This is a genomic window from Vibrio sp. Of14-4 (assembly GCF_022347625.1).
Classification (GTDB): Bacteria; Pseudomonadota; Gammaproteobacteria; order Enterobacterales; family Vibrionaceae; genus Vibrio; species Vibrio pristinus.
The window spans coordinates 173014-224415 of record NZ_JAKRGI010000006.1 but is presented as its reverse complement, the minus strand read 5'-3'; the positions used below and the strand labels follow the sequence as shown (position 1 = coordinate 224415).

Below are 51402 nucleotides of genomic sequence, written 5' to 3'. Positions count from 1 at the left end.
CCGAGCCAGAAGCGCTAGCAGAATCTGAAGAGGTGGCCGAGCTTGATGATGCTGAGCTTCCAGAGTTCACTGAAGAAGACGCGGCAGCGGAGTTAGGCGAAGAAGCAGAGATAGACGCGCCAGCAGAATCAGCAGAAATGGCCGAGCTTGATGATGCTGAGCTTCCAGAGTTTACTGAAGAAGATGCCGTTACTGATTTAGGTGAAGATGTATCACCGTCAAGTGTCACGCAAGAGAAGCCCTCTCTTGATCTATCCGATTTAGACATACCTAAATATGGTGAGGATTCTACAGAAGAAATTGGTCCAGAAGCGCCTTTATCAGTTGACACAGATGATGGCGACCATTCTAAAATGCCAGAGCCAGAGCCAGAGCCAGAGCCAGAGCCAGAGCCAGAGCCAGAGCCAGAGCCAGAGCCAGAGCCAGAGCCAGAGCCAGAAGGTAATGAGGAAGACTTTAAGCTTGATGAAGTTGAAATACCGTCACTGAGTGAGATCCCATCTGAAGCCGCTCAAGAGCTTGCAAATAACGAGTACAATGAGGCGGCTTTTGAAGAGTTGCTGTCTGAGGATACTAGTGAGTTAGAGGGGAGTTTTGATTTTGAGTCTCCAGACTCAATAACTTCCGACAGCGCTGGCTTAGATATTGAAGCTATGTTGGAAGTGGGGGGAGAAGATTGGAATGGCTTTAATCTTTCCCCAGAACAACAGGCAGAGATTACAGATGATATCCCCGAAGACGAGCAGGGCATTTGGGATGAAAACAACAGCCCAGAGCAAGCTCAAATCCTAGACGAAAATTGGGAAGATCAAGAAGAACTCGAGGACTTCGTTCCAGATGAAAGTGAGTTCAAGTCCATTGACGAATTAATGGCCGAAGTTGATAACGATGAGCAGCAGGATATACAGGAAGAAGATCTTCAGCTTGATGTCGGTTTAAGTGATTTTCCTGATGTTATTGGCGATACGGGAGATGTGGATGTTGATGATAATTCCGAGGCTGCTGGTAAGCTTGACCTGGCAAAAATATACATTGAAATGAATGATCCAGAAGGAGCGATTAAGTTACTAGAGGAAGCGATTGTTGACGGTAGTGACGAAATTCGACGAGAGGCTAAAAACTTGATTGATACAATCAATGGCCGAGGGTAGGTGACGAACACTTAGCCTCTTACCATTTGATGCCAAAATGTATATACTCCTTGGCCAACTTTCGAAGAGAGTAGTCCGATGAGAATTGCATTAGGTATTGAGTACAATGGTAGTCAGTACTTTGGTTGGCAGCGTCAGAAGGAAGTTCAAAGTGTTCAAGAAAAACTGGAACATGCTTTGACTATCGTCGCTAACCATCCAGTAGAAGTTCAATGTGCAGGTCGCACTGATGCAGGCGTTCATGGTACAGGGCAAGTTATTCATTTTGATACAGATGCAAGTAGAAAGATGGTGGCTTGGACTATGGGAGTGAATGCCAATCTTCCCAGTGATATTTGCGTAAGATGGGCTAAGGAAGTCCCTAAAGACTTTCATGCTCGCTTTACTGCAACCGCACGAAGATATAGGTACATCATTTTCAATAGTGCTCTACGACCTGGGATTCTATCTTCTGGTGTGAGCCACTATCATGGTGAGCTTGATATCGCTAAAATGCACCAAGCTGGTCAATATTTACTAGGCGAAAATGATTTTACCTCTTTTCGTGCCGTTCATTGTCAGTCAAAAAGTCCTTGGCGAAACGTTATGCACCTAAATGTGACACGACATGGCCAATATGTAGTGGTGGATATTAAGGCCAATGCGTTTGTTCACCATATGGTACGTAATATTGTGGGTAGTTTGATATGCGTTGGGAGAGGTGAGCAAGCTCCTGAGTGGATCGATTGGCTGCTGAAAGCAAGAGATCGCAAGCTAGCCGGTGCGACGGCGAAAGCGCAAGGCCTATACCTAGTTAGTGTGGATTATCCACAGCAATTTGAATTGCCTCAACCACCATTGGGGCCACTGTTTCTGCCAGATGATTTGAACTAAGCTGTAATAAATTGTTCGAATGATCAATTCTTTATAGGGTTTGAGAGGTTGGGTAGCTAATAGGTACAACCAGTTTTTTGTCTACACTTGGCATTTAATATGCTTTAATCCTCTCGCGTAAATTGAGAATTTTTGTCCTTCGCCTACAGCGGAGGCTAGTTAAAGAAAAGGTCTTCCATGAGTTGGCTTGAAAAGATTTTAGAAAAAAGCAATATTGTTAGTTCTCGTAAAGCATCTATACCAGAAGGTGTATGGACTAAGTGTACCTCATGTGAGCAGGTACTCTATCATGCTGAATTAGAGCGTAACCTAGAAGTATGTCCGAAATGTGACCATCACATGCGCATGCCTGCGCGTCGTCGTTTAGAAACATTTCTGGATGAAAATAATAGAGTTGAGTTAGCGGATGAGTTAGAGCCGCAAGATAAACTGAAGTTTAAAGACTCTAAGAAGTATAAAGATCGTATTTCTTCTGCTCAGAAGAGCAGTGGTGAGAAAGACGCTTTAGTTGTGATGAAAGGTGAACTGCTGGGACAGCCAATCGTAGCCTGTGCGTTTGAATTCTCCTTTATGGGTGGATCTATGGGCTCTGTAGTTGGTGCTCGTTTTGTTCGCGCTGTAGAGGCAGCGATAGAAAACAAATGCGGCCTAGTATGTTTTTCAGCCAGTGGTGGAGCACGTATGCAAGAGGCGCTAATGTCTCTAATGCAAATGGCAAAAACCAGTGCTGCACTTGAGCGTTTGTCGAAAAAAGGTTTACCTTTTATCTCAGTCATGACAGACCCAACTATGGGCGGAGTCTCAGCGAGTTTGGCTATGCTTGGCGATGTCAATATTGGTGAGCCTAAAGCATTAATAGGATTTGCCGGCCGCCGAGTGATTGAACAAACTGTACGAGAAGATTTACCAGAAGGCTTCCAACGTAGTGAGTTCTTACTTGATCACGGTGCGATTGACATGATAGTTGATCGTAGAGAAATGCGTCAGCGTGTTGGTAGTTTGATGGCGAAAATGACCAATAAACCTTCACCTCTCGTTGTTTCTATAAACAACTCACAAAATGAAGCCGCTTATTCTGTACCAGAAGCGGGTGAAAAAGGGTAAAGTAGTCACTAACAAACAACCTCAATTATTTGGTTAACGTTAGATGAATCACCTCCAAACACCTCAAGCCACATCCCCATTATCGATGTGGCTTGATTATTTGACAAATATCCACTCTTCCGCAATCGATCTCGGCCTTGAGCGTGTTTTGGCCGTCGCTGAATTGGCCAATCTAACCAAGCCTGCTCCAACTATCATTACTGTCGCTGGGACGAATGGCAAAGGTTCAACCTGTGCTTTGATGGAGGCTATACTCCTTGATGCAGGTTACTCCGTAGGTGTATATAGTTCACCACACCTCATCCGTTACAACGAGCGTGTCCGCATCAATGGACTGGAAAGGGCAGATGAGAAGCACACTCAGGCTTTTGATTATATTGAAACTGTACGTGGAGATACCAGTTTAAGCTTTTTTGAATATGGGACCTTAGCGGCACTGCGTATGTTTCAAAAAGAGCGTGTTGATGTGGTGCTACTTGAAGTTGGCTTAGGTGGTCGGCTAGATGCGACCAATGTCGTTGAACATGATGTTTCTGTTATCACAAGCTTAGCTATCGACCATGTCGACTGGCTTGGCGATGATATTGAAGTAATCGGCTTTGAAAAAGCGGGCATTTATCGTTCTGGGAAGCCAGCCGTATGTGGTCAACCCAAAGCTCCATCGACGGTTGCTGCTCATGCCGACGACATTGGTGCAGAATTATATCAGGTTGGAATCCAGTATAATTACCAAGTAATAGATGAGCATAATTGGTGTTGGAGTCATGGCTCTTATCGTTTAGAGCAGCTTCCTATCCCATCATTGCCTTTGCCAAATGCAGCCACGGCACTTATGGCTTTGGCAACGGCTAACTTAGATATATCAGACATCAATATAGTCAAAGGGTTAAAGGCAGCACAGCTTCCCGGGAGGATGCAGGTCCTTCAACATAAGCCTTGTATCATTCTAGATGTGGCGCATAACCCTCATTCCGCTGCGTATTTTGTTGAGCAAATCCAGCTTAAATACTCCAACCGGAGAGTTCGAACTGTTGTCGCAATGCTTCATGATAAAGATATTCAAGCGACTTTGGATACTCTATCTTCGGTAGCAGATGAATGGTATCCAGCTTCGTTAAACGGTCCTAGAGCTGCGAATGCAGACGAACTGTGTCAATTTTTGCCGGATAATGTTACGACATTTTCAACCCCGACGCATGCTTTCACAACCGCATTGGAAGACGCTGAGGCGAATGACGTCATACTTGTTGTTGGATCTTTTCACACAGTTGGGGAAGTGCTTGAGTATTGGAAGAGCCGAGGAGAATAAATGGCCAGTAAGTTTCAAAAACGTTTAATGGGAACCATAGTATTGGTTTCCATTGGAGTTATTGTATTACCTGATGTGCTTGACGGTAAAAAAACGCATTACAAAGAAGGTGTGGCTAGTATTCCAATAAAACCTGAGCTTGATAGCGCAGTTGAGAGCTTTGAAATTCGGGAACCTATCGAAGACCCGGTTAGTTTGCCTGAGAGTCCTATTGAAGTTGTGCAAGAATCTCCTCAGTCACCATCGACTGAGGTCAAAGATCAGGTGGCTGTGTCGAAAAAAGAACGCCCAAGTCAAAATGCTTATGTTGATAGTGCATGGATTATTCAGCTTATGGCGCTAAAGAATGCTGAAAATGCAAAAAATGTGGTGAAAGATCTACAGAAAAGGGGATATCAGGCCCATGCGAAGCTCGAGAATGGTTTTACGCGAGTGATTATTGGTCCTGATGTATCGAAGAGTAAACTTGAGCGTCAACTCGTAGAGTTAGATAAAATTACCGGCTCAAAAGGCCAGTTGCTCAAATTTAAACCATTAAATCCGTAAGAAAACGTTTGCGTTAGCGTTTTTTCTGTTAAAATGCGCGCCAACTTAAGATGTTAGAACCGATGAATTCATTAGATATTGTCATTTTAAGTGTGATCAGCCTATCGGCGGTGATCAGTTTAGTTCGTGGCTTTGCAAAAGAAGCATTGTCGTTAGTTATTTGGTTTGCGGCGTTTTTTATCGCCAGCCAGTACTATGCTAAGTTAGCAGTGTATTTTTCCAATATACAAGACGATATGTTCCGTAACGGAGCTGCGATAGCCGTATTGTTTGTTTCAACACTTGTTGTGGGCGCTATAGTTAATTATGTTATTGCTCAACTCGTGCAGAAGACAGGTTTGTCCGGAACAGACAGAGTGTTAGGTGTTGTTTTTGGTGGCTTGAGAGGTGTTCTCATTGTTTCCGCTGCGCTGTTTTTTATGGATACGTTTACCTCGTTTTCAGATTCAGAGTGGTGGAAAGGCTCGCAGTTGGTGCCGGAATTTAGCCGTATCATTGAGCCTTTTTTTGAGCACATACAAGCTACGTCGAGTTTCTTATCTGGTGCACGTTAGTGCGCCAGCCATTGTCGCAAATCGAGGGTTAGGACATGTGTGGTATTGTTGGAATCGTGGGTGCAACGCCTGTAAACCAGTCTATTTATGACGCACTGACTGTGTTGCAGCACCGTGGCCAAGATGCCGCGGGTATTTGTACCATAGAAAGCAATCGTTTTCGTCTGAGAAAGGCGAATGGTTTAGTCAAAGATGTGTTTGAAGCTAAGCACATGCAACGTCTGCAAGGGACGGTGGGAATAGGTCATGTGCGTTACCCAACTGCAGGCAGCTCTAGCGCTTCAGAAGCACAACCTTTCTACGTCAACTCGCCATTTGGTATTACTCTTGCCCATAATGGAAATCTGACTAACGCCGCTGAAGTTCGCGAGAAATTATTCGAGAAAGACCGCCGTCATGTAAATACTACCTCAGACTCTGAAGTTTTGCTCAATGTCCTTGCCCACGAAATTGATACGGTTAAAGGCAATGTAACGGCAGAGGATGTGTTTCGAGCTGTAACTAATGTGCATCGTACTATTAAGGGAGCGTATGCGGTTTCTGCTATGGTTATCGGCCATGGCATGATTGCTTTTCGTGATCCAAATGGAATCAGGCCACTTTGTTTAGGTAAGCGCGAGGTTGGCGATCAGCAAGAATATATGGTTGCGTCAGAGTCTGTTGCTCTTGATGCTGTTGGGTTTGATTTTGTGCGTGACCTTGCTCCTGGTGAAGCCATCTATGTTACGTTTGATGGGAGGTTACATACCAAACAATGTGCAGATAATCCTACACTAAATCCGTGTATTTTCGAGTTTGTTTATTTTGCGCGCCCGGACTCTTTTATTGACAAAATCTCGGTATACAGTGCTCGTGTGGAAATGGGTAAAAAGCTGGGGGCGCGTATTCACGAAGATTTCAGCCATTTGGATATTGATGTTGTAATACCGATACCTGAAACGTCATGTGACATTGCCCTGCAAATCGCTCAGGCCATAGATAAACCGTATCGCCAGGGTTTTGTGAAAAACCGTTATGTCGGCAGAACGTTTATAATGCCTGGACAGCAGCAACGCAAAAAGTCTGTTCGTCGCAAGCTCAATGCGATTCGCTCTGAGTTTAAGGATAAAAATGTACTGCTGGTCGATGATTCTATTGTTCGAGGAACCACCTCTGAGCAAATTATAGAAATGGCCAGAGAATCAGGAGCAAAAAAGGTCTTCATGGTTTCTGCTGCGCCAGAGGTACGTTTCCCTAACGTATATGGGATAGATATGCCAAGTGCGAATGAATTAATCGCTCACGGTCGCGATAATGATGCGATTTGTAAGCAAATAGGAGCAGACGAACTCATTTTTCAGACCTTAGAAGACTTGATCTCTGCTGTAGGTATGGGAAATACAGATATAACTAGATTTGATACTTCAGTTTTTAATGGTGATTATGTCACCGGGGATATAGATCAGAAGTATCTTGATTTCTTAGAGTCTCTGCGTAGCGATGATGCTAAAACTCAGCGAGAAATTCAGCAAGACCTAGCGAATCTCGAGCTACATAACGAAGGCGCTTAATGCTTGGTGGTCTAGTTTGATTGCTATTAGGCTGATGTATTTACATCAGCCTTTTTCTTTTAGCCTCGTGGTCGATATAGCTGAGCCAACATAAACATGCTTGTGGCACTGATTACGACTGAGGGACCTGCTGGAGTGTCATAATTCCAAGACATACTCAAGCCAACTAAAACCGCAATTGCACCTATGACCGAGGCTATCGATGCCATTTGCTCTGGGGTTTGAGCTAGACGCCTTGCAGTAGCGGCTGGGATAATCAATAACGAAGTAATGATAAGTGCACCAACAAACTTCATCCCAATGGCAATGACTAATCCGACTAAAATCATAAGGACTAGACGCATTAATTCTACATTGTGTCCTTCGACGGCAGAGAGATCTTCGCTTACTGTCGTTGCGAGTAAGGACTGCCAAAAATAATAAAGCACGCCACAGATAATGATAACACCGGAGAAAATATAAAAAAGGTCTTCTGGTGTAACGGCCAGCAAATCACCGAATAAATAGCTCATTAAATCAATTCTCACATTGTCAAGAAAGCTCACTGCGACGAGTCCCAAAGAAAGAGCGCTGTGTGCCAATATTCCCAATAATGTGTCTGTTGCGACCAACTGTTGCCTTTGTAACGTTACTAAAATAAATGCCAAGGCTAAGCAGCAAATCGTTAAAGCTAAATAAAGGTTGATATCGAGCAAGAAACCTAATGCTAGACCCATTAGTGAGGCGTGAGCTAAGGTGTCTCCGAAGTATGCCATCTTTCGCCATACCACAAAGGAACCAAGTGGGCCGGCGATAATGGCAATGCCAAGTCCTGCAAGCATTGAAGGCAATAAAAATTCAATCATGGTGGTGACCGTGTGAATGGTTTGAACATGTTGCAGCGTCGCCTAAAACAGGCTCACCTGCGAGATCATGGTGATGGTGATCATGCTGATGATGATAAAACGCTAGAGATTCACTTTTTGCTGCACCAAATAAAGCAATATAACTGGGATGTTTTGTTATCACTGCGGGAGCACCAGAGCAGCAAACATGATGATGCAGGCAAATGACGTCGTCAGTTTTGGCCATAACAAGGTGTAAATCGTGAGAGACCATAAAAACAGCACATTGAAAACGATGGCGGATAGTGTCAATTAGATCGTATAAATCGATTTGACCTTGCACATCTACACCTTGTGCAGGTTCGTCAAGCACCAATAAATCGGGCCGTTGAAGCAGCGCCCTTGCAAGTAATACGCGTTGACATTCTCCTCCAGAGAGTGAATGCATGCTAGCTTTTATTAAATGTTCAGCGCCAACTAAGTTAAGGGCTTCCCTTAGTTCCTGAATGCTATATTTACCCGCAAGTTTCATGAAACGTTTAACGTTTAAAGGAAGAGAATCGTTGAGCTTAAGTTTTTGTGGGACATAGCCAATCTTGATGTTATTTACTTTGGTGACAGTCCCTTGGTATTGATCTTGAAGCCCTAAAAGAACTTTAACCAAGGTGGACTTCCCAGCACCATTTGGACCGATTAAAGTAGTGATTTCACCTTTTTTGATGCTTAGGCTGACCTTATCAAGAACTTTACGCTCACCAAATTGAACACTAACTTGTTGTAGTTCGACTAATGTCGACATGAATAGGACTCATTTGCAAAAAACTATTGTTATAATGTAACATCTGTCAAACTTTAACACCATAGATTAGTGATATTGACTTATGAAATACCTTGCCCCTCTTCTGTCCATGCTACTTATTGGTAGCGTTAATGCGAGTCAAGTATTGACCAGTATTAAGCCTTTACAGATGATTAGTTTCGAAATTACCAGAGGCGTTTCCAACCCAGAGGTACTGCTAGACGCTGGAACTTCTCCGCATGATTATGCCCTAAAACCATCGGATATTAAACGCCTGAAGCAAGCCGATCTTGTCGTATGGTATGGCCACGACTTAGAACCCTTTTTAGCTAAAGTACTCGAAGGTCGTCAAAATATTCTTACGATTAGCGAGATAAACGATCTCGATCTCAGGGCATTTGCACCAGAGGAACATCACCATGATGGCCATGATCATGGTAGCCATGATCCTCATGTTTGGCTTGGTTTAAAACAAAGTGCGCAAATAGCAAAGGCTTTGAGTGAAAGGCTTGCGCTGATTGATCCTGAAAATAAGACTGTTTATCAATCCAACTATCAAAGTTTTGTCGACAAACTTGCAGAGTACGCTAACAAATGGCGGGCGCAGTTAGATCCAGTTAAAGAAGTCGGATATTACGTATTTCACGATGCGTATGGCTACTTTGAGCAAGATTATAGCCTAAATCATATTGGAGAGTTTACAGTGAGTCCGGAGAGGAAACCGGGTGCTAAGACGCTGATTGATATCAAAACGAAACTATCAAAAGGTGATGCTAAATGTGTATTCTCAGAGCCACAGTTTTCACCAGCCGTGATTGATTCAGTGCTTCGTGGTAGCGTTGCGAAAAAAGGTGAACTTGATCCACTTGGCACTGATATAAAAGTTGGTCCGGACAGTTACTTTGTATTTATTCAGTCTATGGCTGATAGCTTTGCAACATGTTTAAGCAATTAAGAGTCTTGCTTCGAAACACAACTTGATATCACTTTTCTCGGAGTTTGTTATTAGGCAGATGTTTTTTGAATCAATATCTTGTTTCTGAACTACAAATAAGATACTTTTTATCGAACAATCAATTGATTAAATGATTTGATTGTAATTAATAAAAATAAGATCCCAATACTTATTTTGGGATTTTTACTCTTTTGGATCTGGTAACAGCGCAAAGGAATGTGCAGTGAAAAGGGCAATTTGCTTTTTAGTACTCTCACTTTTAGTTCGCCTGGCCATGGCAGAAGAGTGGTTTTCTCCACTTCCTTACCCAATTCCCACACAAACCAAAGGCCAAGTGTTTGTTGCTAAGACGCTTTTTCTTGGCGAAACGGATGGTCTTTGGTTCCAAGACCAGAATAACAAATTGTTCTTTTTTGATGGGCAAACCGTTTTACCTAACTCAGAATTTAACATTCCAATCCAGCCTAGTCAGTTAGCTTTTTTGGATCATGCATTTTGGCTTTCTTCAGGACATGAAGTTTATCGTGTTCTTCCAGGGAAACCCGAGCAGCTAGTATTTAGCTTGTCATCTGGTTCTGAAATTAGAAACATTGGTACATCAGGGCGCTATGTATGGGTTGCCGATCAATCAGGGTTCTATACCTACCAAGTCGACAGTAAGGCTTTCTCCTCCTACTCACTTGATAAACTGGAGCAATACAGTCAATTTTCTGATTTAAGCGTGAGTGATGCGGAGTTAACCGATGTGGGATGGGTGTTAGCGACAAATCATGGCCTTTATATATCGGACTCGCAATCAGCTAGTTTTAAACGTTTTGTAAACTTAGATACAAAAAATATTACAGACCTGCACTACTCGTTAGTCGGTCAAAAACTCGTTGTTGGTACCGATATAGGTGCGTATATCATAGATTTACAACATCCTGATTTACCAAGCTATCAAGTCTCAAGTCGACAAGTATTAAGTCTCGCGGGAGCACCAAAAGGTGTTTGGATAGGAACGATTAGTGGTTTAGAGTTTATCTCTTTTTCAGGCACCTCCAAAGATAGCTCAAGTCAAATAGAGTATTTTGTGGGACAAGAAATATACTCTGTTATTTATTCCAAACGAGGCGAATTCTGGGTTTCTAGTGACTCGGGTATCTATTTTTTCTCAGAATTTTCCCGCTTTTTCAGTCGATTATCCAGTTCTTTGTTAAATGATGGTTTGACCAAAGAAAAGTTTATCCGTTTTAAGAAGGCCCATCAGGAAAATAGATTTTGGCTTGTGACGAGTCTTGGCCTGCGTAAATTTTTCGTCGATAACCCAAACTCAAGTCAGCTTGTGTTTGAAGGACAAGTTAACGATGCGGTTGAACTTAATGAAACGCTTTGGTTGGCCAATGATGAAGGGGTATTGTCTCTCGATATTTCCACTGGTTCTTTACTTCTAGATGAATTACCAAGTTTTATGCAAACTATTTCTGCCGATCTTTTGGTCATTGATCGCAATGAAGGTATATGGGGAGCTGATGAGAAACGTATTTGGCGTTACGACACGGTAAACGGCGAGCTACTGCAGCATGCGTCAGAGTGGATGACTCACGGGGGATTAGATACTCAGTTAAACGATATGGATATCGACAAAGAAGGTAAATTGGTATTGGGTACCGATCACGGAGTCTATGTGGTTAATAATGGTCAAGTTCACTATATCAATGAATCATATAAGTATGGAGCCATAGTCAGCATTGATGGGATTGAGCCCGGATATTTTGCTGTTGCAGGCCGCTATGGGGCTTTCATTCTTGATGTAAATAAATTGCAGATTAAAGCATTAAGCTTGGCAAACCCTAATCTTGTGTTGAAGTGCCTCACCAGCACAAGAGGTGCAGTTTGGTTAAGCTCCACCGGTGGCTTAACAAGGTATAATTCAAGTGGGCAACTCCGCCAACACTATGGTGAGCCGTTTGGCTTGATTGATAATGAGCTTCAGACGGGCCTTTGTAACTCTGGTTTTTTATTTGGCCATGAAAGCATTCTTCTTGGTTCCAAGAAGGATTTAATCACAGTTGATATTGAAAAACTCAATGTTAGCTCTCTTCCAAAAACTCGTATTATTCTAAGCGAGGTGAGAATTAATCAATCTCGGTATTCTCTGGGTAGTGTTTTAGCGTTTCCACACGCAGAATTTGGTGATTCACTTTCTTTTCAATTTGGTGCTCTTCCCAGTGTGAGCGATCTAAAACTTGAATACCGTTTGAGCAAAAATGATAACTGGATATCAATCTCAGGGTTTTCTATCACACTCGCTCATTCCTTACCTGGTCATTATGTATTGGAAGTGAGAGGTGTAGTGAATGGAGAAGTGGTAACCGACACAGAGAAGTTTATTTTTTCTGTCGATGTTCCTTGGTATATGGGAGGATATGCTGCTCTATGTTACCTTCTGATATTTATTGCTTTTGTGGTTGGTTTGATAAATTGGCGTTCTCGTTTAGCGGTCAAAACCAACAGAATACTCAAATCACAAATTGCACTGAAAACAAACCAGTTGCGTCATCAAAGCAGAATCCTCCTAACCAACAATGAGCATCTAAGAAAGCAGCTGCAAGTCCGTCGTATTCTGTATCAGCAACTGATAGAGGACCTGAAAGTAAGGCTGAAGGATTTTTCAGCAAAGATTACGGCAGATAACAAGAAAAGTAAGCAACAGCTTTATCGTTACATTAACCATGAGTTGGACTTACTTCTTAATTACAGAGCTATGAGCAGCGGTACATTACCTGCTTACAGTCTAGCTCTTATCGTTAAGTCTGTACTTGATGGTTGGCAAGAAGAGATCATTAATGTCGGCTTGTCGATTGAGACAGACTTAGAACACAGTGAAGACACTTACGTTACCCTTTATATTGCAAATCTGGATCGTGTATTTAACTTGCTTGTCGATAATTTAATTCGTCGCTGCGCTAAAGGGCAAAGAGTTTACATGACGTACCGTCATGAAAAAGAGACGGTCACATTTTCTATGTCAGAAAATGTTCAGGGAATGGATGACGTTTTGCTCCATTCTTGTCAGACATGGACTGAAATAGAAGCCTTAGTAAAAGAAAGCGGTGGAACTTTCAGAAGATATATCTCTAATGGATTACAACTGACAGAGTTTACTTGGCCTAAGAGCAGTCAGTCTGATGAAGACTCGATAACTCAACTGATAGACCCAAGTTTTACGGATCTTAATTCAAGTGATCAGTGGCTAAAAAAACTGCAGGATTTGGTGATTACCAACTACTCTGACTCTGAATTTGGAACAGCGGCAGCTGCTAAGCAGATGTACACTTCAGAGCGGAGTTTGCAGCGTAGGTTCAAGTCAGCTACCGAAAGAACATTTACTGACTACCTGACTGAAGTTCGTCTTGATTACGCATGCCGCCGTTTGTTAAATGGACAAAAAGTATCTGATGTCGCGTTTGAATGTGGATTCAACGACCCATCGTATTTTAGTAGGCGGTTTAGACACAGATTTGGCGTATCTCCAACGCAATTTGTCGCAGCACAAGACTAGTGTTTTATTCAACATAGATTATTTGAATCGTTACCCATCATAACACTCGAAAAGCCGCATCAATCTAAATTACATTGAATTCATGTAGTTACCTTCTTGTAAGGTTCAAGTGGCTTTTTTTGCGTCATCTGAGTTTTAATTAAGAGATATTTTAGAGTTGCTAAGGCTTGGGATTCTGGCATGATGCGTAAAAAATTACGTGGTATAGCCGGGGGACTATACCACGGGCGTCAATGACACCTTCGCTTGCTGCCGGAGTGGTGCGGGTTGCACCACCTCTGGAATTGTCACCAGGGGCGTTCCCTGTTGACTCGGTTAACTATAAAGCTAGGTCATTGTTTTACTTATAAAATTAACGCCAAGCTGATAATAAAAAAACGACATATTATCTACTTTGTTGATATTTAATATTTTTTTTTAAAATTTGATTTGTTATTCGAATGGAAACAACAAGAATAGAACATTCAGTTTTATACGTTTTAACGTAATTAACGGCTTTGGATTAACGTAAACAACGTTGCAAATCTGCAATGTTTGATTTCGGACAAGATTTACAAAATTTACACAAGTTAAGATCGAAAGTCTTAATGCTAATATTTCTCATTTTTATCTTTAATTGGCCTCTTTTATGAAATTGTCACACTTAAGCCAAGGGCAGAAAGCAAAGATTACTGGTTTTTCACAGTTATCAAATGATGTTAGAAAAAAGCTCATGGTTATGGGGCTACTGCCTAACACACCTGTAACCCTTATTCGTAAAGCACCTATGGGAGATCCACTCCAAGTTGAGATCAGGGGAGTGTCCCTTGCGGTAAGAACAAAGATTGCAGACTCAATAGTGGTGGAGATTCAATAATGGAGTATCAAATCCTCACTGTTGGAAACCCAAATAGCGGTAAGACGACATTATTTAATGGCTTGACTGGTTCAAAACAACAAGTGGGTAATTGGGCAGGAGTGACAGTAGAAAAGAAAACGGGTCGATATACCCATTCGGGGGATGACTTTCTTCTAACCGATCTACCCGGTATTTATGCCCTTGATAGTGGTAATGATGGAAATAGTATCGACGAGTCGATTGCTTCCAGAGCTGTCCTGACGCATCCAACGGATTTAATCATTAATGTTGTGGATGCAACATGTTTAGAGCGCAGTCTGTACATGACGCTTCAACTTAGAGAGTTAGGAAGACCAATGCTGGTTGTCCTAAACAAGATGGATGCCCTAAAGCGTGAACGCCAAACCATAGATGTCAAAGCATTAGAAAAAATGCTCGGCTGTCCTGTTTTTGCCTTATCAGCAAATAATCGTAGTCAGGTTCAACGATTTAAAGAATGTTTACACAAAACCTTGGTTTTGGGAGTCGCTTTAGATGAATTAGATATTACCTATCCTGAGGAATTTGAAAGCGCAATCGATAGTCTTCAATCGATATTTCAAGATCATGAGCAAGCATCCCCTAGGGCTTTATCAATTCGCGGACTGGAAAATGATCTATTAGTACTCAATGCTTTAGCTGCAGAAGATAGAAATCGAGTTATTCAGGCTCAGAAAGCTTTAGAAATTGATATAGATTTATTGGTTGCTGATACCAAGTACACCTTTTTGCATCAGCAATGTAAGCGAGTACGCAGAGCTGAAGGTAAGCTTAGCCATAGCTTTACTGAAAAAGTAGATAGTATCATTCTCAACAAGTGGGTTGGTGTTCCGTTCTTTTTTGTCATCATGTATTTGATGTTTATGTTTTCCATCAATATAGGCAGTGCTTTTATCGATTTCTTTGATATTGGCGTTGGTGCACTACTGGTTGATGGAGGTCACTATTTATTGGATGACTATTTACCCGTATGGCTAGTCACTTTGATTGCAGATGGTGTTGGTGGCGGTATTCAAACAGTGGCAACCTTTATTCCTGTTATTGCCTGCCTCTATTTGTTCCTAGCGTTACTAGAGAGTTCGGGTTACATGTCTCGAGCTGCTTTTGTTTTGGATAAAGTGATGCAAAAGGTCGGGCTTCCTGGCAAAGCATTTGTACCTCTTGTGTTGGGCTTTGGTTGCAATGTACCAGCTATTATGGCAACGAGGACCTTAGACCAAGAGCGTGAAAGAAAGCTTGCAGCTTCGATGGCGCCCTTTATGTCGTGCGGTGCACGTCTCCCAGTATATGCGCTATTTGCTGCTGCCTTTTTTCCTCAAAGTGGTCAAAATGTCGTGTTTGCTCTTTATCTTCTTGGTATTGCGGCAGCTGTGTTTACCGGCTTTATTCTCAAACGTACACTGTATCCTGGTTCAAGCGATAGCTTGGTAATGGAGATGCCAGATTATGAACTCCCTACTGTTCAAAATGTGTTACTCAAAACATGGCAAAAGCTTAAACGGTTCGTTTTGGGGGCTGGAAAAACGATTGTAGTCGTCGTTACCATTTTAAGTTTTCTCAATTCGGTAGGTATGGATGGTTCCTTTGGTAACCAAGACAGTGAGAAGTCGGTGTTGTCAAAAGTATCTCAAGCAGTGACCCCCATTTTTGCTCCTATTGGCATTGAGAAAGATAATTGGCCAGCAACAGTAGGTATTATAACGGGGATCTTTGCTAAAGAAGCGGTGGTTGGTACGTTAAATAACCTATATGCTCCATCCGAAGAGGGTGAGGAAGAATTTGATTTGATTGCTAGCCTCAAAGAAGCTGTTATGTCGATACCTGAAAATTTAGCTGATTTGAGTTACTCCGATCCCCTTGGTATTGAAGTTGGGGATTTAACTGACAGCTCTGTTGTTGCTGAAGAGCAAGAGGTCGATTCGTCTATTTTTGGTAACCTTAACCAGCGTTTTGTATCGAGTCATGCGGCTTTTGCCTACCTGATCTTTATTCTGCTTTACACGCCGTGTGTGGCCGCTATGGGAGCTTATGTTCGTGAGTTTGGACATAAATTTGCTCGCTTTATCGCCCTGTGGACTATGGGGCTAGCCTATGGTGGTGCAGCGCTTTATTACCAAACAACGCATTTTTCACAAGCTCCTTTATCCAGTTCAATATGGATTAGCAGCATATTGTTGGTGTGTGCTTTAACTTATCGAGCCTTAATATTTGCTGGCAAAAAGCAGCAAGTATTGGAGGCGCAGGTAGTATGATTTTACAAGCACTCAAGTCATATATTGCAGAACAAGGTTGTGTAAGTCAGAAAGCTCTCGCTAAAAAGTTTGCCATGAGTGAAGACGGTGTTGACGCCATGCTGCAAGTTTGGATCAGAAAAGGCGTCATTTCTCGATTAGTCGATACCAATAGCGCTAAAAAAATAACCCGAGTTAGGTATTCCGTAACTGGTACAGATGGTTTGTCGCTTACGGTAACAATGTAAAAAAAGCCGCTGGTAACAGCGGCTTTTTTTAATTTTTTTTAAATAACTTACTCAGTGATAAAACATTCTGAATCTTAGTTAGCATTGCTTTTTGTTCACTTTCACAGCGCATCTTTCCTTCTGTGTTGCCCCATATTGGACCAGGCCATGCAACATCGGTTTTATAGCGTGCGATATGATGAATGTGCAGTTGAGGGACCATATTGCCGAGTGCGCCCAGATTGAGTTTATCAGGTTGAAAAGTAGCCTCTAATGCCTGACTTACCGTTTGAGATTCAAGCAGAAATTGCTGCTGATCTTGTATGGGTAAGTGGTGGAGTTCTTTGGCACTTTCTCTTTTGGGTACAAGAATGACCCACGGAACCGCTTGATCTTTATGCAGCAGAGCTATGGATAAAGGAAAGTGGCCAATAACATCGGTATCTTGGACAAGTTGTGGATGCAGCTCAAAGCTCATAATGAAATCCTTGCTATCTGTATACGTGCGATAAAATAAAGGTTGATGCATGACATCAACCTTTTTAAATACGCGATCGTTTTATGTTTACATGCGATCTAACGTTTCAATTCCCAGTAGCGATAGACCTTGCTTGATCGTCTTAGCCGTCAATGCAGCTAGCTTGAGGCGACTTTGCTTAATGGAGTCATCTTCTGCATTAAGAATTGGGCATGCTTCATAGAAGCTAGAAAATTGCCCTGCTAGTTCAAATAGATAGCTACATAAAATGTGAGGTTGACCTTCACGTGCTACAGAGTGAACGGCTTCTTCAAATTGAAGCAACTTAGCAATTAATCCCTTTTCTTTTTCATCTGTTATCTTAATGTCTCCTGATAGAGAGTCCATTGAGATACCTGCTTTAGCAAAGATAGAAGCCACTCGAGTGTAGGCATATTGCATATAAGGTGCCGTATTACCTTCAAAGGCCAGCATATTGTCCCAGTCAAATACATAGTCCGTCGTACGGTGCTTAGAGAGATCGGCGTATTTGACAGCTGCCATAGCGACTGTGTTGGCAATTTTTTGTTTCTCTATGGTATCAAGTTCAGGGTTTTTAGACTCGATTAGTTTGATAGCACGCTCTTCTGCTTCATCTAGCAGGTCAGCTAAACGAACCGTACCGCCTGCACGAGTTTTAAATGGGCGGCCATCTTTGCCTAACATCATACCAAATGCATGGTGTTCTAAGGATACGCTTTCAGGAATATAGCCAGCTTTGCGCACTATGGTCCAAGCTTGCATTAAATGCTGGTGCTGACGAGAGTCAATAAAGTACAGTACGCGGTCTGCACCTAGAGTCTCGTAACGATATTTAGCACAGGCAATGTCTGTTGTAGTGTAGAGGAAGCCGCCATCGCGCTTTTGGATGATAACGCCCATGGGCTCACCATCTTTATTTTTGTATTCGTCTAGAAATACAACTTGAGCTCCATCGTCTTCTTGAGCCAGTCCTTTATCTGTCAAATCCGCCACGATGTCAGGTAACATGTCGTTATACATGCTTTCACCCATCACATCATCGCGAGTTAAAGACACATTGAGACGATCATAATTACGCTGGTTTTGAATCATGGTGATGTCTACCAGCTTCTTCCACATTTCAGCACAATACTCATCACCACCTTGCAGTTTTACGACATAGCTGCGTGCTTTTTGTGCAAATTCTTCATTTTCATCATAGAGCTTTTTCGATTCACGATAGAAAGCTTCTAGGTCAGACAATTCCATTGAGACTTCACCGGATTCTTTTTGAACTCGCTCAAGGTTTGCGATCAACATGCCAAACTGGGTACCCCAATCTCCAATATGATTGGCACGAATAACCTTATGACCAAGGAACTCGAGTGTACGAACGACAGCATCACCAATAATGGTTGATCGCAAGTGCCCAACGTGCATCTCTTTTGCCACGTTTGGCGCAGAATAATCAGCGACAATCGTTTTTGCTTCCTCAATGGTCACACCAAGGCGAGAGTCTGAAAGTGCTTGTTGCGCCTTTTGAGCCAAAAATTCTTCACTAAGAAAGATATTAATAAAGCCCGGACCTGCTATTTCGGTCTTGCTTGCGATGCCGTCAAGATCCAAGACATCTAACACTTTCTGGGCGAACTCTCTTGGGTTAGTGCCTAACTTTTTAGCCACGCCCATTACACCATTTGCTTGGTAATCACCAAACTGGGGTTTGGCTGATTGGCGAACCGCGGCGGGGCTGCCTGCAGGTGCACCAGCGGCTTCTAAAGCCTGAGAGACTTTTTCGTTAATAAGTGCTTGGATATTCACGTATGTTTCCTTCAATTCTCGAGAATTGCTGAGATATACATTGAGAATTTCAATTCGTCACCATGGTTTGCTTATCAGCATCTAAAAGGTGGGAAGAATGCATATCTTAATTAAGTTGATAAATTGTGTCTTATAATACCAATTTTATTGGCTCTCACATAGAGAGTGTTCTAGGAAATTTTCTACTTTTGGTTACTCACTTGGTAGTATTGTGTAGAAATCAATATATTGGATGGATAAAAATGTCGCGAAGATTGCTCGATGCTGAGCTTATGCCTTGGCAAATGAAAGCGAAGCTTGATGTGTTTATGCAAAATATTCAGTCTCTCGGGGAGCGAATAAAGGTCGATTTACAGGCATTACAAGCTGACCATATTGCTCTACGTATAAACGATGAAGAGCTGGCAAAATTGGCGCATAAAGAATGGTTAAAAGAAGGGCTTGAGTGTTCTAATGCGATGATAAATGGTCGGCCAATTATCGTGATTGAGTTTACCAAGCCGCTTAGGGTTTCAAATTGGTCTATTGATTGCCTTGAGCTCCCTTATCCAATGCGGGGGAAAATGTATCCAACTCAAAGTTGGGAGCACGTTGAATTTGTTATTCCATCTTTGGCACAAACGGCCGAAGAATATCTAGATGACGTAAAGCGTCGATACCCGAGTTTGGCTCATCAATGGGATAAGCTTGGTGAGCAAGGAGTCGAGGTCAAGCTGTCGAGTCCTAAAGGAGAAGGCGAGCGCCTGAGTAACCCTACGATAGCCTTTAAATATCAAGGCATTTGCATTAAGTTTCATCCGCACAGCTTGAAAGCGATTATTGAGTCAGAACATCTAGCCTAAATCTGTGTCTTTTGGTCGGAGTTGAAATTCTTCTACTGAACCGATTTCAACTCCTACGTTGAGCGCATCAGAAGCATGGTGTGAGTTTCCTTTGGCGTGCATAATCAAACGATTCGCAGTTCTTGGCTTGAGCTCGTTAACCACAAAGCGAATCATATCCGCTCGGGTGAGCTTTTTAAGCTCGTCAAGAACACGCTCTTTGTGATTAAAACTATAGTCTTTGTTGCCAATAGCAACCCAAAGCCTTTGCGCTCGACTTTTAAGAGTGGTGTCTGGCGCTGCAATTTGACTCCAAAGGCCTCGTTTACTGCTATGCCACTGATAATCATTTAGCTCGAGCAAAACCATATAAAAGGCATTGAGGAACTCGTCGATTGAGCTAATCAGTTCAGCAGGCGCAGCTTTGGGTGATTGAACGTAAAGAACCAGACCAGGGTGGCGATTAAGCGGCAAGTTTCCTGTTCCCACCATGTAGCCCAGTTGCTGCTTAGTGCGTATTTCATGAAAAAATGTTGCTGACATGAGATGGTTTGCCAATAAATATAGAGCGGTATTTCTCGGCTCAATATCCTCGCATTGATAATAGACAACTATCGCAGAATCTTCTTGATTTGATTCAAGAGAGCGTCGCAAAGAGCCATTTTTTCCAAGCATTATCAGCGGTCTTAATGACTCCTCATAGCTTTGGTTTTGAACTCTCAGAGCATCTTTCAGCGTGTCACTTAGCTGAATGGCATCAGAACGAGTCCAATCGCCATAGACAAACATTTCGACATGCAGTTTTTCTAGGATAGATGCGACAAATTCGTCCAATTCACTCACATCAAGATCTTCTAGCGCTTGCAGTAAGTCAGCATAGGGAGGGTTATTGGGCTGCAGCATACCTGTCATCGCATTAAATAGTTGAGAAATAGGTTTGTCGTGAGCAGCATTCTTCCAATTTCTGATCAACTGTTGCTTAATAGTATTAAAGCGTTCAGCACTGAATTCTCTGCTTGAAAAACGCTCTAGAATCATGGTCATCAATTCAGGTTGTTTCTTGCTAAAACCAGACAAAGTAAGGGTTACGCCACCTTGGTGTGAGTACATGTTATAACTCATACCAGCAATTTCTGCTGGGTAAGTCTTTTTGGCTAGCGAGTCGAGAAACATTTCTACGCAAATTCTAGTTTTTACAATGTTTTTTACATTTGCTACGGCATGCGGGCTGTCAATAGCAACAAAAATAACCCCTTTTGGTACGCGAAATTCGCTGTCTTGGAGGTGCCACAATTTGAAGCCTGGTAAATCTTGCACCACTTCAGGAAATGATGAGTGTTTTTCGACAGGTTTAGGGTCTAAGTCATAGCAAATGAATGGATTTTTAGCGGGCAGGGTAAAACTCAGGTCGCTTTGTTTTGAAAAGTGTGATTTTTGCTGTTGAGTAAATGGGCTGACGCAGTACGGCGTATCATACCACTTGGCTTTCCTATCATACTTGTAGCCTTTGGCAACCAATGTGACTCGCAAGTTATCCATGCTCAAATAGTCAAATAGATGTTTGAGCAGCACTTGGTCGTAATTATTCATCACATAGTCTCCGTAGACTATGTCCTCAGGTAAGTAATGCTGCATATTAACTACTAAGTGGCTGACTAAATCGACAGGCCGAGTGGGTTCTTGGAAGCGGAAGGCTGATTCTAAAACTGCTTGTTTTTCTAGGTAGCGCCACTGGTCAAAACCTTCCCTCTCTATCAAGTTTAAATATGAGAAAAGCGCTTGAACAATGTCGTCAACATGCTCCAAACCGGAATGAGTTAGGTTACAGCTAACGGTAAACTCACGGTAATTACTGCCGCTGGTTCCCCCTCCTGCCGAAAGAGAAGTGATCCAGCCTCTGTCCTTCAACACCTGCATTAAGCTGCCTTCACCTTCATAGCCAAGTAAATGGGCAAAGTAGGACATAGGTTTTTGCCGATAATATTTATCAAGGCTTGGCAGAGGAAACGATAAGATAAGTTTGCGAATTTCTTTTACGGGTTCGATATGGACCATAATTGCGGTTGAATCATCGTCCAAGTAAGGTGTATCAAGAGATTTATTTGCAAGGTTGCGGTCTGGAATCGATGAAAACGTTTCGCTGACCCATTGTTCCAATTCATCCAGTGATTGTGGGCCAATCACAGCGAGTGTCATTAGGTCCGAGGAATATTTCTGGTAATGAAAATCGACGACTTCCTCTCTGATTGATTGCCCATTTCGATCGCCTAGCGTCTCATGATTACCTACTGAAAATTTAGCGAAGGGGTGTTTGGGGTTAACGAGCTCTTTGTGAACTTGGTAGAGTCGCCTAGAATCATCATTGAGTTTGAGCTTAAACTCTGAGTCAACAGCTTCACGTTCTTTATCGAGAGCTTCAGCGTTAAATAAAGGCGAGATAAAAAACTGACTAAATCTATCAAGGCACTTATGAAATGCAGAAGGCATAACGTCAAAAAAGAAGCAAGTATGTTCTGCGCCTGTCCATGCATTGTTACTGCCGCCATGTTGATTGGTATAGTTTTGAAATTCTCCAATTTTGGGGTATTTCTCTGTGCCCAAAAATAACATATGTTCTAAATAGTGAGCCATTCCCTGACGATCATCGGGATCATCAAAATGCCCTACATTGATGGCTAATGCTGCTGCGGACTTCTGTGCATTAACATCTTGAATAAACAATACTCTAAGCCCGTTGTCCAACGTAGAATAGCGATATTGGTTGGTATCATTGGGGCTTAAATGCACAAGAAGTTCTCCGTCTTATGTTTTCGTATATTGTGTCGCCATCGACGAATATTGAGATGTAACATGTCCACGGACAGCAGTACATTGGACACGATCACAAGCAAATTTTTCCTACCACATATAAGCATACACAATTTCTTAATCTATACATCAAGAATGTTAAGAAAGTCTAAGTCCTGAGCTTTGTGCTTGATATAATTATCGGCCATTTGAGACATGTGTGTCACTATTACTAAATAGGCTCTATCCGAACAATCTTGCTAACAGGAACAACGAATGAAAATACTGATCATGCGCCACGGTGAAGCTGAACACTATGCCGATACAGACGCAGAACGAGCCTTAACAGAGAAAGGGAAAAGAGACTCAGTCAATACCGCTCAGTCGTGCGTAGATAACGGTTATGGTCATTTAGATATTGTCTTGGTTAGCCCCTATTTGAGAGCGCAACAAACTTGGCAGGCAATAGCATCACATTTTGATACTAAACAGGTTAAAGTTTGTGACGATATAACGCCGTATGGTGATGCACGACGTGTTAGTGATTACATTGCTGCCGTTGCGGAAGTAGAGAAACCTGAATCTATTCTGATGGTATCCCATTTGCCCCTTGTAGGATATTTGACTTCCGAGTTTGTACCACATATCAACCCGCCCATGTTTCCAACATCAGGCATGGCTTGTATTGAATATGATATCACTAATGGTCGTGGTGAGCTGGTTCTTAATATCCACCCTGAGATGAACGCCTTTTGAACTTAGTTAGTCAATAATTATTTAATACTTGGCTACCTTAGCCGCATTAGAAAGTAAGCCATAAAATTGACACTTTATCTGGACTAATACTTGCATTCTCATCCAAGTCTTTCAATTTGGGTTGAATCGTTCCATCTATCGCCATGAAATTTAATTTGCCATTTGCTAACAAACTACCATCCATACCCCAAAGAGCAATGCCTGCGGTTGGCGCTCCTATTATGGTATTGGCGACGTTGGCAATGGTTGTATTGCCCATTCCACCATTTTTACTGGATTTATTTTTTACCTTTAACATAGCGCTTGCGATGGTGGTGCTACTGGTTACTGTCTATACACGCAGACCTTTGGATTTCGCGGCATTTCCGACTGTGCTTCTTATCGCCACTCTATTGCGTTTGGCGCTAAATGTTGCTTCTACTCGTGTGGTTCTACTTTACGGTCATGAGGGAACGAGTGCTGCTGGTAGTGTGATAGAAGCATTTGGTAGTGTGGTTATTGGCGGTAACTACGCGGTCGGTCTGGTGGTGTTCCTTATCTTGATGATCATCAACTTTATGGTAGTTACTAAAGGTGCTGGTCGCATTTCCGAGGTGAGTGCTCGATTTACATTGGATGCTTTACCCGGAAAACAAATGGCGATAGATGCTGACCTCAATGCAGGTCTAATTGATCAAGACCAAGCGCGTACCCGTCGTCAAGAAGTGACGAAAGAAGCGGATTTCTACGGTTCGATGGATGGTGCGTCAAAATTTGTTAAAGGTGATGCAATTGCAGGTATTCTGATCTTATTCATTAATATTATCGGTGGTTTATCGATAGGAATGATTCAGTATGATTTACCATTTGGTGAAGCAATCCAAATTTATACCTTGTTGACTATTGGTGATGGTCTTGTCGCCCAAATTCCATCACTTTTGCTGTCTATTGGCGCAGCCATTATGGTAACCCGTCAAAATACTGATGAGGATATGGGGCAGCAAGTCGTCTTTCAGATGTTTGATAACCCCAAAGCTCTGATGATAACGGCTGGCATTCTCGGTGTCATGGGCCTTGTTCCAGGAATGCCTCATTTTGCTTTTCTGCTTCTCGCCGTGTTAGCAGGTGGAGCGGCTTATTGGATCTATAGAAAACAGAAACAAGACGCTGACAAGGCCAAGCTTCCGGCGAGTAAAGATAAAGAAGTTCCCACTCCAAAAGAGCTTTCCTGGGATGATGTCCAACCCGTTGATATCATAGGACTTGAAGTAGGTTATCGTTTAATTCCATTGGTAGATAAGGAACAAGGGGGAGAGCTGCTAGAGCGTGTTAAAGGCGTTCGTAAAAAGCTTTCACAGGACTTTGGTTTTCTGATTCCTGCGGTGCATATCCGTGACAACCTTGAGCTCACTCCAAATAGTTATCGAATCACTTTGATGGGAGTTGCAGTTGGAGAAGCAGAAATCCGACCTGACATGGAACTGGCGATAAACCCAGGTCAAGTGTACGGAATGGTAGAGGGTGAGCCGACTATTGACCCAGCTTTTGGGCTGGAAGCCACCTGGATAAAGGATGATCAGCGTGAGCATGCTCAAGCTCTTGGCTACACAGTCGTTGATTCTTCAACGGTTCTGGCTACACATTTGAGTCAACTTCTCACTAATAATGCCTCTCATCTTATAGGTCATGAAGAGGTACAGAACTTACTTGAAATGCTTGGCCGAAGTACGCCGAAATTAGTAGAGAGTTTTGTTCCTGACCAACTGCAATTGGGGGTTGTGGTCAAGGTATTACAAAACTTACTCAATGAAGCCGTGCCGATTAGAGATATACGGACCATAGTTCAGACTTTGGCTGAGTATTCAAGTAAGAGTCAAGAACCTGACATTTTAACAGCCGCTGTTCGTATCTCATTGAAGAGATTAATTGTGCAAGAAATCAATGGGATAGAGCCAGAACTTCCAGTGATTACTTTGATTCCAGAGCTGGAACAGATATTGCACCAGACAATGCAGGCGTCTGGAGGAGAGTCTGCTGGAATCGAACCCGGTTTAGCAGAGCGACTGCAATCTTCGTTAACTCAAGCCACTCAAGAGCAAGAGTTAAAAGGAGAGCCAGCAGTTCTTCTCACTTCTGGGGTGTTGCGTTCTACGCTGGCGAAATTCGTCAAGAACACAATTCCATCACTGCGAGTACTCTCCTATCAGGAGATTCCAGACGAGAAGCAAATACGCATTGTTCAAGCTGTAGGTAACTAAGTCGCGGACGTGCTAGAGGATGGACATAGACTTTGAAGATTAAACGATTTTTTGCTAAAGACATGCGCACCGCTTTGCTGCAAGTGAAACATCAGTTAGGCGATGATGCGGTTATCATGTCGAATAAAAAAGTCGCTGGTGGCATAGAAATTGTTGCAGCGGTTGATAATGAAACAGCCGCTGCTCGTTCAGCGGCCAAAAAAGCATCGCAGCCTCGTCAAAGTAATGCTCAGACTACTGCGAATAAAAACGCTACTGTCAGTAAACAGCGCGCGCTAGAGGAAGACAAAGTCAGCTTACAAGCCAAAGCTGGCAATGGCTCTATGACAAAGCGCTTCGCCCACATGCTGAAACAATACAGTGACGCGACAGCAGACAGGCGGGAGAGTGAAGAAGACAATCCCGATTCACTGTCTTCACTGCTCAAACGGCAGTCGAATGCGAACAATCAGGTTAATGGTGTCAAGCTTCGAGAAGACTCTCCTCTTGCCAAACTTATTGCTCAAGATACAAGTGGGGAACAGCAGCTGCGTCTGGACCCAAGTCGTTATGAGCGGAATCGTAAAGATGAATCAGCGGCGGATAATGACGAACTAGAAGAAATGCGCGAAGAGATGACTTCGATTCGTCGATTGCTAGAGCATCAGGTTTCTGGCCTCATGTGGCAAGAAGTCGAGCGTCGTGAGCCATTAAGAGCCATGCTTATCAAACGTTTGGAGCGGATGGGAGTGTCTGCAGATCTTGCTGATCAGTTAGCCTGCTATATACCAGAAGATACTGCGCCAACGAAAGCATGGAAAGCTTTGCTTGGCCTAGTGTCAGATCAAGTGCCGATTTCGAAGCAAGATATCATTAAGCGTGGTGGGGTTGTTGCTTTGCTTGGGCCTACAGGAGTGGGAAAAACTACGACGGTGGCTAAGCTAGCGGCAAGAGCAGCGATGGAATACGGTTCAGATAATGTCGCACTAGTTACCACAGACACTTATCGGATTGGTGCGCATGAGCAGTTAGCCATTTACGGAAGAATCATGGGATGTGCCGTAAAAGTTGCTAAAGATTCCAAAGAGTTAGCCGATGTAATTTACCAGTTGAGGAACCGCCGTTTAATTCTTGTTGATACCGCAGGTATGGGGCAAAGAGACGTACGTTTATCCGAACAGTTAGATACATTAATGCACGAAAGTGGAGAAGTTATCCATAGCTATCTCGTGTTGCCTGCGACAGCTCAAAGAAAAGTTTTGCAAGAAACTATCGATCATTTCCAGAGGATTCCTCTATCAGGGTGTATCCTTACTAAATTAGATGAATCGTTAAGTCTCGGTGAGTTTGTAAGTGTCGTTGTGCAAAATGCGCTACCAGTGGCCTACATCGCTAATGGGCAAAGAGTTCCAGAAGACATAGTGATAGCTCAGCCCAAATACATGGTGGCGAAAGCAAACGAATTGTTAGAGAAGTCGACAGATAATGAACCTCACTATTGGAACAGTGAAGCAGAAAGGTTCTAGGCGGCGGACGATTATGACGAAAAAAATGATACAAGACCAAGCGAGTGGACTACGTCGTTTAACACAACCTTCTCTTACCAAAGTGATTGCTGTCACAGGTGGAAAAGGTGGAGTTGGTAAATCCAATGTAACCTTAGGGTTAGCTATGTGTATGGCCCGGCAAGGCAAAAAGGTTATGGTTTTGGATGCCGATCTAGGGTTGGCAAATGTCGATGTTATGCTTGGGATACGCTCAAAGAAAAATCTAGGGCACGTTCTAGCGGGGGAGTGTGAGCTCAAAGATGCTATTGTTGAAGGACCATATGGAATCAAGATAATACCAGCAACATCGGGTACACAGGCAATGACGGAATTGTCTCATGCACAGCACGCTGGGCTCATTCGCGCTTTTGGTACTCTAGAAGATGAGATGGATGTCTTGCTTATTGATACTGCTGCTGGAATTTCAGACATGGTGGTGAGTTTTTCACGCGCAGCCCAAGATGTGGTCGTGGTGGTCTGTGATGAGCCTTCATCTATTACAGATGCCTATGCTCTGATTAAACTTTTAAGTAATGAGCATCAAGTTCAAAGATTTAAAATTGTTGCTAATATGGTCAGAAGCTATCGTGAAGGGAGAGAATTGTTCGCAAAGTTGACCTTGGTCACAGAGCGATTCTTGAATGTTGGTATCGAGCTCGTAGCATGTATTCCATTAGATGATAAAGTTCGACAAGCCGTTAAAAAACAAAAGATTGTCGTGGACGCGTTTCCCCGTTCACCTGCATCATTAGCGCTTGGGTCTTTGGCAAATAAAGCATTAACTTGGCCGATTCCCAATACCCCGAGTGGACATCTGGAGTTTTTTGTAGAACGCTTACTTCATACAACAGAGATGTTAGAGGAACCATTTGGTGAATAAGGCATTGACCTATGACCAATACGCAAATCAAGACAGCCGACGAGCATTTTTAGAAAAATACTCAGTGCTCGTTAAACGCATTGCTCACCACTTGCTCGGTCGTTTGCCACCGAGTGTTCAGGTTGAGGATCTTATCCAAGCAGGAATGATAGGGCTGCTCGAAGCACAAAAAAATTATGATGGTAGCAAAGGAGCAAGTTTTGAAACCTATGCTGGCATTCGCATTCGGGGTGCTATGCTTGATGATATACGTCGTGGAGATTGGGTTCCTCGTTCGGTACACAAAAACAGTCGGGAAATTAGCCAAGCCATTTCTCAACTGGAAGGCGAGCTTAATCGAGACCCAACAGATGCAGAGGTCGCCAAACGGATGGAGATGAGTCTAGAACAATACCATAGTGCCTTGGCCGATATAAATTGTTCCCGTCTTATTGGTATGGATGATTTAGGGGTGTCAGAAGATGCGATTTCTCACGAAGATGCAGACGAAGAAAATGTCCCATTTCAAGGGGTAGCAGATGAGTATTTTCGTACTGCTCTGATAGAATCTATTAAATCACTACCTGAAAGAGAAGCTCTTGTTCTTTCGCTTTATTACGATGAAGAGTTAAACTTGAAGGAAATCGGTGAAGTAATTGGCGTCAGCGAATCACGCGTAAGCCAGATACTGAGCCAATCAATGCAACGTCTACGCACAAAGCTAAGTGTTTGGACAAACGATGACTAGAAATCACTGACATAGAACTCAGTGGAGGCAATTTTGAATAAAAATATGAAGATCCTTATTGTTGACGACTTTTCAACAATGCGCCGTATCGTTAAGAACCTACTTCGTGACTTAGGGTTTAACAATACACAAGAAGCGGACGATGGCTTAACGGCGTTACCAATGCTCAAAAAAGGTGATTTCGAATTTGTTGTGACGGATTGGAACATGCCTGGTATGCAGGGCATAGACCTTCTAAAGCATATTCGCGCCGACGATGAGCTGAAGCATTTACCTGTATTGATGATCACGGCAGAAGCGAAGCGTGAACAGATAGTTGAAGCTGCGCAAGCAGGTGTCAACGGTTATATAGTTAAGCCGTTCACTGCAGCAACATTGAAAGAAAAATTAGATAAAATCTTCGAACGTTTATAAGTCAATAAATTGACGCAGGGACGCGAAAGGCCAATTCAGAATGATTTCATTAGAACAGGCGAAGCACCTCGTAGAGTTGTTAGAAAGCGATCAGCAAGAAGAAGCTGACAAACTTGTGGTGAGCATACAGGAAAATTCTCCTAACCCGGTTTTTCAAGAGATCGGTGAGTTAACCCGTGATCTCCACGAGTCAATAAAGCAATTTTCCGTAGACGATCGCATTAGTGCGATCGCCAATGACGAAATTCCTGATGCAAAGGACCGACTTCAATATGTGATTGATAAGACGGAAACGGCAGCTAATAAGACGATGGATGCAGTCGATAGGTGTATGCCGATTGCGGATAACTTACACGAGGGGTTACTTAAGGTTCGCCCCCAATGGAATGAGCTTATGCACGGAAGGATTGAGCTTGCTGAATTTAAAGCGCTTTGCCATCGTATTGATGAATTACTGGGTGAAGTGGAAGGGGACAGTTCTGAGCTGCGAGGACAATTGACAGAAATTCTTATGGCACAGGACTTCCAAGATTTAACTGGTCAGATTATTAGTAGAGTGATTACTTTAGTCAATGAAGTAGAAGGCCGGCTTGTTGAGATTCTGACCGCATTTGGTGCGGAGCAGCTTGAAGAAGCGGAACATAATAAAAATAAATCATCGATAGACCCAGAGGGGCCAATACTCAACGCTCATGAAAGGGAAGACGCAGTTGCATCACAAGATGAAGTTGACGACTTACTCTCGAGTCTTGGGTTTTAGAGGTAACTTATGAGTTATGAATTAGACGAAGATATTCTACAGGACTTTTTGGTTGAAGCAGGGGAAATTCTAGAGCTTCTCTCAGAGCAGTTGGTAGAACTTGAAAATAATCCAAATGATAAAGATCTACTCAATGCAATTTTCCGGGGCTTCCATACAGTTAAAGGTGGCGCAGGATTCTTGGCACTGACGGAACTGGTCGATACCTGCCATGGTGCAGAGAATGTGTTCGATATCTTACGTAATGGCCAACGGGATGTTTCTTCGGGCCTGATGGACACCATGCTCACCGCTTTAGATACAGTTAACGAACAATTCCAGGCAGTACAGGATCGAGAACCTTTACCTAAGGCAGATCAGGCTCTTTTGGATGAGTTACATCGTCTAAGCAAGCCTCAGTCTGAAGACGAAGCTGGTGGCGGCGAAGCTGAAGCAAGTGCGCCCGCAGAAGAGCCTGCGGCCCCTGAACCTGTTGCCGAAGAACCTGCAGCGCCCGCCGAACCTGCAGCGCCCGCCGAACCTGAAGCTTCGGGTGGCGATGGCGGTTCTATTGATGAAATTACCCAAGATGAGTTTGATAAACTCCTCGATGAACTGCACGGAGAAGGTGCTTCTCCAACTGATGGTGCAGGTTCAGACGGTGGCGCTGCGGCACCAGCGGCTGATAGCGGTGATATCACCGACGATGAATTCGAAAAATTATTAGACGACCTTCATGGTTCAGGTAAGGGGCCAGGAGAAGAAGGAGGTACCCCTCCAGCAGAAACCAAAGCCGACGCAGCACCTCAAGGTGGTGATGATGGCTTAATGACTGATGACGACTTTGATAAATTACTCGATGATCTTCATGGCGCAGGCAAAGGTCCGACGATTGAAGAGCTAGACGCAGCAAGTAAACCTGCTTCAGAGAATGCCGCTCCTGTTGCTAAGGCTGAAGCGCCAAAAGAAGAAACGCCTCCTCCAGCTCCAAAAGCAGAACCGCCAGCGGCAGCAGCTGCCAAACCAGCGGAAAAAGCAGCACCACCAGCGGCAAAAGAAGCGGCACCGCCAGCTAAGAAAGCCCAGCCTCAAGCCGAAGCCACCGTTCGGGTCGATACCTCGACACTTGATACCATTATGAACATGGTTGGTGAGTTGGTATTGGTTCGTAACCGTTTACTTAGTTTGGGGCTAAACAGTAACGACGAAGAAATGGCCAAAGCGGTAGCAAACCTTGATGTGGTAACAGCCGATCTTCAAGGCGCGGTAATGAAGACTCGAATGCAGCCGATCAAAAAAGTATTTGGTCGATTCCCTCGAGTTGTGCGCGATATCGCCCGTACTCTGAAAAAAGACATCAATTTGGAGATGCGTGGTGAAGAAACTGATCTCGATAAAAACCTAGTTGAAGCGTTAGCGGATCCATTGATTCACTTGGTTCGTAACTCGCTGGACCATGGTATTGAGATGCCGGACGATCGTGTCAAGGCTGGTAAGCCTCAGCAAGGTAAAGTAATTCTTTCAGCCTCTCAGGAAGGCGACCATATTGAATTGGCCATTGTCGATGATGGTGGCGGTATGGACCCAGAGAAACTAAGAGGAATTGCGGTTTCACGTGGAATGATGGACGAAGATGCTGCCTCACGTTTAACGAACAAAGAGTGTTTTAACCTCATCTTCATGCCTGGTTTCTCAAGTAAAGAAGAAATCTCAGATATATCAGGGCGTGGTGTAGGTATGGACGTTGTGAAAACCGCCATCAATACACTCAATGGCTCTATCGACATTGACTCTGAAATGGGCAAAGGAACTAAGATTACGATCAAAGTGCCTTTGACCCTCGCTATCTTGCCAACCCTGATGGTAGGGGTTGCGGGCAACCCATTTGCGCTTCCATTGGCGAGTGTGAATGAAATCTTCCATCTTGATTTGAGTCGAACCAATGTCGTCGATGGACAGCTCACCATCATTGTTCGAGAAAAGTCTATACCACTGTTTTATCTGCAGAACTGGCTAGCTCCTAAATCCGCTGATATGGAGCTCCGTAAAGGTCATGGACATGTGGTTATCGTGCAAATTGGTAGCCAGAGGGTGGGTTTTGTGGTCGATACCCTCATAGGGCAAGAAGAGGTGGTTATCAAACCTCTCGATAGTATGCTTCAAGGAACGCCGGGCATGGCCGGTGCGACGATCACTAGTGACGGGCATATTGCTCTGATTCTGGATGTTCCAGATTTGCTCAAGCAGTATGCCGCTGCTTCTCGAATCTAAGTCGCAGAATAATAAAGGATAACTATGGCGATTAAAGTTTTAGTAGTTGATGATTCGAGTTTTTTTCGTCGCCGGGTCAGTGAGATAATTAACTCAGAGCCTCGTCTAGAGGTGATGGATGTGGCGACCAATGGCAAAGAGGCGGTCGATAAGGCTTTACGCCTTAAGCCTGATGTGATCACTATGGACATAGAGATGCCAGTTATGGATGGTATCACTGCCGTTCGTGAAATCATGGCCAAAGGTCCAATACCAATACTGATGTTTTCATCACTTACTCACGACGGAGCCAAAGCCACTTTAGATGCTTTAGATGCAGGAGCGCTAGACTTTCTACCCAAGAAGTTTGAAGATATTGCGCGTAACCGAGATGATGCTGTGTCATTACTTCAGCAGCGAGTGATAGAAATCTCTTCTCGTCGTTCCTCTATGAGAAGGCCCGCAAGTAAGCCAGCCGCCCCTTCCGCTAAATCTGCACCTGCTTCTTCAGCTCAGAGAGCGACTAAACCTGCAGCGCCAACAAAACCCTCATCTGCCGGACGTTTTAAATCAACAGGGAAGCGTTATCAGCTAACGGCGATAGGAACCTCGACAGGTGGCCCTGTGGCTCTACAAAAAATTCTGACCCAGTTGCCAGCCAACTACCCTCATCCGATTTTACTCATACAGCACATGCCAGCCACTTTCACGGCAGCCTTCGCCAGTCGTTTAAATTCTTTGTGTAAAATCAAAGTTAAAGAGGCTGAAGATGGCGATTCACTTAAGCCAGGTGTGGCATATCTTGCTCCTGGCGGAAAACAAATGATGCTCGATGGACGTCCAGGTTCAGCCAAGCTGCGCGTGATTGATGGCGGCGAAAAAATGAATTACAAGCCTTGTGTGGATGTTACCTTTGGCAGCGCGGCTAAGATTTATTCTGATCAAGTACTGTCGATGGTACTAACCGGTATGGGAGCTGATGGCAGGGAAGGAGCCCGAATGCTGAAAAGTGCGGGCGCGACGATTTGGGCGCAAGACGAGGAGAGCTGTGTGGTATATGGTATGCCACAAGCCGTTGCAAAAGCAGGCTTATCGACTGAAGATTTACCGTTGGAACGTATAGCTGAGCGTATGCTAGTTGAAGTAGGTTTGTCCTAGGGGTAACGCATGATTGTTTGGAGTATTGCAAACCAGAAAGGCGGTGTTGGTAAAACGACAACGACCATTACACTTGCTGGGTTGCTAAGCAAGCAAGGTAAGCGTGTGTTGTTAGTCGACACTGACCCTCATGCATCTCTGACCACATATTTGGGCTATGATCCTGATGGCGTCGAGGCAAGTTTATTTGACCTTTTTCAATTAAAAGAATTCAGTGAAGACACTGTGCTGCCTCTGATAATGAAATCGGATGTAGAGTGTATAGACATTGTCCCTGCTCACATGTCTCTAGCGACTTTAGACAGAGTAATGGGTAATAGAAGCGGTATGGGTTTGATACTCAAGCGAGCATTAATGGCGATTGAACAACACTATGATTATGTTTTGATTGATTGTCCGCCTATACTCGGAGTGATGATGGTTAATGCGTTGGCAGCAAGTAATCGTATCTTAATTCCAGTGCAGACCGAATTTTTGGCGATGAAAGGGTTAGAGAGGATGGTGAGAACGTTATCCATAATGCAGAAATCACGCGATAACGCATTTAACGTCACCATTGTTCCGACTATGTACGACAAACGAACTAATGCATCCTTACAGACGTTGCAAAAGTTGAAAAAAGAATACCCTGAACAGGTGTGGACATCGGCAGTACCCATTGATACCAAGTTCAGGGACGCGAGTTTAAAGCATCTTCCAGTATCACATTTTGCTTCTGGAAGCCGTGGAGTTTTTGCCTATAAACAGCTGTTAATTTATTTAGAAAGGTTGGCTGTGAATGAGTAGCAACACCTTGATCTCAAGTGAACAGGCGCTGGAAGAATACTTTTCAGCACTCTTGGATGAATCATTAGAAGTTGATGAAAAGTTAGACTCTCCAGAAAACCACACGGATCCAATGTTTGAGTTGGAGCCTGCTGCGCAGCCACAAGAAGAAGAGTCTCACTATGCTCCACCTGCGGTGGAGGTAGAATTACCTAATCTCGATGATGTTGAGCGACTTTTAGAACAGTTGGAGTCAACTAACCCGGTCGCCGAGCTCCAGCTTGAAGAAGTGATGGAGCAAAATACGGATCAGATATCAGAAACCAATACGGTTGTTGAAGAAGTACAAGACTGGCCCACTGAAGAGCCAAACTTAGCACCAGAGATTGATATAGAACCCCAAGAAGAAGTAGTCGCTAAGAAAGTAGCGCAGCCAGAGGTTGAGATCGCACCAGCACAACCAGAAGTTGAAACGGTCGAAGAGGTTTCTGAACAGCCACAAGTTAAGTCAGGTGATGGTGAATCAGGAGTTTGGCGTTCCACCATACGCGACCAAGAGTTTCAGGTTCTATATTTTGATGTAAACGGCGTGACTTTTGCCGTTTCTCTTGATGAATTAGGTGGAATTCATCGAATTGCTGAACTTAATCATCTTATTGGTCGTCCAGATTGGTATTTGGGGTTACAAACAGGGCGAGACGCACAGCTTGATGTGGTAGACACGGCAAAATGGGTTATGTCTGAGAAGCTATCCGATGAAAAATATAAAGATGAATATCAGTATATTGTTATGCTGGATGAAAGTATGTGGGGATTGGCTTCGACTCAACTTATGGGGACGGAGTCACTAGATCCAGGCAAGGTGCGCTGGCGTAAAACTGCAGGAAAACGACCTTGGTTGGCGGGTATGGTCAAAGAAAAAATGTGTGCTTTGATCCATGTTGAAGCATTGATAGCTATGCTTAATGCAGGACTTGATGTAAAAGCCTTGGACAAATAAAACGTTTATGCCGATTTTGGCTTAGAGAGGAATAGGTATGTCTCAAACGAATGAAGTCGAAGTGAGAAAGGACCAGTCAAACGACGAAGTACTTCAGTGGGTGACGTTCCAACTAGAAGAAGAGACCTATGGTATCAATGTAATGCAAGTGCGTGAGGTACTGCGTTACACAGAGATTGCTCCAGTACCAGGTGCCCCAGATTATGTTCTTGGGATTATCAACCTGCGTGGTAATGTTGTCACTGTCATTGATACTCGCTCACGCTTTGGCTTGATGCAAGGCGAAATCACGGATAATACTCGAATTATCGTGATTGAGTCTGAGCACCAAGTGATAGGCATTCTAGTAGATAGCGTGGCAGAAGTTGTGTACCTGAAGTCTTCTGAAATCGACACTACTCCAAGTGTGGGTACTGACGAAAGTGCTAAGTTCATTCAGGGTGTTAGCAACCGTGATGGTAAATTGCTCATTCTTGTTGATTTGAACAAACTGCTAACTGATGAAGAATGGGATGAGATGGCTCATCTATAATGGAAGCAGTTGTTTTGACCAATGCTCCTGCAATAGCGGGAGTGGTTGCATTGGTAATGGTTATACTCTTGGCAGTCTTCACATTTCGGTTGAAGAAAAATCAAAGTGTTACATCAGATCATTGGCAGCAGAAGAGTCGGTATTTAGACAAAGAGTTACAGAAAGCGAACAAGCAGCTTCTTGAAGTCCGTTCTGTAGTGGTTGGGTTGGGGCAAAGGGTAAGCGAACAGCAAGATATTATCCAGCACCTCAATGAGAGGATTGCCGAACTTGAGCAAGAAGATGGTGACGGACGTCTGTATTCAAGGGCGACTAAGATGGTGCAACTTGGCGCTGACGTCAATGAGCTTATCGAAGAATGTGAGTTGCCCAAAGCTGAAGCTGAATTGATGCTCTCTTTGCAAAAAAAAATAGCAGGTAAAGAGAAAGTGCCTCCTCTTAGTTCTGACTCTCAGGGTAGTCAGTCTTCAGTATCCAAAAGAGCTAGGAAAAAATCTTAATACAGAATTCAAAGGATGCCACAGGCATCCTTTTTTGTGTCCAAGTGTTAATACTCAGCCTGTATTTGTATGAAATATGGCAGATTATTTACATAAACTTACGGTGTTTCGTGATGGACTGCGGCCTAATTCTATTTAGTGTCAGTATGGCTGTGTTACTATAGCGCCATTGATTTTAAGCAGCGAATATACATGTTAGAAGCATCCCAGCTTACTGCCGTTAGAGACAATAAAGTGTTGTTTGAGTCACTTTCATTTACGCTTAATAATGGTGATTTAGTGCAAGTGGAAGGTCGAAACGGAACGGGGAAAACGACCTTATTACGTATTATCACTGGACTTGCTGAACGTGAAAGTGGCAACGTGTTTTGGAACGGGCAAAGCATTGAGTCAAACCGAGAAGCCTTTCATCAAGATTTGCTGTTTTTGGGGCATCAAACAGGTATAAAGCGTGAGTTGACCGCTTATGAAAACTTACGCTTCTATCTTAACCTTCATTCTGACCACTCAATAGATAAGGCAAGCATATACCAGGCTTTAATGACAGTTGGGCTGGTGGGGCGTGAAGATGTACCAGTGGCTAAATTGTCTGCTGGTCAGCAGCGTCGGGTAGCACTTGCTCGCTTATGGCTCAGCCAGCACAAGCTTTGGATTTTAGACGAACCTTTGACCGCGATTGATAAGCAAGGTGTTAAGGTTCTAGAATCACTTTTTCTTAAGCATATTGATAAGGGAGGTATCGTCCTTTTGACGACCCATCAGGATATGTTTACCGACCACCCGAGATTGAAAAAGATCACTTTAGGTAATGAGCCATGCTTGCAGCAATGAATCGCATTATTCAGCGAGAACTTCTGATAGCCTTTCGTCGTCAGGCAGATATTTTTAACCCGCTGTGGTTTTTCATTATCGTCATCACCTTATTCCCCTTAAGCATTGGGCCTGAACCTAATTTGTTGGCTCGTATTGCATCAGGTATCGTTTGGGTGGCAGCACTCTTGTCTGCACTCCTTTCTTTAGAAAGATTGTTTAGAGATGACTTTCAGGACGGCGCATTGGAACAGTTGATGTTGATGCCTTTGCCTCTGCCAGTGGTTGTTATTTCTAAAGTTGTCGCCCATTGGATACTGACTGGACTCCCCCTTATTTTGATCAGTCCACTTTTAGCCATCCTACTTTCTCTAGATTTCAACTCATGGCTAGCAGTTGTAGCAACTTTGCTCGTTGGTACGCCAACACTAAGTTTTATCGGTGCAATTGGTGTTGCTTTGACTGTAGGGTTACAAAAAGGTGGAGTACTACTGAGTTTGCTTGTTCTGCCGCTTTATATCCCAATATTGATATTTGCGACATCTGCAATTGATGCCGCGTCTTTGGGAATGGCGTATAAAGGTCAGTTGGCTATTCTTGGGGCTATGTTAGTGGGGTCAATAACCTTAACCCCTTTTGCAATTGCCTCTGCTCTTAGAGTAAGCGTTAACTAATGGATTTTGATCAAGAACAAGACATCCTTTTTTCCCTAAGCGACATAATAACAATATATCGGTCAGATACAGAGACCAAAACAACATTGAAGTGAGAGTGAGAATAACAATGTGGAAGTGGCTCCATCCTTATGCTAAGCCTGAAGCTGCCTATCGTCTATGTGGTAAGTTGCTACCTTGGTTTGCGGTATTGTCGTTACTGCTTTTATCTCTGGGTTCGCTATGGGGGTTGGCTTTTGCTCCTGCGGACTACCAACAGGGTGATAGCTTTCGAATAATCTATATACATGTTCCAGCTGCCATATGGTCGATGGGCGTGTATATGTCTATGGCTATCGCTGCTTTTATTGGTTTGGTATGGCAAATGAAGTTATCTGATATGGCCGCTTCAGCGATGGCTCCTATCGGAGCGGTTTATACCTTTATAGCACTAGTTACAGGAGCCATATGGGGCAAACCTATGTGGGGTGCATGGTGGGTATGGGATGCTCGCCTTACCTCTGAGTTAATTCTCTTATTTCTTTATTTGGGCGTGATTGCGCTCTATCAAGCTTTTGATGACCAGAGGACAGCAGCTAAAGCGGCGGGTATCTTGGCGATTGTCGGAGTGGTCAATCTACCTATTATCCATTTTTCTGTGGAGTGGTGGAACACGCTTCATCAAGGTGCAACCATCACTAAATTTGCGAAACCATCTATTGCTAGCGATATGTTATGGCCTCTTTTGATTAATATTCTCGGTTTTGCATTTTTCTTTGCGACATTAACCATGGTTCGTTTACGTAATGAAATCATAAGTAAAGAGAGCCATCGACCGTGGGTGGCGTCTGTGGCCAAAGCTAGACTTCAGGGAGGTGAATAATCCAATGTATTTTGAGTCTTTAGGCGATTTTCTGGCGATGGGAGGATACTCGGCTTATGTATGGAGTGCCTTTGGCATTACCTTTGCCTCAATGCTGACCCTATTTCTGCTGAGTCTGCGCCGTGGCAACCAATTACTCGAAGAAGTCCAGTCAAAAATTGATCGACAAGCTCGAATCGATGCCGCGAAAAATATGGAGAATACGTTATGAATCCGAGGCGTAAAAAACGGCTGGGGATAGTACTCGCTATTTTCGTTGGGATGAGCGCGACTATTGGCCTTATGCTGTATGCCCTAAATCAGAACATGGACCTATTTTATACGCCTAGCGAGTTAGTTGATGGCAAGCCTGATGGTACAAAGCCAGCAGTTGGCCAGCGCTTACGTATTGGCGGTATGGTGGTCAAAGGGTCAGTAAAAAGAGACCCTGAATCACTTAAAGTCTCGTTTGAGCTACGCGATGTCGGTCCTAAAGTGACCGTGCTTTATGATGGGATTCTTCCGGACTTGTTTCGAGAAGGACAAGGCATTGTAGCCCAAGGAGTACTAAAAAATGCCACCACGGTTGAAGCCTTTGAGGTGCTTGCCAAGCATGATGAAGAATACATGCCGCCAGAAATTGCTGAGGCGATGAAAAAAAACCACCAGCCGCTTGAGTATAGCCAGCAACAAAAACAAGGAAGTGGTCAATGATTGTTGAGATTGGTCATTTTGCCCTTATCGTGTCACTGGCGATGGCAGTGTTATTAAGTATCCTGCCTTTAATTGGCGCCTCACGAAATAACATTTTACTAATGAACACCGCAAGGCCACTGTCTTGGGGAATGTTTCTGTTGCTTGCTTTGTCGTTTGGCGTGCTGTTGTGGGCATTTTATAGCAATGATTTTACCCTTACTTATGTGGCAACCAACTCAAATAGCCAGTTACCTTGGTATTATCGCCTGACTGCGGTTTGGGGGGCTCATGAGGGCTCTTTGCTACTTTGGGTTTTAATTCAAGCGATATGGACAGTTGCCGTTGCAACTTTCAGTCGAGGTATGCCTCAGGAGTCGGTGGCAAGAGTGTTGGCTGTGATGGGGATGATAAGCGTTGGTTTTCTTCTGTTTATTATCGTCACGTCAAACCCTTTTTTAAGGACCTTACCTTTCTTCCCTGTTGATGGGCGCGACCTTAATCCCCTACTGCAAGACCCAGGTCTAATTATTCATCCTCCTATGCTTTATATGGGTTACGTGGGCTTTTCCGTTGCCTTTTCATTTGCGATTGCGTCATTAATGACTGGCAGACTGGATACGGCTTGGGCACGTTGGTCAAGGCCTTGGACTACCGCGGCTTGGCTGTTCCTGACTCTGGGAATTGCTCTAGGTTCTTGGTGGGCCTACTACGAACTAGGCTGGGGTGGCTGGTGGTTTTGGGATCCTGTAGAAAATGCTTCCTTTATGCCATGGTTAGCGGGTACTGCGCTGATGCATTCACTCGCGGTCACAGAAAAGCGAGGCACATTTAAAGCTTGGACTGTGCTTTTAGCCATTTCTGCGTTTTCGTTGAGCTTGCTGGGTACCTTCTTAGTTCGCTCGGGAATCTTGGTGTCTGTGCATGCATTTGCCTCTGATCCTTCACGGGGCATGTTCATTCTTCTTTTCTTGGTATTTGTGATAGGTGGGTCGTTACTCCTGTTTGCTGTTAAAGGCTCTAAAGTTCGCTCGCGTGGTCACTTTGAACTTGTCTCTCGAGAGAACACGCTGCTGGTCAATAATGTCTTGCTGATTGCCGCTTTAGTGGTGGTGCTTATTGGCACCTTACTTCCGCTTGTGCACAAACAAATAGGTTTGGGCTCAGTATCGATTGGTGCGCCATTCTTTGACCTCTTGTTTGCATGGCTGATGGTACCCTTTGCCTTCTTTTTGGGGATTGGACCACTTATTCGCTGGAAGCGAGATAATCTTTCTGGCTTAGCCAAACCCATGTTGGTTTCTGGGCTAGCCTCATTGATTTTGGCTTATGTCTTAGTCGCATTACTTGCCGATTTCTTCCAGTTTATGGCTTATATCGGTTGGGTGATGGCACTGTGGATCATCTTTATGCACGGTTTTGAGCTGCACCAGAGAGCAACCCATAGACACAGTTTTACTGTCGGTGTCACCAAGCTTCAGCGCAGTCACTGGGCAATGATGTTCGGTCATATCGGCCTTGCTGTCAGCATCATCGGTATTGCCATGGTGCAAAACTACAGTATTGAACGTGATGTTCGTTTGGCACCGGGTCAAAGCTACAACATCCAAGGGTATGACTTCTACTTTAAAGGGATAAAAAATAAGAATGGCTCAAACTATGATGGCTTTGTTGCGGACTTTAAGGTCAGTCATCAAGGGGAGTACTTAAACACTTTGCATGCAGAGAAGCGTTTTTATCGTACAGCACGCTCCATGATGACAGAGGCGGCAATCGATCGTGGTCTTACGCGGGATCTCTATATCGCTATGGGGGAGCGCTTAGATGATGATAAATCTTGGGCGGTGCGAATTTACTACAAACCTTTTGTGCGATGGATTTGGGCTGGGGCTTTACTTATGGCGCTTGCCGGTGTGATTGCCATTAGTGACAAACGTTATCGCTTTAGAAAAAGTGCAAAAATGCAGGAGGCGTGATGCATAAAAAATTACTCTTTATACCTCTAGTTGCGTTTTTGGCCTTGGTCAGTGTTTTTGCCACGCAATTGTTTCGAAACTCTCACGGTGACGATCCGACCAAGCTCGAATCTGTGCTTATCGGTCAGCCAGTCCCTCAATTTAAGCTCGAAGACTTAGCAGAGCCAGGCAAGCTCTACGATCAATCCATATTCAAAGGTGAACCTTTACTTTTAAATGTGTGGGCGACTTGGTGCTCGACTTGTTATGTGGAGCATCAGTACCTCAACAAGCTGGCCTCGCAGGGCGTTAAGATCATTGGTATGAACTATAAAGATGATCGCACCAAAGCCGTTAAGTGGCTTAACCAGCTGGGTAATCCTTATTTGATAAGCCTATTCGATGGTACTGGTATGCTTGGCCTCGATCTGGGTGTCTATGGGGCGCCAGAAACCTTTTTGATCGATGCTCAGGGCATTATTCGTTATCGTCATGCAAGCAATGTCGGTGATCGCAGCTGGAACGATGACATTAAGCCTATCTATGACAAGTTGGTTGCGGAGGCTAAACAGTGAAAAACAGCGTCTTTTTCATCTTACTCAGCGTCATTTTATCTTTTGCAGCCCACGCATCGATTCAAATCTATGAGTTTGAGGACTTAGAGCAAGAGCAGCAATTTAAAGAGCTGAGTAGCACGCTTAGATGTCCTAAATGCCAAAACAATACGATCGCAGATTCCAACGCGGAATTGGCCGTCGATATAAGGCAAAAAGTCTATGAAATGACCAAACAAGGTAAGTCCAAGCAGGATATTGTTGACTACATGGTGGCGAGATATGGCAACTTTGTGACTTACAAGCCGCCATTTACTGTTGCGACTGCCATTTTATGGCTTGGGCCAATTTTTGTGGTGATGTTTGGTTTTGGCTTTATTTTTGTGCGTTCGCGTAAAAAGCAGGCTCGGATAAATGAGGGCGAGAATTGGAATCAAGCCAAAGAAGCGCGCCTTAGAGCTCTTTTACAACAAGATGATGATGGAGATAAGCAGTAATGACGTTATTTTGGATAGCTTCAGCCATTCTTATCTTGCTTAGCCTGATTTTAATGGGCATTCCTTTTATTCGTAGAAAAAACAATAATGATGACGTACTGCGTGACGAGCTCAATAAGGCGCTGTATAAAGACAGGCTATCTGAGCTTGCCGAAGAGACCCAAGAAGGCTTAGTCGATGATCAGCAGGAATTAGTTGATGATCTTAAACAGTCACTGCTAGATGATGTTCCTGATCAAAACGCAGTTAAAGGCTCAGTGGCGATATCTCCTATGGCTATTTTGCTGCCTTCTATGGTGTTTATCATCGCATTGTCATACGCCATGTACTTTCAATTCGGCGCGTCAACTAAGGTAGAAGATTGGCAACAAGTTAGTGCCAACTTGCCCGCGCTATCTAAGAAGTTATTGGTGCCTGAGGGGGCTGCGCTCAGCGATGATGAAATGCGTGACCTTACCCTTGCTTTGCGTACCCGCTTACATTATCACCCCGATGACTCAACAGGGTGGCTCTTACTGGGCAGAATCGCTTTGGCCAATCGTGATGTCGTGACAGCCATTGGCGCGATGAAAAAAGCCTACGCCCTGAAATCTGACGATGATGATATCAAGCTAGGTTACGCTCAAGCTCTGATGTTGTCGCAAGATGAACTTGATCAGACCATTGCGCGCCGGATTCTTGGCCAATTAGTGCAAAATGATTATGTCGATTTACGAGTATTCTCATTATTGGCATTCGACGCGTACGAAAGAGAAGATTATACTGCTGCCATCCGTTATTGGCGGGTGATGCAACGTATGATTGGGCCTGAAGATAGCCGTTATCAAATGCTAACGCGCAGTATTGATAATGCTCAGGAACAATTGGGTGATTCCGCGGTCAGTAATACGTCAGTCTCTGTTTCTATCTCACTGAGTGAAAAGGTAAAACTTGACCAAGATTCGGCGTTGATTGTTTCGGTTCATACCGCTGATGGCTCGCCTATGCCAGTCGCGGCGGCAAGGTACCCATTGGGGAGTTTTCCTCGAACCGTGGTTCTTGATGATACGAATAGTATGTTGCAAGATCGTAAGCTATCTTCATTGGAGTCACTTATGGTACGTGTTCGTCTCGATTCTGACGGCAACGTAGCGACTAAGCAAGGGGACTGGTTTGGTGAGAGCGAAATCGTTAAAATGGGTCAACCTGTTACTGTTAGTATTAATAAACAATATTAACCAAGCTTATTCGCGCAATAAATTGATAGAAGGCCGGTGCTAAATAGTGCCGGCCTTTGTTTGGAAGTTAGAACAATGAATAGTATTAAGCCCCAGATGTGGGCAATGTTTTGTGGTGTCATGTTTTTGATGGGGTGTGCCAGCGCGCCTCAAGACTCAGCGCACGGAGAGTCAGAGGTTAACGACCCGATTGAGGGCTTTAACCGCAGTATGTGGGCAGTAAACTACGACTACTTAGATCCTTACTTTGTGCGGCCTGTCTCCTTGGCTTATGTCAATTATGTTCCTGATCCTGTTCGCCAAGGCATTGCAAACTTTTTAAGTAACCTTGATGAGCCAGCGAGTGTGATCAATAACTTGGTGATGGGTAATGGCCACAAGGCGATTGACCACTTTAACCGTTTTTGGATTAACAGTACCTTTGGTCTATTAGGTCTCATCGATGTGGCGTCGGCCGCTGGCATTACCCATCATAATAATAAGTCGTTTGGCGATGCGGTGGGGCATTATGGTGTGGGTAATGGCCCCTATGTTATGGTGCCAGGTTATGGGCCTTGGACGGTGAGAGAATCTGCTGACTTAGTCGATAGCACTTATGTTCCTCTGTCTCTTTTAAATATTTGGGCAGGACTTGGCAAGTGGGCACTTGAGGGTATGGAAACCAGAGCTGCTTTAGTCTCCCAAGAAGCCATGCTTGAGAACTCGCCTGATCCATACGCACTAACGCGAGATGCTTATCTGCAAAATCAGGACTTCAACGCTGAGATTGAAAAGCCCGAACAATTTGATGCAGAAGAAGAAGCCTATCTTGACGACTATCTTGATGAAGACTTCTAATAAAAAAGCTTGGTTTATTGACCAAGCTTTTTTTCATGCCAGTTTAGCTTGAAGCTATGGCTGGCTTAAAATCGATAGCTGGCCTGAACACCGATAAGCCAAATATTTCCTTTCGTTTCGCCAACAAACTGGCCAGCTAAGGCTTGCGCGCTGTCGTCAGAGGCATAGCCGCGTGATTCTGTAATTGGCGCGTCTTTGGCTAGAATGTAGGTTAATCCGCCATCTAGGGTAAAGTTTTTAGTAAAGTCGTAACTTGCGCCTAGGCTTAGCCAAGTGCGATCGGTTTCTGGGATAGTAATGGTGCGATTTTTATCACTTACCGCCGAAGTGTCATAGGCAATACCGGTGCGAAGTGCCAGTTTAGGGTCAAGCTGATAAGTTGCGCCCAGTGCTAGGCGATAGTTATCTTGCCAATTTTCAACTTTGACTGTTTTGCTGCCTAATGTGTTTAATTGGGCTTCTAATTTTTCAAAGCTGCTCCAATTAGTCCAGTTTAGGCTTGCATGAATGGCGAGTTTTTCTGTCAGTTGATGAAAGCTTGCCAGCTCGGCTGTGGCAGGTAGGGCAAGATCCATGCTGCCGTTATCGCGATTGCCATTACTTAGACTTGAATCAAACCCTCGACCTGTGGCATAGCCTTCAAGTTTAAGTTGAACTTCAGATTTGTAGCTAAAACCAATTCGGTGATCTTGGTTGATTTGCCACGCCGTGCCAATTTGCCAGCCCCAAGCCTTATCATCGCCTTCCATATATTTAAGGTCTGTGCCTTGAGGTAGAAAGCCCGCATTGTTTGCTGGCGCTTTTGCACCAAAGCTGCCTTCACCCATCACATAGCGAACACCGCCGCCAATACTCAGGTCTTGAGTGACTTGATAGGCTGAGTTGAGGTTGGCTTCCATTGTGGTTACGCTGGCTTGATTGCCAAAATGAGCGGCGGCGAAATCATTACCCAGACTAGTTTCCATCCCGTAGTTAGTGCCCAGTGCAAAGCCAATCGTCACTTGATTAGAGTATTTATGTGAGAGGTAAAAATTAGGGATAATCGCATCATCGGCAAAATCTGACGAAGATGCATTAGATACAGGTAGCCCAGACGCGCTGCCATCGACTGTACCATCGACATCCACATTGGGGTTGACGTAAATAGCGCCAAGCGATAATTGTGTGCCATCAAGATAGGTGAGCATAGCTGGGTTTCGCCACTGTGCGCTGGCGTTATCTGCCATCGCTGCTTCACCAGCATAGGCGCGGCCAAGGCCCGTTGCCGAGTATTCGGCTAATTGAAAACCAGCCGCTGTGGCTGTATGTGAGGCAGAAATAAGGCCTGCGCCCACAGCTAAGGAGAGAAAAGTAATTCTTGTTTTCATGGTAATTTGTCGCTGACTTATTAATAAATGTCAGACGATATTAAAATTAGAGTTAATACTTTAAAAATAAAAAACACCTTAGCGTTTATCTTTGCGATAAAATATTGCCACTAAGGTGAATTCTTATATAAATCACTGATTCGTGGTTTTATTTTACTTTAACTCGGCGAACACATGTGCTGTGAAAAGGCGGTTTGGCAGCACAGCTGTAGGCTGAAAATAATCAGCTGAGGGCTTGAGTTTGGTCGGACAACGAAAAAGGGCCATGCTAGATGGCCCTTTGTGTGGTTAGAGCTTTAGCTTAGAAGCTGTAGCTATACTGAAGCCCGTAAAGCATGGCATCTGCGCGGGTAGTAGCGGTTAAAGGTACCGAGTTCACGGTCTCTGTTACCTTAACGTCTTCACCCATTAAGTAGGTAAAGCCAAAGTCGATAGAGTGGTGTTTATCAAACGCGTATCCTGCACCAAATGAGAACCAGTTACGATCTGAATCTGGCACTGAGATGGATGTCAGTTTGTCTTGAGCGGCAGTATCATGCATATAACCCGCGCGTAGTGTCCAATTGTTATCTAGGTAGTAAGTCCCACCCAAAGAGATATGGTAGCCATCTTGCCAATTGTAATCTTTGATAGTTATACCACCGCTGGTTTTAAGGCTATCAAAGGTGTCCCAGCCGATCCACTGCAAGCTATAGTGGACTGCAAATTTAGTGTCTTTTATACGATGGTAGCCAGAGAATTCGAGCATACTGGGCAGAGGAAGCAACACATCTTGACCAGCAACAGCATTGTCACCAGCAGTACCGCCACTTAGTCCTGCATTGACAAAGACATCGCCAGACGCTTCTACCTCAGGGCTATAATGATAGGCAAGGCCGAAGCGGTTGTTTTCATCAAGCTCAAACACAGTGCCTAGATTAAATCCTATTCCAATCCCGTCGGCATCTATATTTACTGCATTATAATTAAGATTGTTGAAGGCATCACGTCTTAGCTTACCACTACCCTGAATAATATCGATGCCACCGCCAATGCTCCACTGTTCGTCAATGCGGTAAGCCGCATTAATCGTGTAGTTGATGGTTTCTATCTCGGTTGTGCCACCCAAGATGCTTGCATCTGGAAGAGAGGAAAGTGCGCTACCAGTACCAACACCGAAGTCTCCAGGGAAATTATTTTTAGTACCAAAGTTTGAATATATCCCGGCACCAATCGCAAACTGATCGTTAAGTTTATGAATGTAATAAATATTTGGAACCGGGGTATTGCTTGAGTTGGTCACATCGTTAATTGAATTGCCGTTGTAAGATATATCTTTTATTTCAATATCTGTATCTATCATATTGACGCCGCCAGAGAACTGGTCTGAGTCAAACAGAGTCATTGCTGCGGCATTACGCGCCATCACTGAAGCATTATCGGCAATAACAGCATCACCGGCAAAGGCGCGGCCAAGGCCTGTGGCAGACTGAGAGTTAAGCTGGAAACCTGCAGCGAGAGCTTGCTGCGAAGCCAGTGTGGTGCTGGCAATGGTCACGGCTAGAAGAGATTTCTTAAACAGACGTGTCTTATTCATCATACTTTTCCTTTGTTTCGCCTCTCGCGGACGTCTTACTTGAGCTTTCACTCAACTGTTGCAAATCCTAGACACCCAGTATAAAAGATAGAAATCCGACCATTACCAAGTTGGTTTGTAAAATTCTAGAAATGAAAGCCATTTGGCAGGATTTATAAGTAAAAACAGACTTTTTAGAGTTTAAGCTCTATTTTTGAGCAAAAAAAATGGCTCAAGCGAGAGGCTTAAGCCATGATACAGCTCACAAAATGTTAAAATTTGGTTAACTCATAGGTTTGATGATGTTTGCTATATTTTCAGCGATATTGGCGACATTTTCACCATCTTCACCCACAAGGATCAAGCTGGTGTTACCAATCGGTTCGACCACACCTGCCATACCTTGCTGCTCAAAGTCGACCGTTTGCTTGGAAGGCATACTGGTGAAAAATAACGTCACTTTGCCTTTTTCGCCTTGAAACACCATGTGCAGTGCATTGGTGTCACCAAAGCCACAATGATTGAGATAGTACACGTGGTAAGGGAAGTTGGCTCCAAGCTGGTGATCAAAAGGCATCATCTTGGCATTGATCTGTGAAGAGAGCACATTTTCGTCAATACCGGTGACAAATGGCTTTTCGGCCATCACATGCTTAATGGCAATATCTTCAATGCTGGCATGCGCTGGCGGCAGGACAATATTGCCCCAGTTAACTTGGCCAACCAAAAGACCAAATACAAAGGCAACCGAGGCCGCTGTGGCCATAGCACGTTTGGCAAAAGTGGGCCTGACCACATTAGACTCTGAATGAGAGGTTTGATGAAACAAAATGCGATCGACCAAATCTTCAGGTACATCAACCGCCATCGCCTTAGCAATCTGGGCATCAAGCTCAAGCACATCTTCGGCAAACTTGCCGTTGGCGCTATCTGCTTTTATGGCTTCGACGATATCGCCGTCCCGCTCTTTTGGGTCGGACATAATACGACGACGGAATTCTAACTCATCCATTTTGCTGTCCTCGATGACTGTTTTCTGTATCTAACATGTCCTTCAGTTGGTTCCTTGCTCTGAAAAGACGGGTCATCACTGTGTTCTTATTAAGACCAAGGATCTCACCGATCTCTTCGCCACTGAACCCTCCGACAACCTGCAAAAAGAGAGGTTCACGATACTCGTCTTCCAGTTTCATGATCTGTGCCTGCACCCATTGGGTTTGGTGATGGGGTGCATCACTGACTTTGGCATCATTGGCATGGTCATCAATATCAACCAGATCAAACTGTTTCCTCTCAAAGCGGCGCGCATTTTCGCGTCTTAATATGGTAATCAACCATGATTTTGCCGCTTTTTCATCTTGTAAACTGTCTAATGACTTCCAAGCCCGAAGACAGGTTTCTTGGACAAGATCCTCTGCAACCGATTGGTCTTTGCATAGCCAATAGGCGTAGCGATATAAGTCTCTGTGATACGCCCTTACAAGCGCTTCATACTTTCTTTGTCTGTCCATATCCGAGTTGACCGGAGGACTCGACTTTTTCTTTCCAAAAAAATTGATAACGGACACATGAGCCTCCAATTTTGCTCTGTGGTTTGACCATATACCTAATTCTAGGCCCTAGAAGAGTATGATTTACTGAGTATTTAATCAAACATTCTCTGGACTTATCAGACCAGCGTACTATTACGTCCAATGTTATGGTTAAAAAACCAACATAAAATTGATCTATTTCAACATTCAATATTAAACACAGATTATAGTAGCTCTTGCCATCTGGTTGGCCTTTGGGCTGACTTGTTGAGCAAGGTGGCATTTCCTTTTGAAGGCTGGCTTTACTTTCTCCTTAATCAGGACACTGATTATTTTCGATTAACGTGAGTTAATTGGTTTGTTTTCCAACCACACAAGTTTGTGTGGTTTTTTTTTGCCCAATGCTCTGCCGCTTGAGCTCTCGCTTTTCCACTCCAAATCACGTTTAATTAAACGAGCGTTTGATTCGTTTAACATTCTAGTTACAATGTTTCTGGTCTGACCTCTATTTTGTAAAGGAGAAATAATGGGCAAGCAGGAAGTGAAAACGCGCTCGGGTGAGCGCATTGCGGTGGTTGCGGGTTTGCGTACGCCGTTTGCACGTCAAAGCACGGAATTCAGTCAAGTTCCCGCCGTCGATCTCGGCAAGATGGTGGTGAGCGAAATGATGGCGCGGACTGAAATTGACCCTAAGCTGATTGATCAAGTTGTTTTTGGCCAAGTGGTTCAGATGCCTGAAGCGCCAAATATCGCGAGAGAAATTGTGCTGGGTACGGGAATGAACATTCATACCGATGCCTACAGCGTGACCCGAGCTTGTGCAACCAGTTTTCAGTCTGCGGTCAATGTGGCGGAAAGTATCATGGCAGGGGCGATTGATATCGGTATTGCTGGTGGTGCAGATTCTTCCTCAGTGTTGCCTATTGGTGTGTCGAAGAAACTGGCTGCCAATCTTCTTGCGCTGAGTAAAACCAAAACCATGGGTCAGAAGCTTAAGTTGCTTAAAAACCTCTCATTTAGAGATCTTATGCCGGTTCCTCCTGCTGTGGCTGAGTACTCCACTGGCTTATCTATGGGGCAAACCGCAGAGCAGATGGCCAAATCTCATGGTATTACTCGTCAAGAACAGGACGGACTTGCCCATCGATCTCATTCTCTTGCTTCCAAGGCGTGGAAAGACGGCAAGATTGAAGGCGAGGTCATGACGGCTTTTCCAGAGCCCTACAAACAATGGATTTCTCAAGATAATAATGTTCGCCATGATTCAACCTTGGAAGGTTACGCCAAGCTGCGCCCTGCGTTTGACCGTCAATATGGCAGCGTGACAGCGGCCAACAGTACTCCGCTTACCGATGGTGCTGCGGCCATCATGTTGATGCGTGAAGGTAAAGCCAAAGAGTTAGGCCTAGAGGTGATGGGCTACATACGTTCTTATGCCTTTTCCGCGATTGGGGTTGAGATGGATATGTTAATGGGCCCGTCCTATTCCACACCTCTGGCACTTGATAGAGCGGGCATTAATCTATCGGATCTGACTTTGATCGATATGCATGAGGCCTTTGCTGCTCAGACCTTATCGAATGTCAAAATGTTTGCCTCAGACGACTTCGCGCAGCAGAAACTAGGCCGAGCAAAAGCGATAGGTGAAATTGACATGGATAAATTCAATGTACTTGGCGGCTCAATAGCCTATGGCCATCCATTTGCCGCAACGGGCGCGCGTATGATCACTCAAACGTTAAGAGAGCTTAAACGGCGCGGCGGAGGATTGGCGTTAAATACAGCCTGCGCAGCAGGTGGTTTAGGTGCAGCTATGGTTTTGGAGGTTGAGTAATGAGTGAACAAAAAGCATTTGAACTAAAGGTTGATGAACAAAACATTGCTTGGCTATCGATTGATGTCCCCGGTGAGAAAATGAATACCTTGCAAGCGGCCTTTGCTGACGAGATGAAGGCCATATTTGCTCAGCTGCAAGAAAATATCTCAACCACTAAGGGCTTGATTGTTCATTCTCTTAAGCCAGATAACTTTATCGCTGGTGCGGATGTGCGCATGCTTGATGCTTGTACCAGTGCAGAGCAAGCAAAAGATCTTGCTGTTCAAGGGCAGACAATGTTCCAGCAACTTTCTGACTTGCCTTTTCCTGTTGTGGCTGCGATTCATGGCCCATGTCTAGGTGGTGGTCTGGAGCTCGCGTTAGCTTGTGATTATCGCGTTTGTACTACTTCAGATAAAACGCGTTTGGGACTGCCTGAAGTACAATTGGGTTTGCTGCCCGGTTCTGGCGGTACGCAGCGTTTGCCTCGTTTAATTGGCTTGCTGCCCTCGCTTGATATGATCCTCACAGGTAAGCAGTTAAGAGCGGCTAAGGCGAAAAAATTGGGCGTGGTTGATGCGGTTGTGCCACAGAGCGTTTTGCTGCAAGTGGCTAAGAGTTTTGTTGAGAAACATGCCGGTAAATCACAAGCCAAGCGCAAGGTGTCAACCAAAGAAAAGCTTATCTCTAACACTAGCTTGGGCCGCAAAGTGATTTTTGAGCAGGCGGCGAAAAAAACGCATGACAAAACTCGTGGCAATTATCCAGCTGCTGAAGCTATTTTGGATGTAATGCGCCATGGCTTAGAAAAAGGCTTTGAGCAAGGGCAAGTTAAAGAAGCGCAGCGATTTGGCGATTTGGTCATGACACCTGAATCGAAAGCGTTACGCTCGATTTTCTTTGCCACAACAGATATGAAGAAAGAAAAAGGCACTCAAGCAGAGCCAAAAGATGTTGGTATGGCTGCTGTATTGGGTGGCGGTTTGATGGGCGCAGGGATAAGTCATGTATCTGTGGCCAAAGCCAAAGTGCCAGTGAGAATTAAAGATGTCTCCAATGATGGGGTTCTTAACGCGCTTAAGTACAACTACAAGTTGTTTGATAAGCAGCGAAAACGCC

At 44.0% G+C, this 51402-nt stretch carries 48 protein-coding genes (1 of these 48 only partly in view); 38 read left to right on the top strand and 10 right to left on the bottom strand.

What is annotated here, in order from left to right; genetic code table 11:
- The 7 genes from MHN79_RS08670 to purF form a co-directional block, all read left to right on the top strand.
- Positions 1-1151 (top strand): FimV/HubP family polar landmark protein (locus MHN79_RS08670; RefSeq protein WP_275436220.1); only part of this gene is annotated, 1151 nt, incomplete at its 5' end.
- A 78-nt stretch (positions 1152-1229) separates the two neighbouring features.
- Positions 1230-2024 carry a tRNA pseudouridine(38-40) synthase TruA gene (gene truA, locus MHN79_RS08665; protein ID WP_239172553.1) on the top strand — a complete coding sequence of 265 codons (795 nt, stop codon included), beginning with the start codon at positions 1230-1232 and terminating at the stop codon, positions 2022-2024.
- A gap of 177 nt (positions 2025-2201) precedes the next feature.
- Positions 2202-3128 (top strand): acetyl-CoA carboxylase, carboxyltransferase subunit beta, encoded by a 927-nt coding sequence (gene accD, locus MHN79_RS08660; protein ID WP_160929845.1) that lies wholly within the window; start codon positions 2202-2204, stop codon positions 3126-3128.
- Positions 3129-3171: 43 nt separating this feature from the next.
- Positions 3172-4437, top strand: coding sequence for a bifunctional tetrahydrofolate synthase/dihydrofolate synthase (gene folC, locus MHN79_RS08655; protein WP_239172552.1), 1266 nt, complete (start codon positions 3172-3174; stop codon positions 4435-4437).
- Positions 4438-4983, top strand: a complete 546-nt coding sequence (locus tag MHN79_RS08650) for an SPOR domain-containing protein (RefSeq protein WP_239172551.1) — start codon at positions 4438-4440, stop codon at positions 4981-4983. It abuts the gene before it with no gap.
- A gap of 62 nt (positions 4984-5045) precedes the next feature.
- Positions 5046-5537, top strand: a complete 492-nt coding sequence (locus MHN79_RS08645) for a CvpA family protein (protein ID WP_239172550.1) — start codon at positions 5046-5048, stop codon at positions 5535-5537.
- 35 nt (positions 5538-5572) lie between these two features.
- Positions 5573-7087 (top strand): amidophosphoribosyltransferase, encoded by a 1515-nt coding sequence (gene purF / locus MHN79_RS08640; protein ID WP_239172549.1) that lies wholly within the window; start codon positions 5573-5575, stop codon positions 7085-7087.
- A 59-nt stretch (positions 7088-7146) separates the two neighbouring features.
- Here purF and znuB read toward each other — a convergent pair whose 3' ends face one another.
- Positions 7147-7932, bottom strand: coding sequence for a zinc ABC transporter permease subunit ZnuB (gene znuB, locus MHN79_RS08635; RefSeq protein ID WP_239172548.1), 786 nt, complete (start codon positions 7930-7932; stop codon positions 7147-7149).
- Complete coding sequence (gene znuC / locus MHN79_RS08630; RefSeq protein ID WP_160929855.1) at positions 7925-8710, bottom strand: zinc ABC transporter ATP-binding protein ZnuC; 786 nt, start codon at positions 8708-8710, stop codon at positions 7925-7927. The genes znuB and znuC overlap by 8 nt, the downstream gene beginning before the upstream one ends.
- An 82-nt stretch (positions 8711-8792) precedes the next feature.
- Between znuC and znuA the strand changes: the two genes are divergently transcribed.
- The 5 genes from znuA to MHN79_RS08605 all read left to right on the top strand — a co-directional run bounded on the left by znuA (position 8793) and on the right by MHN79_RS08605 (position 16565).
- Entirely contained in the window at positions 8793-9665 is an 873-nt protein-coding gene (gene znuA / locus MHN79_RS08625) for a zinc ABC transporter substrate-binding protein ZnuA (protein ID WP_239172547.1), read from the top strand.
- Between the two features lie 223 nt (positions 9666-9888).
- On the top strand, positions 9889-13209 hold the full coding sequence (locus MHN79_RS20975) for an AraC family transcriptional regulator (RefSeq protein ID WP_239172546.1): 3321 nt from the start codon (positions 9889-9891) through the stop codon (positions 13207-13209).
- Between the two features lie 628 nt (positions 13210-13837).
- Positions 13838-14065 (top strand): FeoA family protein, encoded by a 228-nt coding sequence (locus MHN79_RS08615; RefSeq protein WP_152430936.1) that lies wholly within the window; start codon positions 13838-13840, stop codon positions 14063-14065.
- Positions 14065-16338, top strand: coding sequence for a Fe(2+) transporter permease subunit FeoB (feoB, locus tag MHN79_RS08610; protein WP_239172545.1), 2274 nt, complete (start codon positions 14065-14067; stop codon positions 16336-16338). Before MHN79_RS08615 ends, feoB begins: the two co-directional genes overlap by 1 nt.
- On the top strand, positions 16335-16565 hold the full coding sequence (locus MHN79_RS08605) for a FeoC-like transcriptional regulator (protein ID WP_152430934.1): 231 nt from the start codon (positions 16335-16337) through the stop codon (positions 16563-16565). The genes feoB and MHN79_RS08605 overlap by 4 nt, the downstream gene beginning before the upstream one ends.
- Before the next feature lie 28 nt (positions 16566-16593).
- Here MHN79_RS08605 and MHN79_RS08600 read toward each other — a convergent pair whose 3' ends face one another.
- Both MHN79_RS08600 and argS read right to left on the bottom strand, forming a co-directional pair.
- On the bottom strand, positions 16594-17022 hold the full coding sequence (locus MHN79_RS08600; protein WP_239172544.1) for an HIT domain-containing protein: 429 nt from the start codon (positions 17020-17022) through the stop codon (positions 16594-16596).
- An 87-nt stretch (positions 17023-17109) separates the two neighbouring features.
- Positions 17110-18843, bottom strand: a complete 1734-nt coding sequence (gene argS, locus MHN79_RS08595) for an arginine--tRNA ligase (RefSeq protein WP_239172543.1) — start codon at positions 18841-18843, stop codon at positions 17110-17112.
- Between the two features lie 242 nt (positions 18844-19085).
- Here argS and MHN79_RS08590 point away from each other — a divergent pair, with 242 nt between their 5' ends.
- The gene (locus MHN79_RS08590; protein ID WP_239172542.1) at positions 19086-19685 is read left to right on the top strand and encodes a VOC family protein; all 600 of its coding nucleotides are present in this window, start codon (positions 19086-19088) and stop codon (positions 19683-19685) included.
- Here MHN79_RS08590 and MHN79_RS08585 read toward each other — a convergent pair.
- Complete coding sequence (locus tag MHN79_RS08585; RefSeq protein WP_239172541.1) at positions 19677-22451, bottom strand: insulinase family protein; 2775 nt, start codon at positions 22449-22451, stop codon at positions 19677-19679. The genes MHN79_RS08590 and MHN79_RS08585 overlap by 9 nt on opposite strands.
- Positions 22452-22727: 276 nt before the next feature.
- On the opposite strand from MHN79_RS08585, the gene sixA reads away from it, so the two are divergent.
- Entirely contained in the window at positions 22728-23207 is a 480-nt protein-coding gene (gene sixA, locus MHN79_RS08580) for a phosphohistidine phosphatase SixA (RefSeq protein ID WP_239172540.1), read from the top strand.
- Positions 23208-23253: 46 nt separating this feature from the next.
- Here sixA and MHN79_RS08575 read toward each other — a convergent pair whose 3' ends face one another.
- Positions 23254-23505: a hypothetical protein gene (locus MHN79_RS08575; protein WP_239172559.1), complete on the bottom strand. Its 252-nt coding sequence runs from the start codon at positions 23503-23505 to the stop codon at positions 23254-23256.
- Here MHN79_RS08575 and flhA point away from each other — a divergent pair.
- From flhA to MHN79_RS08465, 22 genes are all read left to right on the top strand, one after another.
- A complete protein-coding gene (gene flhA / locus MHN79_RS08570; RefSeq protein WP_239172539.1) occupies positions 23405-25444 on the top strand; it encodes a flagellar biosynthesis protein FlhA in 2040 nt (679 codons plus the stop codon). The two genes, MHN79_RS08575 and flhA, sit on opposite strands and share 101 nt — an antisense overlap.
- Before the next feature lie 32 nt (positions 25445-25476).
- Positions 25477-26949: a flagellar biosynthesis protein FlhF gene (gene flhF / locus MHN79_RS08565; RefSeq protein WP_152430927.1), complete on the top strand. Its 1473-nt coding sequence runs from the start codon at positions 25477-25479 to the stop codon at positions 26947-26949.
- Between the two features lie 13 nt (positions 26950-26962).
- Positions 26963-27850 (top strand): MinD/ParA family protein, encoded by an 888-nt coding sequence (locus MHN79_RS08560; RefSeq protein WP_114786738.1) that lies wholly within the window; start codon positions 26963-26965, stop codon positions 27848-27850.
- The gene (locus tag MHN79_RS08555) at positions 27843-28577 is read left to right on the top strand and encodes an RNA polymerase sigma factor FliA (RefSeq protein WP_152430926.1); all 735 of its coding nucleotides are present in this window, start codon (positions 27843-27845) and stop codon (positions 28575-28577) included. The genes MHN79_RS08560 and MHN79_RS08555 overlap by 8 nt, the downstream gene beginning before the upstream one ends.
- 45 nt (positions 28578-28622) lie before the next feature.
- Positions 28623-28991 carry a chemotaxis response regulator CheY gene (gene cheY / locus MHN79_RS08550; RefSeq protein WP_114786770.1) on the top strand — a complete coding sequence of 123 codons (369 nt, stop codon included), beginning with the start codon at positions 28623-28625 and terminating at the stop codon, positions 28989-28991.
- 40 nt (positions 28992-29031) lie between these two features.
- Positions 29032-29751, top strand: a complete 720-nt coding sequence (locus MHN79_RS08545) for a protein phosphatase CheZ (RefSeq protein ID WP_239172538.1) — start codon at positions 29032-29034, stop codon at positions 29749-29751.
- A 9-nt stretch (positions 29752-29760) separates the two neighbouring features.
- Entirely contained in the window at positions 29761-32001 is a 2241-nt protein-coding gene (locus MHN79_RS08540) for a chemotaxis protein CheA (RefSeq protein WP_239172537.1), read from the top strand.
- Positions 32002-32025: 24 nt separating this feature from the next.
- Positions 32026-33138 carry a chemotaxis response regulator protein-glutamate methylesterase gene (locus MHN79_RS08535; RefSeq protein ID WP_239172536.1) on the top strand — a complete coding sequence of 371 codons (1113 nt, stop codon included), beginning with the start codon at positions 32026-32028 and terminating at the stop codon, positions 33136-33138.
- 9 nt (positions 33139-33147) lie between these two features.
- Entirely contained in the window at positions 33148-33924 is a 777-nt protein-coding gene (locus MHN79_RS08530) for a ParA family protein (protein WP_239172535.1), read from the top strand.
- On the top strand, positions 33917-34903 hold the full coding sequence (locus MHN79_RS08525) for a chemotaxis protein CheW (RefSeq protein ID WP_239172534.1): 987 nt from the start codon (positions 33917-33919) through the stop codon (positions 34901-34903). The genes MHN79_RS08530 and MHN79_RS08525 overlap by 8 nt, the downstream gene beginning before the upstream one ends.
- Before the next feature lie 37 nt (positions 34904-34940).
- Positions 34941-35435, top strand: a complete 495-nt coding sequence (locus tag MHN79_RS08520; protein WP_239172533.1) for a chemotaxis protein CheW — start codon at positions 34941-34943, stop codon at positions 35433-35435.
- On the top strand, positions 35435-35935 hold the full coding sequence (locus MHN79_RS08515; RefSeq protein WP_152430919.1) for a DUF2802 domain-containing protein: 501 nt from the start codon (positions 35435-35437) through the stop codon (positions 35933-35935). Before MHN79_RS08520 ends, MHN79_RS08515 begins: the two co-directional genes overlap by 1 nt.
- 192 nt (positions 35936-36127) lie before the next feature.
- Positions 36128-36766 carry a cytochrome c biogenesis heme-transporting ATPase CcmA gene (gene ccmA, locus MHN79_RS08510; protein ID WP_239172532.1) on the top strand — a complete coding sequence of 213 codons (639 nt, stop codon included), beginning with the start codon at positions 36128-36130 and terminating at the stop codon, positions 36764-36766.
- Entirely contained in the window at positions 36751-37419 is a 669-nt protein-coding gene (gene ccmB, locus MHN79_RS08505) for a heme exporter protein CcmB (RefSeq protein WP_239172531.1), read from the top strand. Before ccmA ends, ccmB begins: the two co-directional genes overlap by 16 nt.
- 109 nt (positions 37420-37528) lie before the next feature.
- Positions 37529-38281, top strand: coding sequence for a heme ABC transporter permease (locus MHN79_RS08500; RefSeq protein ID WP_239172530.1), 753 nt, complete (start codon positions 37529-37531; stop codon positions 38279-38281).
- A gap of 4 nt (positions 38282-38285) precedes the next feature.
- Positions 38286-38492, top strand: a complete 207-nt coding sequence (gene ccmD / locus MHN79_RS08495) for a heme exporter protein CcmD (RefSeq protein ID WP_239172529.1) — start codon at positions 38286-38288, stop codon at positions 38490-38492.
- Positions 38489-38974, top strand: coding sequence for a cytochrome c maturation protein CcmE (ccmE, locus tag MHN79_RS08490; RefSeq protein ID WP_239172528.1), 486 nt, complete (start codon positions 38489-38491; stop codon positions 38972-38974). The genes ccmD and ccmE overlap by 4 nt, the downstream gene beginning before the upstream one ends.
- Positions 38971-40929: a heme lyase CcmF/NrfE family subunit gene (locus MHN79_RS08485; RefSeq protein WP_239172527.1), complete on the top strand. Its 1959-nt coding sequence runs from the start codon at positions 38971-38973 to the stop codon at positions 40927-40929. The genes ccmE and MHN79_RS08485 overlap by 4 nt, the downstream gene beginning before the upstream one ends.
- On the top strand, positions 40929-41483 hold the full coding sequence (locus MHN79_RS08480; protein ID WP_239172526.1) for a DsbE family thiol:disulfide interchange protein: 555 nt from the start codon (positions 40929-40931) through the stop codon (positions 41481-41483). The genes MHN79_RS08485 and MHN79_RS08480 overlap by 1 nt, the downstream gene beginning before the upstream one ends.
- Positions 41480-41959 carry a cytochrome c-type biogenesis protein gene (locus tag MHN79_RS08475; protein ID WP_239172525.1) on the top strand — a complete coding sequence of 160 codons (480 nt, stop codon included), beginning with the start codon at positions 41480-41482 and terminating at the stop codon, positions 41957-41959. Before MHN79_RS08480 ends, MHN79_RS08475 begins: the two co-directional genes overlap by 4 nt.
- Complete coding sequence (ccmI, locus tag MHN79_RS08470; protein WP_239172524.1) at positions 41959-43176, top strand: c-type cytochrome biogenesis protein CcmI; 1218 nt, start codon at positions 41959-41961, stop codon at positions 43174-43176. The genes MHN79_RS08475 and ccmI overlap by 1 nt, the downstream gene beginning before the upstream one ends.
- A 75-nt stretch (positions 43177-43251) precedes the next feature.
- Entirely contained in the window at positions 43252-44013 is a 762-nt protein-coding gene (locus MHN79_RS08465) for a VacJ family lipoprotein (protein ID WP_152430909.1), read from the top strand.
- Positions 44014-44078: 65 nt separating this feature from the next.
- On the opposite strand, the gene MHN79_RS08460 is transcribed toward MHN79_RS08465, so the two are convergent.
- The 4 genes from MHN79_RS08460 to MHN79_RS08445 all read right to left on the bottom strand — a co-directional run bounded on the left by MHN79_RS08460 (position 44079) and on the right by MHN79_RS08445 (position 48515).
- A complete protein-coding gene (locus MHN79_RS08460) occupies positions 44079-45380 on the bottom strand; it encodes an outer membrane protein transport protein (protein WP_239172523.1) in 1302 nt (433 codons plus the stop codon).
- Positions 45381-45681: 301 nt separating this feature from the next.
- Positions 45682-46956 (bottom strand): outer membrane protein transport protein, encoded by a 1275-nt coding sequence (locus MHN79_RS08455; RefSeq protein WP_239172558.1) that lies wholly within the window; start codon positions 46954-46956, stop codon positions 45682-45684.
- 262 nt (positions 46957-47218) lie between these two features.
- Positions 47219-47947, bottom strand: a complete 729-nt coding sequence (locus MHN79_RS08450) for a DUF3379 domain-containing protein (protein ID WP_239172522.1) — start codon at positions 47945-47947, stop codon at positions 47219-47221.
- Positions 47940-48515: a sigma-70 family RNA polymerase sigma factor gene (locus MHN79_RS08445; RefSeq protein WP_114786760.1), complete on the bottom strand. Its 576-nt coding sequence runs from the start codon at positions 48513-48515 to the stop codon at positions 47940-47942. The genes MHN79_RS08450 and MHN79_RS08445 overlap by 8 nt, the downstream gene beginning before the upstream one ends.
- 478 nt (positions 48516-48993) lie before the next feature.
- On the opposite strand from MHN79_RS08445, the gene fadI reads away from it, so the two are divergent.
- Together fadI and fadJ are read left to right on the top strand one after the other, a co-directional pair.
- Positions 48994-50301: an acetyl-CoA C-acyltransferase FadI gene (fadI, locus tag MHN79_RS08440; RefSeq protein WP_239172521.1), complete on the top strand. Its 1308-nt coding sequence runs from the start codon at positions 48994-48996 to the stop codon at positions 50299-50301.
- On the top strand, positions 50301-51402 hold the 5' portion of the coding sequence (fadJ, locus tag MHN79_RS08435) for a fatty acid oxidation complex subunit alpha FadJ (RefSeq protein ID WP_239172520.1). 1022 nt of this gene lie beyond the right edge of the window; 1102 of the gene's 2124 nt are visible here — the first part of the coding sequence; it begins with the start codon at positions 50301-50303; its stop codon lies off the right edge, out of view. The genes fadI and fadJ overlap by 1 nt, the downstream gene beginning before the upstream one ends.

What these genes read in the sequence shown, in the direction of transcription:
- MHN79_RS08535 (WP_239172536.1), top strand. Translation starts at nt 32,026, where the DNA reads ATGGCGATTAAAGTTTTAGTAGTTGATGATTCGAGTTTTTTTCGTCGC.
- znuC (WP_160929855.1), bottom strand. Translation starts at nt 8,710, where the DNA reads ATGTCGACATTAGTCGAACTACAACAAGTTAGTGTTCAATTTGGTGAG.
- MHN79_RS08525 (WP_239172534.1), top strand. Translation starts at nt 33,917, where the DNA reads ATGAGTAGCAACACCTTGATCTCAAGTGAACAGGCGCTGGAAGAATAC.
- cheY (WP_114786770.1), top strand. Translation starts at nt 28,623, where the DNA reads ATGAAGATCCTTATTGTTGACGACTTTTCAACAATGCGCCGTATCGTT.
- sixA (WP_239172540.1), top strand. Translation starts at nt 22,728, where the DNA reads ATGAAAATACTGATCATGCGCCACGGTGAAGCTGAACACTATGCCGAT.
- MHN79_RS08450 (WP_239172522.1), bottom strand. Translation starts at nt 47,947, where the DNA reads ATGGATGAGTTAGAATTCCGTCGTCGTATTATGTCCGACCCAAAAGAG.
- folC (WP_239172552.1), top strand. Translation starts at nt 3,172, where the DNA reads ATGAATCACCTCCAAACACCTCAAGCCACATCCCCATTATCGATGTGG.
- MHN79_RS08520 (WP_239172533.1), top strand. Translation starts at nt 34,941, where the DNA reads ATGTCTCAAACGAATGAAGTCGAAGTGAGAAAGGACCAGTCAAACGAC.
- znuB (WP_239172548.1), bottom strand. Translation starts at nt 7,932, where the DNA reads ATGATTGAATTTTTATTGCCTTCAATGCTTGCAGGACTTGGCATTGCC.
- ccmA (WP_239172532.1), top strand. Translation starts at nt 36,128, where the DNA reads ATGTTAGAAGCATCCCAGCTTACTGCCGTTAGAGACAATAAAGTGTTG.
- MHN79_RS08540 (WP_239172537.1), top strand. Translation starts at nt 29,761, where the DNA reads ATGAGTTATGAATTAGACGAAGATATTCTACAGGACTTTTTGGTTGAA.
- MHN79_RS08530 (WP_239172535.1), top strand. Translation starts at nt 33,148, where the DNA reads ATGATTGTTTGGAGTATTGCAAACCAGAAAGGCGGTGTTGGTAAAACG.
- MHN79_RS08485 (WP_239172527.1), top strand. Translation starts at nt 38,971, where the DNA reads ATGATTGTTGAGATTGGTCATTTTGCCCTTATCGTGTCACTGGCGATG.
- MHN79_RS08600 (WP_239172544.1), bottom strand. Translation starts at nt 17,022, where the DNA reads ATGAGCTTTGAGCTGCATCCACAACTTGTCCAAGATACCGATGTTATT.
- MHN79_RS08545 (WP_239172538.1), top strand. Translation starts at nt 29,032, where the DNA reads ATGATTTCATTAGAACAGGCGAAGCACCTCGTAGAGTTGTTAGAAAGC.
- MHN79_RS08465 (WP_152430909.1), top strand. Translation starts at nt 43,252, where the DNA reads ATGAATAGTATTAAGCCCCAGATGTGGGCAATGTTTTGTGGTGTCATG.
- MHN79_RS08575 (WP_239172559.1), bottom strand. Translation starts at nt 23,505, where the DNA reads ATGTTAAAGGTAAAAAATAAATCCAGTAAAAATGGTGGAATGGGCAAT.
- truA (WP_239172553.1), top strand. Translation starts at nt 1,230, where the DNA reads ATGAGAATTGCATTAGGTATTGAGTACAATGGTAGTCAGTACTTTGGT.
- accD (WP_160929845.1), top strand. Translation starts at nt 2,202, where the DNA reads ATGAGTTGGCTTGAAAAGATTTTAGAAAAAAGCAATATTGTTAGTTCT.
- purF (WP_239172549.1), top strand. Translation starts at nt 5,573, where the DNA reads ATGTGTGGTATTGTTGGAATCGTGGGTGCAACGCCTGTAAACCAGTCT.
- MHN79_RS08615 (WP_152430936.1), top strand. Translation starts at nt 13,838, where the DNA reads ATGAAATTGTCACACTTAAGCCAAGGGCAGAAAGCAAAGATTACTGGT.
- MHN79_RS08605 (WP_152430934.1), top strand. Translation starts at nt 16,335, where the DNA reads ATGATTTTACAAGCACTCAAGTCATATATTGCAGAACAAGGTTGTGTA.
- MHN79_RS08650 (WP_239172551.1), top strand. Translation starts at nt 4,438, where the DNA reads ATGGCCAGTAAGTTTCAAAAACGTTTAATGGGAACCATAGTATTGGTT.
- MHN79_RS08590 (WP_239172542.1), top strand. Translation starts at nt 19,086, where the DNA reads ATGTCGCGAAGATTGCTCGATGCTGAGCTTATGCCTTGGCAAATGAAA.
- ccmB (WP_239172531.1), top strand. Translation starts at nt 36,751, where the DNA reads ATGCTTGCAGCAATGAATCGCATTATTCAGCGAGAACTTCTGATAGCC.
- MHN79_RS08455 (WP_239172558.1), bottom strand. Translation starts at nt 46,956, where the DNA reads ATGAATAAGACACGTCTGTTTAAGAAATCTCTTCTAGCCGTGACCATT.
- MHN79_RS08560 (WP_114786738.1), top strand. Translation starts at nt 26,963, where the DNA reads ATGACGAAAAAAATGATACAAGACCAAGCGAGTGGACTACGTCGTTTA.
- flhA (WP_239172539.1), top strand. Translation starts at nt 23,405, where the DNA reads ATGCCTGCGGTTGGCGCTCCTATTATGGTATTGGCGACGTTGGCAATG.
- ccmD (WP_239172529.1), top strand. Translation starts at nt 38,286, where the DNA reads ATGTATTTTGAGTCTTTAGGCGATTTTCTGGCGATGGGAGGATACTCG.
- MHN79_RS08480 (WP_239172526.1), top strand. Translation starts at nt 40,929, where the DNA reads ATGCATAAAAAATTACTCTTTATACCTCTAGTTGCGTTTTTGGCCTTG.
- feoB (WP_239172545.1), top strand. Translation starts at nt 14,065, where the DNA reads ATGGAGTATCAAATCCTCACTGTTGGAAACCCAAATAGCGGTAAGACG.
- MHN79_RS08645 (WP_239172550.1), top strand. Translation starts at nt 5,046, where the DNA reads ATGAATTCATTAGATATTGTCATTTTAAGTGTGATCAGCCTATCGGCG.
- ccmI (WP_239172524.1), top strand. Translation starts at nt 41,959, where the DNA reads ATGACGTTATTTTGGATAGCTTCAGCCATTCTTATCTTGCTTAGCCTG.
- znuA (WP_239172547.1), top strand. Translation starts at nt 8,793, where the DNA reads ATGAAATACCTTGCCCCTCTTCTGTCCATGCTACTTATTGGTAGCGTT.
- ccmE (WP_239172528.1), top strand. Translation starts at nt 38,489, where the DNA reads ATGAATCCGAGGCGTAAAAAACGGCTGGGGATAGTACTCGCTATTTTC.
- MHN79_RS08500 (WP_239172530.1), top strand. Translation starts at nt 37,529, where the DNA reads ATGTGGAAGTGGCTCCATCCTTATGCTAAGCCTGAAGCTGCCTATCGT.
- fadI (WP_239172521.1), top strand. Translation starts at nt 48,994, where the DNA reads ATGGGCAAGCAGGAAGTGAAAACGCGCTCGGGTGAGCGCATTGCGGTG.
- MHN79_RS08515 (WP_152430919.1), top strand. Translation starts at nt 35,435, where the DNA reads ATGGAAGCAGTTGTTTTGACCAATGCTCCTGCAATAGCGGGAGTGGTT.
- MHN79_RS08460 (WP_239172523.1), bottom strand. Translation starts at nt 45,380, where the DNA reads ATGAAAACAAGAATTACTTTTCTCTCCTTAGCTGTGGGCGCAGGCCTT.